Origin of the sequence: Streptomyces sp. NBC_00425 (assembly GCF_036030735.1) — a bacterium.
In the GTDB taxonomy this organism is placed as follows: Bacteria; Actinomycetota; Actinomycetes; order Streptomycetales; family Streptomycetaceae; genus Streptomyces.
In genome coordinates this window covers 5,945,945-6,003,615 of the sequence record NZ_CP107928.1, presented here as the reverse complement: position 1 = coordinate 6,003,615, position 57,671 = coordinate 5,945,945, and the positions used below count along the sequence as shown (strand labels likewise).

The window sequence follows — 57,671 nt, the reverse complement described above, 5'->3', positions numbered from 1 at the left end:
TCCCCCAGTGGGTCACGGCCCTGGTCTTCCTGGTGATCCTGTTCGGGGTGAACCTGATCTCCGTGAAGGTGTTCGGAGAGCTCGAGTTCTGGTTCTCGATGGTCAAGGTCACCGCGCTGATCGGCATGATCGTCATCGGTCTGGGCGTCCTCACCTTCGGTTTCAGCTCGGCCGGCGACACGGCGGCGGTCTCCAACCTGTGGGCCTTCGACGGCTTCTTCCCCAAGGGCGTCGGCTCGTCCCTGATGACCCTGCAGGGCGTCATGTTCGCCTACCTCGCGGTCGAGCTGGTCGGCGTCACGGCCGGTGAGTCGGAGAACCCGGAGAAGACCCTCCCGAAGGCCATCAACACGCTGCCGTGGCGGATCGCGCTGTTCTACGTCGGCGCGCTCACCGTCATCCTGTGCGTGGTGAAGTGGACCGAGTTCGCACCCGGCGTCTCGCCGTTCGTCGCGGCCTTCGCGAAGATCGGCATCCCGGCGGGCGCGGGCATCGTCAACTTCGTCGTGCTGACGGCCGCGCTGTCCTCGTGCAACTCCGGCATGTACTCGACCGGCCGCATGCTGCGCAACCTGGCCGACAGCGGCGAGGCCCCGGCGGTGTTCCGCAAGCTGTCCGCCTCGAAGACGCCGGCCTTCGGCATCACGATCTCGGTGCTCTTCATGGGCATCGGCGTGATCCTGAACTACGTCGTCCCGGAGAAGGCCTTCGGCTACGTCACCTCCGTCGCCACCGCGGCCGGCATCTGGACCTGGCTGATGATCCTGGTGAGCCACGTCCGGTACCGCCGCGCGGTGGTCGCGGGCCGGCTGCCCGCGTCCAGCTTCCCGGCCCCGGGCGGCTCGGCGTTCAGCTGGGTGGCCATCGTGTTCCTGCTCTTCGTCACCGGCCTGATCGCGTACGACGCCGACTCACGGGTGTGCCTGTACGTGATGGCGGGCTGGGCTGTCGCCCTCGGCGTCGGCTGGGCGGTCCTGAAGAGCCGCAACCCGCAGGTCACCGACCGGCGCGAGCCGGAGTTCGAGAAGGTCGGCTGACCGCCGGCCGGACGTCCGCCGGGCGCGTCCGCCGCTGGGAGCACTCGTGGCGCTCCCTGCGGCGGACGGCCGGACCGTCCGCGATGTGGGCCGTTCCGTACCACCCCTCGGTACGGGCGGCCCCTTTGCTTATCCTGGCGACCATGCTGACCATCACCCAGGACCTGCACGACCGGATCGTCGCCCACGCGCGCAAGGACCACCCCGACGAGGCGTGCGGCGTGGTCGCGGGACCGGCGGGCACGGACCGCCCGGAGCGCTTCGTCCCGATGCTGAACGCGGCCATGTCCCCCACGTTCTACGAGTTCGACTCGGGCGACCTGCTCAAGCTGTACCGCGAGATGGACGACCGCGACGAGGAGCCGGTGATCATCTACCACTCCCACACCGCGACCGAGGCCCACCCCTCCCGCACCGACATCTCCTACGCCAACGAGCCCGGCGCGCACTACGTCCTGGTCTCCACCGCCGACACCGACGGCCTCGGCGAGTTCCAGTTCCGCTCGTTCCGCATCGTGGACGGCGTCGTCACGGAGGAGGACGTCCGGGTGGTGGAGGCGTACTGAGCCGCCCCCGGGGACGGCTGCCGGGTCGCTACGCCGCCGCGGAGTCGAGCAGGGCGCGGACGGGGCGCCACAGCTGGGGGCCCGCGGGCCCGCCGGCCACGGGGACACCGTTGTCAGGGGTGGTGCGCCAGACGAGGCCGTCCGGGTGGTGCAGGACGGCCGTGATCTCGTCCGGGGTGGGGGGCGCCGCGTTGCCGCGCAGGTAGACCGCCCGCAGGCCCAGGTTGCGGAGCCGGGTCAGGGCGCGGGCGCGGTTGTGGGCGTGGACGAGGAAGCGGACGTCCGTGGAGGGGCCTGGAAGGCCCTCCCGGGCCGCGGGGCGGGGCAGGTTCAGCGCCACCACCACCATGCCGTCGGGCAGCTTGCAGAAGCCTCCTGCGGCCATGCGGTCACACCCCCGTGCGCGTCGGTATCGGCATGGGCGCCCAAGGCGGCGCCGATGCGCTGGTCAGAGTCCGTGTCGGTGCTGGTGTCCAGGCGACTGTCAATAAGAAGAGCACAGGAGGCACCTAAACACGATCGGCGGCAACCCGCCAGGGGGTTGCCGCCGATACGCGTCTGACCTGCTAAAACGTCGACTACTTCGCCGACGGTCCGACCTGCAGGCCGATCGTCGAGCCGTCCGAGGGCTCCTTGACGATCTTGATGCGGGTGTTGGTGTCAGTGACCTTCACGCCCGCGAGCGGGGTCTTCGGGTCCCAGTACGTGGACGTGCCGTCGTCGAAGACCGGGATGCCGATCCGCGACTTGACCTTGGTCGCGACGCCCGCCTTGTGCAGCGTGAACGCGTCGGTCGCGGCGCGGCCGAAGGTGGAGTCGAAGGACTGGATCCGGCTGTTCATGTACGTGCCGTCGGCCCACTTCATCGGCGTCGGGTGCGCGTCGACGGGCAGGATCAGGCCCGTGCCGTTGTGCTGGCTGGTGTTGTCGTCGGCCTGCGAGGTGTCCCACTTCCAGATCAGCAGACCGTTCTGGTACGGGTAGTGCTCGACCCAGGACGGACGGGTCGTCGAGAAGCCGAAGTTGTACGGGCCGACCTTGAGGGTCTTGTCGTACGACGTGTACTGGCGGTTCTCGGCGATGTAGTACTGCGGGTAGTCGTCCGTGATGGACGCGCCGATGCGGGAGAAGCCGTTCGTCGTCCAGGCGCTGTCCTGGGACTCGGCGTTGTCGGAGAAGACGGTCGCGCCGTTGGCGGTCACCGTGATCTCGTCGGCCGCGAAGCCCTTCAGCGCCACGCCGCCGTCGCTCTGGTAGCGGAAGCGCAGGTCGACCTTCTTGCCCGCGTAGGCGTCCAGCGAGTAGGTCAGCTTCTGGTAGGCCGCGACCGAGCCGGTGAGGGCGGGCTTGCCGCTGCCGTCACGGGTGATGGCGCTGCCGTCGGCCAGCTTGCCGTCGATCGGCGTCCAGTTGGCGCCGCCGTCGGTGGACACCTCGGTGTAGAGGTAGTCGTAGTCGGCCTCGATGTCCCACCAGCCGTCGAGGGTGAGGCTCGCGGCGGACTTGCCGGTCAGGTCGACCGAACGGGACAGGGAGTTGCGCAGGTCGTTGCCGCTTCCGCTCCACCACTGCGTCTTGCCCTGCGCCGGGGCGACCACCTCGGTGGTGACCGTCTTGTCGGGCAGCTGGACGATGAGGGCCTGCGGGTTCTTGGTGTTGTACTCCGCGACGCCCAGCGTGTGGTTCGACTTCTTGCCGGCCGTGGCGACGTCGTAGTCGAGCCAGCCCAGCTGCAGCTTGTCCCAGGCGTTCATGTCGCCGGGCAGGTCGCCGATGGTCTCCTTGCCGGTGCCCAGCCAGGAACCGGAGGACATCAGCGTCCAGAAGCCGGTGGAGTTCTCGCCGCCGCCGGAGGTGTCGTACTCGTCCGGCAGGCCGAGGTCGTGGCCGTACTCGTGCGCGTAGACGCCGAGTCCGCCGTTCTCCGGCTGGATGGTGTAGTCGCCGACCCAGACGCCCGTGTCGCCGATCTGGGTGCCGCCGAGCCGGTTGGCGTCCGGGCCGGTGGAGCCGGCGTCGGTGCCGAAGGCGTACCAGCGGTGGGCCCAGATGGCGTCCTCGCCCTGCGCGCCGCCGCCCGCGGACTCGTCCTCGCCGGCGTGCACGATCTGGAAGTGGTCGATGTAGCCGTCGGGCTCGTTGAAGTCGCCGTCGCCGTCGAAGTCGTAGCGGTCCCACTGGTCGTACTGGGCCAGCTCCGCCTTGATCTCGGCGGCCGTGTCACCGGCGGCCTCGCGGTCGGCGACCCAGGCGTTGACGCCGTCCTGGACCGCGTACCAGGCTCCGGTGGAGGCCTTGTTGGAGCCGTAGCGGGCCTCGTTGTAGGGGACCTTGACCCAGTCGGTCACCTCGCCGTCGACCGAGTAGCGACCCGAGGACTGCTTCTCGTAGTACTTCTTGAGCGACTCGGCGTTCTTGCCGGTGCCGAAGTACAGGTCCTGGAAGTGCTTCTGGTCGTAGTCCGCCTGCCAGGCCGTGGAGTTGTCCTGCTTGCGGTCCGGCTTGGCTATCTGGTTGTGCAGCGGGCCGGCCGTGCCGCCGTAGCGACTGTCGACCTGGTCGCCGAACTCGACGAGGATCGTGAAGATCTTGTCGGTCTTCTCGCGGCCGAGCTCGACGAACTTGCTGTCGCCCTTCTTGCTCTTGAGCTGGACGACCTTCGAACCGTCGCGGTTCTTGACCGTCGACCGGCCGGCTATGACCTCCTTGAGCGCCTCCTCGCGCTGCGCCTCCTGCGTCTTGCTGAGCGGCCCGTCGAAGTCGTGCTCGCGGGCCTTGGCCGGCTGCGGGTCGTGCCGGCCCGCCGCCGGGGACTGCGCCGAGTTGTTCTCGGCGGCCTGCGCCACGGCGAACGTCGTGAACGTCGCCGTGGCCGCCGCGAGTGCGACGACCGTGGCGGCCGTGCGGAACGTCCAGGATCTACTGGTCACTTGATGTCCTCCCACGCACGCGTCAGCCCGCGCGGTAGGGGGATTCCTGTCAAGGAAAGTCCGCGCGCTGTTATACGCGTGTAGTCAAGTGACGCTATTTGACTACTGGTTTAGAAGAAAAGACAGACCTTGACTTGGACAGGTCAAGTGCATTATTAGGAGCCGGTGTTCGCATTGCGGACATGTGACGGTTTCTTGACGTTGCCCCTCGCGGGCGCGCGGGCAGTCCACGTGGTGGACGTCATGACTCCGTGCGCCCCCTGTGCTCCGGCACCGTGGGTTAGGTCACGCTTACCGTTCGTTCCGCTCGGGCATGCAGCCGAATAGAGTCGAGACCGCCCCCGCTCCCGAGGACACGATTGCCATGCCTCGTCCGACAGTCGCACAGCTCACGTACGGTTCCTGCACCGTCATCTTCTCGACGCTCGCCATGCTGCTGCTGTCGCAGACCAGTTCGGGCCCCGGGATCGCCGTCGTCGTCGTCGCCGCGGTCGCCCTCGGGGTGCTCGTCGCCATGACGGTGCCGACGCCGAAGCCCCCGCGAGCCCCCGTCGCCCGTTCCACGGCGAACCGGTCCGCGAACCGGCCCGCACCCGTCGCGGTTCCCGCGCACACGTCCGCGACCAGGTCCGTGACCCTGCCCGTCCCGGCTTCGGTCGCCTCGGCGCCCGAGCCCGTCCGGGAGCCCACAGCTCCCTGACCCGCACCCGGCGGCACGGTGAAGGGCCCACGACCTCGGCCGTGGGCCCTTCACCGTGCCGCCGTCCGCCGTGCCTTCCGCATCGTCGTGCCGCCCTGCCCGGCGCTCCGCCGTACGGCGCGTCAGCGGATGCCGACCACCACCGTCTTGGCGGCCTTGTCGTGCAGGCCCTGCTTGTAGGGCTTGTCGAAGTAGCTCCAGCCGCCGCAGACCGCCGTCCACAGACAGGCGCAGCAGAACGCGAACGGCACCCACAGCACCAGGGCGCGCACCAGGGACGTCTGCACGGAGGGCGTCGAGCCGTTGTCGAGGTTGGCCACCCTCATGCCGAGCCACCTCTTGCCCAGCGTCTGCCCCGTCCTGGCGGTGAGGACCGTGTCGTACGCGACGTACAGGATCGCGGCGACGAGTTCCCGTCCGAAGGTCTTGCCGAACTCGATCCGGTCCGCGTCCACGGTGTACTGCGCCACCCCGAAGGCCCACGCCAGCAGCGACACCACGACGAAGACGAGGATCATGTCGATGATCCGGGCCAGCGTGCGCCGGCCGCTGTCGGCGAGTGGGGGCATCCCGGCGAGCGGGTCCGCGGGGTAACCGCCGTAGGGGTCGCCCCCGCCGCCGCCGTAGGGATCACCGCCGTAGGGGCCGCCGCCGTACGGACCGCCGCCGCCCGGCGCGCCCGTGTACGGGTCCCGCGGGGAGTCGTACGGCGAGCCCTGCCCCTGGCCGGGCGGGGGCTGCGGCGGCCGCTTCCTGAACGGGTCGTCCTCCGGCGGCTCGCCGCCGCCGGATCCGGGAGGCGGTTCGTTGGTCATGCCCCCGAGTCGACCGTGAACCCCCCGGCTCCGCATCCGGCGAGCGGCCGTCCGGGGTACGCCCCGCCGGGCCGGGCCGGGCGGAGCCCGGTCAGCCGGCGACGAACGTGTGCGCCGCCTTGTCGTGCCAGCACTGGCGCCACGGCCTGTCGAACAGACCCCACAGGACGCCCACGACGCCGACGGCGAGCAGGCCGGGCACGCTGTAGACCAGCCAGCGACGCAGGGCCGCCCCGTAGGACGGGGGCTCGCCGCCCTCGATGTCGCGCACCTGCAGCCCCAGCAGCTTCTTGCCGAGCGTGCGGCCCCACTTGGCGGTCGGCAGCGCCTCGTACAGGATCCCGAACACCAGCAGGACGGCGACGACGATCCCGAGGTACACCGACGTCGTGCCGTCCAGCAGCCAGACGGTGACGGTCTCTCCGCTCAGCTTGGCCGCGTCGATCTTCTCGTCGACGTGGTCGAGGGCCCGCACACCGAGCGGCAGGGCAGCGCCCGCGGTGACGGCCGCGAGGACGAACGTGTCGACGAGGCGGGCGGCGAGCCGCTTGCCCAGGCCCGCGGGGCGGGCCTCGGCCTGACGCCGGGCGGCTGCCTGGAAGACGTCGTCGACCGGCGGCTTCCAGGGCGTGACGGGTCCGTCCTCGGCGCCGGTGAGGCGGTGCACCTGCTGCGCCCAGGAAGGCTGGCCGCCCCCGGACCCCGCGGCCATCGGGGCGGAGGCGACGGGGGTCGCGGGGGCTGCGGCGGCCGTGGCCGGACGGGGCTGAGCGGCGCCGGGACCGCCCGGGCCGGGCCGGCGGGGCACGCCCGGAGCGGGCTGCGCAGGCGCGGACGGAACGGACGGCGGCACGGGGGCGGACGCGGGCGTCCGTGCGACGTGCGGCCCGGCGGGCTGAGCCGCGGAGGGCGCCGAGGGTGCGGGCGGGAACCCGGGTCCCTGCGGGGCGGGGGTGGCCGCGGCCGGCGCGGGGTTCTGCGGGGACGGAATCTGCGCGGGCCCCTGAGGAGCCGGGGCGCCCGGTCCCGGTGCGGCCGACGCCCGGTCGGCCGCCGCCTTGCCCGCCCCGAATCCGGGGGGCGCGGTCGTCGGGCCCTGGGCGGCGGGCGGGTACCCGCCGTCGGAGCCGCCGGTGCGCGGCGCCGGCGGGCGGAAGGTGACCGTGCCCTGGTCGGGGGTGCGGCCCGCGGGAGCGGAGGGGTCCGGGCCGGCCGGTGCCGCTCCCCCGCCGCCCGCGGTCGGCCGGCGGAAGACGAACGTGCCCCCGGAGACCACGTCCCCCGCGCCCGCCTCCGGCTCCGCGGGCGGGATCGTCGTCATACCGTCGGTGCTCGTCGAGGCGCCCTCGGGCTGGACCTGGGCGGGCAAGGGGATCCTCGGGTCGGCGGCCGGCGGGGCGCCCCAGGAGACCCGGCGGTCCTGGTCGCCGCCGAAGCCGGACTGGTGGGAGCGGTCGGCGCCCCACGCGGAGGCCGGCTCGGGGTGGCCGCCGTACGGGTTCGCCGGTGCGGGGCCGGCCTGCACGGGGTCCTCGTCGAAGAAGTGCGGGCCGGTCTCCTCCACCGGGGACGCGGGCCCGCCGCCGGACGGGGCGGTGAGCGGGCGGCCGTCGGACGGCGCCGGCCGGCTGGTGCCCGGTACCCAGGCGGAACCGTTCCAGTACCGGACGTATCCAGGGATGGACGGGTCCGGGTAATACCCCTCGCGGGGCCTGTCGTCGCCGGGTGCCGGGGTTGGGGCGCTCATGTCCGTCGTCCCGTATCTGCTCGGGGGTGGGATGGGGGGCTCCACATCTATCAGACGGACGCAAGCCCCACCGCCAGTCCTGCCGGACCCGCCCCTTTCCGGGCAACCCCGTGCACGCTCTTCACACGTTCGGAACCGTCCGCAGAGAACTCGGAGGTCCCCGCACCGGGCCGGTGCGGACGGTCCGCCGAAAAAAATTCCGCAGACCCGCGTAATGGTTGCGGCGCTGTGCCCTCTCCACTCGTACGAGCCCGCTCACGGGCCCGCCCACGGGCCGCGAACGGGGTCCGTCGACGAGAGGAGAACGACATGCAGCACACCGTGGTGGAGCGCGAGCTGGAGCTCAGACTGATCCTGTCGCCGGAGCGCGCCGTCCAGGTGCCGGCCCGGCTCGGCTACCGCACCGACGACCCGTTCGCCGTCCACGTGACCTTCCACATCAACTCCGCGCACCCGGTGGGCTGGACGTTCGCCCGCGAGCTGCTGGTGGAGGGGGTGTTCCGGCCGTGCGGGTACGGGGACGTACGGGTGTGGCCGACGAAGTCGCAGGGGCGCAGCGTGGTGCTGATGGCGCTGAGCTCGCCCGACGGGGACGCCCTGCTGGAGGCGCCGGCGGCCCAGGTGTCGGCATGGCTGGAGCGGACCCTGCGGGTGGTGCCGCCGGGCGCCGAGGGCGACCGGCTCGGCATCGACGACGGGCTGGCCGAGCTGCTCGCCGCGACGCCCGCCGACGACCTGTGGCTGTGCGACCCGTGGCCGTCGGACGAGTCCCGGGACGGCGAGTGAGCCGCCGGGGCGCGAGCCGGGCGGTTCACGGCGGCCTGCCCGGACTCAGAACAGCTTGCCCGGGTTGAGGATGCCCAGCGGGTCGAAGGCCGCTTTGACGGCGCGCTGCATCTCGACGCCCACCGGGCCGATCTCACGGGCCAGCCACTCCTTCTTGAGCACGCCGACGCCGTGCTCGCCGGTGATGGTGCCGCCGAGTTCCAGACCGAGGCCCATGATCTCGTCGAAGGACTCGCGGGCGCGCCGGCACTCGTCGGGGTCCGCCGCGTCGAAGCAGACCGTGGGGTGGGTGTTGCCGTCTCCGGCGTGGGCGACGACCCCGATCGTCAGCCCGTGCTCGCGCGCGATGCGTTCGACGCCCTCGATCATCTCGCCGAGTCTGGAGCGCGGCACGCACACGTCGTCGATCATCGTCGTGCCCTTGACCGCCTCCAGGGCGACGAGCGACGACCGCCGTGCCTGGAGCAGGAGTTCGGACTCGGCGGCGTCGTCGGCGGGGACCACCCGGGTGGCGCCGGCCGCCTCGCACAGCGTGCCGACGGCGGCGAGGTCGGCGGCCGGGTCGGGGGTGTCGAAGGCCGCGAGCAGCAGGGCCTCGGTGGTCTCCGGCAGGCCCATGCGGGTCAGGGCGTTGACGGCCCGGACGGTCGTGCGGTCCATCAGTTCGAGGAGGGACGGCACGTGCCCGCCCGCCATGATCCGGCACACCGCGTCGCACGCGGCGGCGCCGGAGGCGAACTCGGCCGCCAGCACCAGCTGCCGCGGCGGCCGTGGCCTGAGCGCCAGGACGGCCCGCACGACGACGCCCAGCGAGCCCTCGGAGCCGACGAACAGGCGGGTGAGGTCGTATCCGGCGACGCCTTTCGCGGTGCGGCGGCCGGTGGACATCAGCCGTCCGTCGGCGAGCACCACGTCGAGTCCGAGGACGTACTCGGCGGTCACCCCGTACTTCACACAGCACAGGCCGCCCGAGGCGGTGCCGATGTTGCCGCCGATCGTGCACGTCTCCCAGCTGGACGGGTCGGGCGGGTAGTACAGGCCGTGCTCGCCCACGGCACGGGAGAGGGCCGCGTTGACGACGCCGGGTTCGACGACGGCGATCCGGTCGACCGGGTTGATCTCGAGGATGCGGTCCATCGCGGTCAGGGACAGGACGATGCAGCCGTCGGAGGCGTTGGCGCCCCCGGACAGGCCGGTGCGGGCGCCCTGCGGGACGACCGGGACGCGCAACTCGCTCGCCGTGCGCATGACGTGCTGCACCTCGTCGACGGTGCGCGGCAGCACGACCACGGCCGGGGCGCCGGCCGGGCAGAAGCTCGCCATGTCGTGGGCGTAGGAGGCCGTGACGTCGGGGTCGGTGAGGACCGCCCCGGCGGACAGCCCGGCCCGCAGCCGGTCGAGCAGACCGTCGGTCGCCACGGTGTCGCGCGTCGCCACGGCGTCGTCCTCGGGTGGTGCTTCCCAACGGCTCATGATCACAGGTTCGCACCCGGGGCCATCGGTGTGAACCCCCGTCCGGGGACCCTCCGGGTGACGTCGCGCGGTCGTGGTGCTGACGCACAGTGAGCGCCATGGAGAACGAGGAGCGCGCCGCCGAAGAGCGCACCGCCCCCGACGGGACTCCTGCGGAGGTCGTCGCCGAGGCCGTTGCGGCAGCCGCCGGAGAACCCGCCGCAGAGGCCGCCGAAGCCGCCGGGGAGGTTCCCGGAGAGGTCTCCCGGGCGCGCCGGCGCCAGCGTCTGGTCGTCGGCTCGCTCGTCGGGTGTCTGGTGCTGGGCGGCGGGGTGCTGGTGTGTCTGCCCGGCGAAGGGCCGGCGGGGCGCGCGGCGCCGGTGGCGGCTCCGGGGGCCCAGGCGGGATCGGCGGTGCGGGCGGGCGTGGCGGCCGCGCTGTCCGATCTGGCGGCGCTGGTCGAGGAACGGGAGCACGCGGTGCGGGAGCGTCCCGAGGACGCGCGGTCCTGGGCGGTGCTCGGCACGGCGTACCTCGAGCAGGGCCGGCGCACCGCCGACATCGCCGTCCTGTATCCGAAGGCCGAGCGGGCGTTGCGGGCCTCGCTGAAGGCCCGCCCCCGGGGCAACGCGGACGCCCTCGGCGGTCTGGCCGCGCTGGCCAACGCCCGCCGGGACTTCCCCGCCGCGCTGCGCTGGGGCGAGGCCGCGCGCAAGGCGGCGCCGAAGCGCTGGACGACGTACCCGCAGCTCATCGACGCGTACACCGGGATGGGGGACTACAAGAAGGCGCTCAAGGCCCTGGACACGCTGACGGCGCTGCACTCCGGTCCTGCCGTGCGGGGACGGGCGGCGGGCGTCTACTGGGACCGCGGTCGGCGTGAGGACGCCCAGGCCGCGCTGGCGGACGCCGCGGTCGGCGCCCTCTCCCCCGCCGAGCAGGCGGCGTGGCTGGAGCGGGCCGGACAGCTCGCCTTCGAACGCGGTGAGCGGGAGGACGCGCTGCGGCACTTCCAGGAGGCGGTCCGGCTCGACCCCGACCAGCGGGCGGCGCAGGCCGGGCAGGGCAGGGCGCTGGCGGCGCTGGGGCGGACGACGGAGGCGCTGAGCGCGTACCGGGTGGCGCTGGAGCGGCAGCCGCTGCCGCAGTACGCGCTGGAGCTGGGCGAGCTGTACGAGTCGCTGGGGCTGGCCCAGGCGGCGCGGGTGCAGTACGACCGGTTGCGGACGCTGGTCCGTCAGGAGTCGGCCGGTGGCGTGGACGGGGAGCTGACGCTCGGCCGGTTCGAGGCGGACCACGGGGACCCGGCGTCGGCGGTGCGGCGGCTGCGGGCGGAGTGGCGTCGGCAGCCGGGCGTCGCCGTCGCGGACGCGCTGGGCTGGGCGCTGCACCGGGCCGGGGACGACGAGGCGGCGCTGAGCTTCGCCTCGATCGCCACCGACCGGGTGCACGCGGGCGCGGTGTACAGCGCGCCGTACGTCCACCACCTGGCGGTGATCGAGCGGGCGCTGGGGAAGGACGGCCCGGCGCGACGGCACCTTCAGGAGGCGTTGCGGATCAACCCCTACTTCTCGCCCCTGTTCGGCCCGGCGGCCCGGGCAGCCCTCGCCGGCCTCGGTGAGGAGCCGCCCCCGGCCGGACTGCCCGACTGAAGGGTGCGGCGCCCTCCGGTCACAGGTTGCCGCGCTTGTCCTGCTCGCGTTCGATCGCCTCGAAGAGGGCCTTGAAGTTGCCCTTGCCGAAACCCATCGAGCCGTGGCGTTCGATGATCTCGAAGAACACGGTCGGCTTGTCCTGGACCGGCTTGGTGAAGATCTGCAGCAGGTAGCCGTCCTCGTCGCGGTCGGCGAGGATCTTCAGTTCGCGCAGGGTGTCGACGGGGACGCGGGTGTCGCCGACCCACTCGCCGAGGGTGTCGTAGTAGGAGTCGGGCGTGTCGAGGAACTGCACCCCGGCCGCCCGCATCGTGCGGACCGTCTGCACGATGTCGTTGGTGTTGAGCGCGATGTGCTGGACGCCGGCGCCGCCGTAGAACTCGAGGTACTCGTCGATCTGCGACTTCTTCTTGGCGACGGCCGGCTCGTTGATCGGGAACTTGACCTTGAGCGTGCCGTCGGCCACCACCTTCGACATCAGCGCGCTGTACTCGGTGGCGATGTCGTCGCCCACGAACTCCTTCATGTTCGTGAAGCCCATGACCGTGTTGTAGAAGCCGACCCACTCGTTCATCCGGCCGAGTTCGACGTTGCCGACACAGTGGTCGACGGCCTGGAAGGTGCGCTGGGCCGGCGGCTCGACGATCGGGTCCGCGCTCACGTAGCCGGGGAGGTAGGGGCCGTCGTAGCCGGAGCGGTCGACGAGGGTGTGCCGGGTCTCGCCGTAGGTGGCGATCGCGGCGAGGACGACCGTGCCGTGCTCGTCCTTGAGTTCGTAGGGCTCGGCGAGGGAGCGCGCGCCGTGCTCGACGGCGTAGGCGTAGGCGGCGCGGGCGTCCGGGACCTCGATGGCGAGGTCGACGACGCCGTCGCCGTGCTCGGCGACATGCCGGTCCAGGAAGTGGCCCCAGGTGGTGGCGGGCTTGATGACGGAGGTGAGGACGAAGCGGGCCGAGCCGTTGGTGAGCACGTACGAGGCGGTCTCGCGGCTGCCGGTCTCCGGTCCGGAGTAGGCGACCAGCTTCATGCCGAAGGCGGTGGAGTAGTAGTGCGCCGCCTGTTTGGCGTTGCCCACGGCGAAGACGACCGCGTCCATTCCCTTCACCGGGAAGGGGTCGGCCTGCCGGGCGGTGTCGGGAGTGAGGTGCGTGGTCTGCGTCATGACGAAAGCCTCGCGCCAGCCCTGCAAGGTGCGCAATAGTTCGCGTATCGCCTGGGCAATCTGTGCAGCTGTCCGGCGGTTTCGGCGGGCTTTCTGTACAGGGTGACCATCGTGGAGGCGGACGGCATGGGGATCGATCGTCTGGACGGCCGGATCATCGTGCTGCTGGCACGGGAGCCGCGCCTCGGGGTACTGGAGATGTCCCGGCGGCTGGGTGTGGCCCGCGGGACCGTGCAGGCGCGGCTCGACCGGCTGCAGTCGAACGGCGTCGTCCGGGGGTTCGGCCCCGAGGTCGACCCGGCGGCCCTCGGCTACCCGGTCACCGCGTTCGCCACGCTGCAGATCCGGCAGGGCCAGGGGGCCGATGTGCGGGCCCACCTGGGATCCGTGCCGGAGGTGCTGGAGCTGCACACCACCACCGGCGGCGGGGACATGCTGTGCCGGCTGGTGGCCCGCTCCAACGCCGATCTCCAGCGGGTGATCGACCGGGTCGTCGGTTTCGACGGCATCGTCCGGGCCTCCACCGCGATCGTGATGGAGAACCCCGTCCCGCTGCGGATCATCCCGCTCGTGGAGCAGGCGGCGGAGCAGGCGCCGGGCCGGCCCGGAGAGGACGCGGGCGACAGGGACGGCGACAGGGACGGCGACAGGGACAGGGGCAGGGAGAAGGACAAGGGGCGGTGAGGCGGTCGAGGGAGGGGAGGTCGAGGGAGGGGAGGTCGTTCAGCGGCCCGCCGCTCAGCAGCCGGGGACCGAGCCCTTGCCCTTCTCCAGCGCGACGAGCGCGCTCACCGCGCCCTTGAGCGTGGTGACCGGGACCAGCCGCAGTCCCTTCGGCAGCTCGGACTTCGCGTCGGAGCACTCGTCCTTCGGGACGAGGAACACGGTCGCGCCGTCCCGCCGGGCGGCCTGCGTCTTCAGGGCCACGCCGCCGACCGCGCCGACCTTGCCGCCGGCGTCGATGGTGCCCGTGCCGGCGATCGTGCGGCCGCCCGTGAGGTCGCCGCCGGCGCCGTCGCCGTCGAGCTTGTCGACGATGCCTAGCGAGAACAGCAGTCCGGCGCTGGGTCCGCCCACGTCGGCCAGTTTCAGCGTGACCTCGACGTCGTCCTCGCCCAGCTTCAGATACGCCAGCGCCGCCTGGGTCGCCGCGTCCTGGGAGTCCTTCATCTGCTCGGTGTTGTGCCGCTCGATCTCCTTGGTGCTCTCCCCGCTGGGGTACACCGCCTCGCGCGGCATGATCGCCTGGTCGGTGCGGAACCAGCCGTCGAGGACGTCACCGAGCTTGACGTGCGCGTCGGGGCCTGTCGCCTCGATCGTCGTCATGCGCAGCTGCCCGCTGGTGTCCCGCACGGGAGCGCCGGAGATCGTGATCACCGGGGTGCCCTGGTTGTCGCCGAGGACGTTCGCCGTCATCCCCGGCTGCGCCACCGAGAACGGCAGCGGCGCGAACGCGGCCGTGGCGAGCAGCGCCACGAGGGGCAGGGCGCAGACGGCGAGAGCCCGGGGGCGTGAGAGGCGAGAGAGCACGGAGTCAATCTAACGTGACGAGGTGCCGCGGCCCGCGGCCGCACGACGCCCACACTCGAGCCACCCGCACGCCGGCACGCCGCCCGACCCGCACACCACCCGCCCCGCCCGCCCCCGCCACCGCCACCGCCACCGCCACCGCCACCGCGCGTGAACGACGCGGATCGCGCGTGAACGACGCGGATCGCGCGTGAACGACGCGGGCCGAGCGTGAGCGAGGCTGCCGGAATGCGGGGCTGCCGGAGTGCGGGGCTGCCGGAATGCGGGGCTGCCGGAGTGCGGGGCGCGCCCGGGCCGGGGTGGCGCGGGTCGTGCGGCCCGGCTGCGGTCAGCGCAGCGCCTCCGCCACTTCGCGGGCCGCGTCCACGACGCGTGGCCCGACCCGCTCCGGCACGGCGTCGGCCAGCATCACCACGCCCACGCTGCCCTCGACGCCGGTCACGCCCAGCAGCGGGGCGGCCGCGCCGCTCGCGCCGGCCTCCAGCTCACCGTGCGTCAGCGTGTAGCCGGGCTCGTCCGCGTGACGCGCCGTCTTCTGCCGGGCGGAGAGGATGGCCCGGCCGGCCGCCCCCCGGTCCAGCGGATGCCGGAACCCCGCCCGGTAGGCCACGTGGTAGTCGGTCCAGGTCGGCTCGACGACGGCTACGGCGAGCGCCTCCGTCCCGTCCACCAGCGTCAGATGCGCGGTCGCGCCTATGTCCTCGGCCAGCGAGCGCAGCGCGGGCAGCGCGGCCTCCCGCACCAGCGGATGCACCTGGCGGCCGAGCCGCAGCACCCCGAGGCCGACCCGGGCTCGTCCGCCCAGGTCACGCCGTACGAGCGCGTGCTGCTCCAGCGTGGCGAGCAACCGGTACACAACGGTCCGGTTGACGCCCAGTTTGTTGGAAAGCTCGGTGACGGTCAGCCCGTGGTCGGTGTCGGCCAGCAGCTTGAGGACTTTCAGTCCCCGGTCGAGCGTCTGAGAGGTCTCCGCGGTCACGACGCCCACTCCTTAAGTGGTGAGGTCGGCTGCCTCCGTCGCGGCGGGGCGTCACCGAGTCCCGTCAGTGACGCGCCACAGAGGCCGCCGATCGACAGACGGGCCCGGCGTCTCCGGGCCCGGTCGCTTCACGGCTGCGCTCCGCGGCGGCGCTGCCACGGGGCGTGTGCGTAGCGGGACAGTAGCGAAGCCGGTTCGCTGAGCGGAAGGCTCCGTCCAGAATCCGGTCAACGGCCGGTAGGGACTACCTGCATTTATCCCGATACGTACGGAGCGTGGCAGCGTCGCATGCGCCCCCGGGAACGGACGGGGCCTGTGAGCCGGACGGGACCGCGGGGACGCGCCACCGCCATCACCGTCGCCGCGATCGCGACGGTCGCCGCGGTCCCGGCGGGACTCACCTCGTCCGGGTCACCCAGTCGTGCGCCCGGGCGACCGGACTCACTTCATCCGGGTCGCCCACTCCTGCACCTTGGCGATGCGCTGGCGCAGTTGTCCCGCCGTCGCCTCCGCGCTCGGCGGTCCGCCGCACACCCGCCGCAGCTCGGTGTGGATCACCCCGTGCGGTTTGCCGCTCTGGTGCACGTACGCGGCCACCATGGTGTTGAGCTGCTTGCGCAGCTCCATCATCTCCTTGTGCGAGACGACCGGCCGCCGCTCCGCGGGCAGCTCCAGCAGGTCGGCCTCGGCGTCCGGCCGCTTCTTGCTGTGCGCGATCTGCTTGGCCTGCCGCTTCTGCAGCAGCAGTTGCACCTGGTCGGGCTCGAGCAGCCCCGGGATGCCGAGGTAGTCCTGCTCCTCCTCGCTGCCCGGGTGGGCCTGCATGCCGAACTCGGCCCCGTTGTACGTCACCCGGTCGAAGACGGCCTCGGACTCCAGCGCCTCGAAGGCGAACTGCTCCTGTTCGCCGGTGTCCTCGTCCTGCTCGCGGTTCGCCTCGTCCATCTCCTTCTCGGACTCGGCGTACGGATCCTCCTCGCCCTGCTTCTTGGGCTTGTCGAGGACGTGGTCGCGCTCGCGCTCCATCTCCCCCGCGAAACCGAGCAGGTCGGGCACGGTCGGCAGGAAGACGGAGGCGGTCTCGCCGCGCCGCCGGGACCGCACGAAACGTCCCACGGCCTGAGCGAAGAAGAGCGGTGTGGAGATGGTGGTGGCGTACACCCCGACCGCCAGCCGCGGCACGTCGACGCCCTCGGACACCATGCGCACGGCGACCATCCACCGGTCGGTGCTGCCGCTGAAGTCGTCGATGCGGCTGGACGCGCCGGTGTCGTCGGACAGGACGAGGGTCGCCTTGGAGCCGGTGATCTCCCGGATCAGCTTGGCGTAGGCGCGGGCGGAGTCCTGGTCGGAGGCGATGACGAGCGCACCGGCGTCCGGGATGGCCTTCCTGACCTCGGTGAGACGCTGGTCGGCGGCGCGCAGCACGCTCGGCATCCACTCGCCGCGCGGGTCGAGGGCGGTGCGCCAGGCCTGGCTGATCGCGTCCTTCGTCATCGGCTCGCCGAGCCGGGCCGCGATCTCGTCGCCCGCCTTCGTCCGCCAGCGCATGTTGCCGCTGTAGGAGAGGAAGATGACGGGCCGCACGACGTGGTCGGCGAGCGCAGACCCGTACCCGTAGGTGTAGTCGGCGGCGGACCGCCGGATGCCGTCGTCGCCCTCCTCGTACGTCACGAACGGGATGGGGTTGGTGTCAGACCGGAACGGCGTGCCGGTGAGCGCCAGGCGGCGGGTCGCCGGCTCGAACGCCTCGAGGCACGCCTCACCCCACGACTTGCTGTCGCCGGCGTGGTGGATCTCGTCGAGGATGACGAGGGTCTTGCGCTGCTCGCTGCGGTTGCGGTGCAGCATCGGGCGCACGCCGACGCCCGCGTAGGTCACGGCGACGCCGTGGTAGTCCTTGCTGAGCGGTCCGGCGCTGTACTCGGGATCGAGCCGGATGCCTATCCGGGACGCCGCCTCCGCCCACTGCTTCTTCAGGTGCTCGGTCGGCGCGACCACGGTCACCTGCTGCACGACGTGATGGTGCAGCAGCCAGGAGGCGAGGGTCAGCGCGAACGTCGTCTTGCCGGCGCCGGGTGTGGCGACGGCAAGGAAGTCGCGCGGCTGCTCCTGGAGGTACTTCTCCATCGCCCCCTGCTGCCAGGCCCGCAGCTTGCCGGCGGTGCCCCAGGGGGCGCGGCCGGGGAAGGCGGGCGACAGGTGGTGGGAGGTGGAGGTGGCGGCGGTGGTAGTCACGGTCTCCGGTTCGGGGGGTCGGGCTGCACGTTACTCGGCTACGTATGACAACCGGGCCACCCTACCGGCGGCCCGGATGTCAACGCGCCGACGAGGCCGCGTCGCCCGCGGGTGGGACCCAGCTCACAACGTCCGGCCGTCGCGCGACCGCCGCGCGGCCGCGTCGCCCCCGCGCCGCGCGCCGGACGCCCGCACCGGTCACTGGGCCGCAGGGCCCGGTCAACGGGCCGCAGGCCCCGGTCGCGCCGGCCGCTCGTGCAGCCGGGTCGCCACCCAGGCGCCCGCGAGCGCCACAGCGGCCATCGACAGGAAGACGGCGGCGAAGGCGGCCGGATGCGGGGAGCCGTCGGCGGTCGTGACGGCGTGCGCGACGCCGCCGCCGCCGAGCGCCGCGAAGGCCGCGCCCCCCACGGCGAGCAGCAGCACGTTGGAGAGACCGTCCGAGATCTGCAGGGCGGCGGAGTTGGCGCCGGCCTCCTCGGGCGCGGACAGCTGCAGCAACAGCACGCTGGTCGAGGAGATGACGAGCCCCATCCCGAAACACCCGAAGCCCCAGGCGACGGCCACTGTCCAGACGGGCACAGAGGCCACCAGGACGCTCGGCGCCGCGGCGATCGCGGCGGCCGCGAGCACCATCCCGAGCACGGTGAGGCGCTGCCGGTACGGCTCCGCCCTCGGCCGCGACTGCACCCACGAACCCAGCGCCCAGGTCCCTCCGCCGGCGGCGAGCGAGAGCCCGGCGAGGGTCGGGCTCAGTCCGCGCCGGGTGACGAGCATCAGCGGCACGAAGGACTCGGCGGCGATGAAGGATCCGGCGGCCAGACCGCGCAGCAGCACGACCGAGGGCAGCCCGCGTGCCGCCCGCCAGGTGCCGCGCGGCAGGAGTCCGAGCACGGCGGGGACGAGCAGCGCGCACCCCGCGACGGCGGGCGCCGCGGAAAGCGGCCGCAGATCCTGCGCGGCGTACTGCAGGAGTCCGGCCCCGAGGGAGATGCCGAGCGCGAGGCGGATCCGCCGCCGGTCGAAGGCCGCGACGGCCGCGCCCGCCACCGGACCGCCCGCCCGACGCCGTATCCGGGGCAGCGCCAGCGCGAGCGGAAGCACGACGAGGACCGGTATCCCGAGGAAGACCCAGCGCCATCCCAGCCGTTCGGTCACCGCCCCCGCGGCCAGCGGGCCCACCACCGAGGGCACGACCCAGCACGCGGCGAACGCGGCCATGATCGCGGGCCGCAGCCGCTCCGGATAGGCGCGTCCGACGACGACGTACAGCGCGACGATCACCAGCCCGCCCCCGAGCCCCTGCACGGCCCGCCCGAGGATGAACACCCACATGGTCGCGGCGCTCCCGGAGAGCACGAGCCCCGCCGCGAAGGCCGCGATCCCGCCCGCGAGCGCCCCGAGCGGGCCGCGGCGGTCCGACAGCTGCCCGGCGAGCACCATCCCGAAGAGGCTCGTCGTGAAGTACCCCGAGAACGCGAACGCGTAGAGCGACACCCCGTCGAGCTCCCGCGCCGCGACGGGCATGGCCGTGCCGACGGCGGTCGCCTCGAAGGCGATGAGCAGCACGACGGAGACGATGCCGATGCTGAGGGCGCGGTAGGGGCGTCCGAGGACGGTCTCGTCGGGACCCGGTGACGTGTCGGGGCTCTCCGGGATGTCGGCGGCGACGGCGTCGCGGGATTCGAGGGCAGCCATGGCCGCCAGCGTAAGGTGCGCAAGCCAGGTTGACCCCTGTCGGAAGACGGATCATCGCCCGGGACCTCGGTACTAGGACCCGCCCTGCAGCCACCCTCCACTCGCCCCCCAGGCGACTCCCGACCCGCTTTCATGAACGGCGTATGGCAGTCCCGTTGCGGCACCGGCCGGTTGCTTGAGCCCGGTCCGGTGCCGCCCGTACGGTCGTCACATCAAGTCCGGCGGGGCCGAGGTCCCGCCGCCGACCTGACCGTGTGCCCGAGAGGCTCAGGGACTCGCCTGCAAAGCGAGTTACACGGGTTCGAATCCCGTCGCGGTCTCCAGCGCCTGACCAGGGCAGACCAGAAGGGCGACACCCTCGCGGGGTGCCGCCCTTCTGGCCGTCCGTCTCAGTTTCCGTCTCAGTTAGCTGGTCCACACGTCAGCAGCAACCAACTGACGGAGGGGCACTCAGCCGTAGGCGGCTTCACACGACTTCACCTCTGCGTCCACCACCACCAAACGATGGCGACGCAGACTGCGCCCAGCTGCCGAGCGGCTCCCTTCAGCGCCTCCTCGGAGAGCGATCGCCACCGACGGCGCAAGGCCCCGTTCAAACGCGCTGCCCCGTCCCTAAGCCTCTTGCAGCCGTGAAGGGCACGGTGCCTGGCGGCTCGAACGCGGTGCACAAGGTTTGCGATCCAGTGCGCGATGTGTGACAACGGATGTGTCCTCCTCGCATAGCAGTGCAGGGGGTCACTGAGCGGGGGGTGTGCACCCGTCGGTTTGCGAGGCCCTGGGCGTCCAATTAGCCCCCCGCTCAGCTGCAAGGACGTTAACAACGGGCCCGCGTGTGCATGCGTGCACATCTGAGGTGCAGCCGGGCGCACTGCGCCTCTCAGCTGGAGAAACCGGCAAGCGCCGTACCCAGTCCCACTCTGCGCTTCACTCGAAAGAGTTCCGAAACCTTACGCCATTCGGGTGGTTGTAATTCCCGCCACATCCTTGGTCCATGATCTTGGCCCATGGACGTACTCATCCATCTCTTCGTCGGCCTACACACGATCATCGGGCGAACGCCAGATGAGAGCATCAACCTGTTTCGCGATGTCTGTCCGCACGGCGTCCACCATGTGCTGATACCGAGCAGCCATGGCGGTCGTCGACCACCCCATGAGCCCCATGACCGCGCGCTCGGGGACTCCGAGGATGAGCAGAACCGTCGCGGCCGTGTGGCGCGCGTCGCGCAAACGCCCGTCCCGGACCTTCGCCTCTGTCAGAAGGGCCTTCCACTCTGACCAGTCCCGGCGATGGGACGGACTACGGCCGTGCTCGTCCGGGAAGACAAGGCCGTTCTCCTCCCAGCGCTTCCCGGCCGTCTCCCGCTCCGCTTTCTGTGCCTTGAGGTGCGCGCCGAGAAGGTCAACAAGCTGTTCGGGGAGACCTACCGCACGGCGGCCGGCGCGGGACTTGGTGGTGGACAACTCTGGGTTGGTTCGCCGCCTATCCGGGCAGTACCCGGCCGCTTTGCGTCCGCAGGGCTCTGTGCACCCGTGGGCGTACTGCGGCCGGTGGCGACTGCGGCGGACAACGAGGAACCCACCCTCAAGGTCCACGTCCTCCCACTTCAGCCCCAACACCTCGCCCTGGCGCAGTCCGAGGGCGAGGGCGAGGGCGATGGCCCACCGTGCAGAGTTGCGATGCTGGTCAGCGGCCTTGAGCAACCGCTGAACCTCTTGGACGCTGTAGGGCTCCACCTCGTACTCCCCTGTCTTTGGGGCCTCGGCCAACTGAACGGGGTTCCTACCGAGGTGTCCTCGCCGCACGGCCTCATTGAGGGCGGTGCGAAAGGTGCGATGTACCTGGTGAGCCGTCCCGGACTTGCTGCCGTTGGCCTGCATGTTCGCGTAGAACACCTCGATGTGCTCGGGCTTGAGCCTGTCGAGACGGTGGGCCCCCAAGCCGGGGATACCGTGGTTGAGTTCGCCATCGGGGTGCACGCGGCCAGTCGGTTCGCATGGTCGTACGACTTCAAGGTGCCCGACTCGGCGAAGACAGAGGCGGAGGGCGTCAGCAAGTGATCTCGGTGCAGGCATGGTCGGATGCTCAGAAGCTCTGGGACTTCCAGCAGATGGGCCATGAGCCCCGCCCGTGCTCTGTGGCCGTCGGTCTCGGCAGCCACGACTTGGGGGTGGCCGACACCACAGCGGACCTCTATCACCGGAGCATGTTCCCGCTCGTCGTCTTCACCGGAGCGACCAGCCGTACGACGCAGGAGCGGATGCCGCGCGGCGAAGCCGAGCACTACCGCGAACGCACCGTAGAGCTGGGGGTGCCGGCGGGCGCGATCCTGGTCGAGCCCAACGCGCGCAACACCGGGGACAACATCCGCTTCTCTCGCGCGATCCTTGAAGAACGGCACGTGCCCGTCTCGTCGGTCCTGCTGATCAGCAAGCCGTACGAGGAACGGCGCTCGTACGCGACCGCCCGGAAGCTGTGGCCGGGTGTCGAATGGGTGTGTGCGTCCACCCCCATGACGCTCCCCGAATACGTCGACTCGATCGGGGACGCGCGCCTTGTCCTCGACATGATGGTCGGCGCACAGCAGCGACTCATGATCTACCCCCGGCAGGGATTCATGATCGAGCAGGAGATTCCCGACGCCATCAGGGCCGCGTTCGAGCGGCTACGCGACCGCGGCTTCACGAGCCGACTCGTACCTGAATCCGCAGATCAGGCCTGACGGGGTCGGAGGCCGCTCCGTCTCAGTTTCCGTCTCATTCATCCCCGTCCAGAGCCGTTCACCGTGGTCCACGCTCCGGACGGAAGTACGGGAATGAACGAGGTCGAACGGTTGTGGATCATGCTCTGACCAGCACCGACAAACCTGCAAAGCGAGTTACACGGGTTCGAATCCCGTCGCGGTCTCCAGCGCCTGACCAGGCAGACGGAAAGGGCGGCGCCCCGGCCGGGGCGCCGCCCTTTCCGTCGCCCGTCTCGGTCGGCGTCTCGATCGACCACGCGTCCTGCGGACCCGCTCCGCCCCGTTCCGCGCAGGACGCCGGGCGGCGCGGGGTGCGTCGAGGCTTGTCAGGGGGTTGTGGGAGCGGCCGGGGCGGCGTCGCAGGGGATCGGGCCGGGCGGGGGGACCCGGTCGACCGTGGCCAGGGTGCGGGACATCGTGTCGGCGAGCCGGCCGTAGGCCTCGGTCAGTTCGCGCACCGCGTCCAGGGCCCGCTCGCGCCTCAGCAGCCAGAGGCTGAACGCGAGGGTGGAGATGTCGGCGTTGAGCGGACGCAGGGTGAGGCCGGGCGCGCTCCAGCTCAGCACCGCGCCCGTGGCGCCGTCCAGGACGAGGCTGGTGTCCTCGGCGAGGCTTCCCAGCCGGATGAGGCGGTCGGCGTGCGCCGGAAGCCGGTTCCCGCCGCCGGCGCCGCCGCGGTCGTCTGCCCCGTCGTCGGCCCCGTCGTCGGCCCCGTCGTAGGCGTGGTGCTCCGTGTGGTGCTCGGCGAGCGTCCGCAGGGGCAGGTCCGTCTCCAGCGAGAACGGGACGGCCTCCTCCGGCAGGCCCGTCGCGCGCAGGAAGCGCCGGGTCGGAGCGTGCGCGAGTGCGGCAGGCAGGTCGACGTCCTCGAAGCGGACGACGCCGGCGGAGCCGAACTCCTCGTCCAGCAGCCGGACCGGCAGGTCCAGGGCCAGACCGGACGTCGTGACCGGGCCGGCCACCAGGGCCAGCGGACGGATCACCGCGGCCAGCTTCCAGAACAGGGCGGAGGCGTCGCCCGGGCCTTCGGCGCCCGCCTCGAACACCGCCAGCAACCGGCGGGAGGCCTCGGCCACCGCCTCTCGCCCGAGCCGGCCGGCGTAGCAGGCGAACTGCCCGCGCAGGGCCGCCAGTTCGTCCACGGCCGTGGCGCAGCGGAACAGCTTCTCCAGGGACGGGGCGAGCGGCGGGGCGTCCATCAGGCCGAGGCGGTCGTGGAAGAAGTACGTCGTCGAGATCTCTCCCGTCATTCCGTCGAGCAGGACGGTCTCCGCCGCACGGCGGCCGGCGCCCAGGATGCCGCCTGTCGCCCGCCGGTCGCGCAGCTCCGCCGCCGGGTGGGCGTCGGGGCGGCCCGTGACGTCCGCGACCGTGCCCGGAGCGCCGGTGCGCGGTGCCTCGATCGTCATCAGGGGGCCGTCGCCCGGCCGGCCCGGCAGGCCCGGGCCGGTGAGCCGGCGGCGGGCGGGGGCGGATGCGACGTACGGGTTCAGCTCGGCCTCGGTGAAAGTGATCGTCGTGATGGCGGTGGTGGTCCTGGTCGTGCCCATCGGTCCCCCTGGCGGAAGTTGCGTGCGCCGTCCCACTGCTCCGCAGCCTATGCGGACCCACTGACAACGACTCCGACCAGCGGCGACGCCCGAACGCGCCGGGGGGTTTCGCCCGCTGCGCCGACACCGGTCCTCACCGGAAGACGTCACGCAGGCCCCGCGCGTTCCCTTCCCGCCCGGATCTCCCGGTCCCGCTCCGTGTTCATGGGACGCCGGTGCGCGCCCGCGAACACGGGACGCCGGTACGGGCCCGTCATGTGAAGTAGACGCCGCCCAGCACGACGGCCAGCGCCGCCGTCACGAACAGCAGGATCCAGAGCAGCAGCTTGCCTGCGCTCGGCGGGGGTTCGTACTGCCGGGCTTCGGGCCGGCGCTCACCCGTCGGATCGCCCGCCGTCGGATCGCCCGCCGCCGGGTCGCTCACCGGTCGGTCACCACCGCGGCCTGCGGCCTTATCGGGAGGCGGTTGACGGGGCGGCCCGTCGCGGCGCGGACGGCGGAGGCGATCGCCGCCGGCGAGGTGACGACCGGGACCGCGCTGGCCGCCTTCGCCCCGAACGGCGCGACCACGTCCCGCTCCTCGACCAGTTTGACGATCCGGATGTCCGGGGCGTCCAGGGCCGTCGGCAGGGCGTAGCCGGTGAGGTCGGGGTGGCGGATCAGGCCGCGGGGGGTGCGCAGGTTCTCGGTGAGCGCGATGCCCACGCCCTGCGTCACGCCCGCCTCGATGCGGGCGGCGAGCTGGGCCGGGTTCAGGATCCGGCCGACGTCCTGGGCGACGGCGAGTTCCACGACCCGCACCGAGCCGAGTTCGATGTCGACGTCCACGACCGCGCGGATCGCGCAGAACGCGAGGCCGACGAAGGCGTCGCCCTGGCCGGCCGCGTCCAGCGGCTCGGTGGGGTGCGGGCGGCACTGCGCGGTCGCCCACAGCTCCTTGCCGTGCATCTCCTCCGTGACGGTCGTCGACAGGACGCCGTCGTAGGAGGTGATCTTGCCGTCGGTGATCTGCAGCAGTTCCGTGGACATGCCGAACTTGTGCGCCAGCGGCTGGAGCAACTGCGTGCGGACCATCTTCGCCGCACGCTCCACCGCGCCGCCCGAGACCCAGGTGTGACGGCCCCGGCAGCCGGGCCCCGCGGGGGGCTGGTCGGTGTCCACGGGGGCCACGTGGACCTCGTCGACGCCCAGCGTCTCCTGGACGATCTGACGGGCCAGCGTGGTGAAGCCCTGCCCGGTCTCGACCGCCGCGCACAGCACCGTCGCGACGCCGTCCTGGACCTTCACGGTGGCGGTGGAGACCTCGTCGGCCCCCTCCGCGCCCAGCATGTGGACCATGCCCAGGCCGTAGCCGACGCCGCGGCGCACCGCGCCCGGTTCGCCCGCGCCCTCGGGGCCGCCGGGCAGCAGCCAGTCCTCCTCGGGCGCGTCCTTGGGGAGCGACGGGAGGGGGAACTCCTGGACTGCCTGGAGGAGTTCGGCGACGGGGGCGGGGCAGGTGACCGTCTGGCCGGTGGGCAGGACGTCCCCGGTCGCCATGACGTTGCGCAGCCGCAGCTCCGCCGGGTCGACGCCGAGCTTCTTCGCCAGTTTGTCCATCTGCGCCTCGTAGGCGGCGCAGACCTGCATCGCGCCCTCGCCGCGCACATGGCCCGACGGCGGGTTGTTGGTGCGCACCGCCCAGCCCTCGATGAAGGCGTTCGGCACCACGTAGGGGCCGCAGGCGAAGGAGACGGCGGCGGCCAGGGCCTCGGCGGAGGTGTCCGCGTAGGCGCCGGCGTCCAGCAGGATCTGCGCCTCGACCTTCACCAGCCGGCCCTCGGCGTCGGCGTGGTGGCGGTAGCGCAGCAGTGTGGGGTGGCGGTGGGCGTGGCCGAGGAAGGACTCCTCGCGGGTCGCCGTGAGCTTCACCGGACAGCCGGTCCTGAGGGCCAGCAGGCCCAGCGGGAGCTGGAAGCCCTGGTCCTCGCGGTCGGCGGTGGCGCCGGGCACTCCGGTGACGACGATCTTCACCCGTTCGGGGTCGAGTCCGAAGCAGGCGGCGGCCGTGTCGCGGTCGGCGTGCGGGTCGGTGGAGGCGAGGTAGAGCTCCACGCCGCCGTCGGGACGGGGCACGGCGAGGCCGGCCTCGGCGCCGATGGGGGCGGGGTCGGCGCGCCCGATGCGGTACTGGCCCTCGACGACGACGACGCCGGCCGCGTCGGGGTCGCCGTGGTGCAGCGGGATGTGCCGGATCAGGTTGCCGTCGGGGTGCAGGGGCTCCGCCTCGAAGGCCTGCTCCGGGTCGATCACCGGGTCGAGCGTCTCGTACTCGACGATGACGGCCGCGGCGGCCATGCGCGCGGTGTCGGGGTGGTCGGCGGCGACGGCCGCGATGGGCTCGCCGTGGTGGCGGACCACCTCGGAGGCGAACACCGGCCGGTCCGCGGTGCCCCGGCCGTGCAGCGCGCGGCCCGGAACGTCCTCGTGGGTGACGACGGCCCGCACGCCCGGCATCTCACGCGCGTGGGACGTGTCGATGGACACGATGCGCGCGTGCGGGTGCGGTGAGCGCAGGACGGCCGCCCAGAGCAGGCCCTCGGCCCACAGGTCGGCCGCGTACGGGAAGGTGCCCTCCGTCTTGGCGCGCGCGTCGGCGGGCTGCAGGGACACGCCGAGGCCGTGCGGGGCCGGGTCGGGGGCCGGGGCGGCGTCCACGGGGGTCGTCGCGGTGGCGGTTTCGTTCGTCACGCCTGGCCTCCGTCCTGGCCCTGCCCGTATGCGGGGTCATGCGGGTGGGGCTGTGCCGGGTTCTCGAACGCCGACGCGTGCACGCCGCCCGCGCCCGGGCCCGCCTGATGGGGGATACGTGCTTCGTCGCCGTCCGTCTCGGCGTCGGCGTGCGCCTGGCGTTCGGCGACGACGTCCTGGACGGCCTGCAGGACGCCCCGGTAGCCGGAGCAGCGGCACAGGTTGCCGCACAGGGCCTGGCGGGCCTCCAGCTCGGACGGCGCCGGGTTGCCCTCGAGCAGGTCGTGCACGGTCATCGCCATGCCGGGCACGCAGAAGCCGCACTGCACGGCCCCGCAGGCGGCGAGGGCCCGCTGCACGTCCGAGGGCTGTCCGTCGACGGCCAGCCCCTCGACGGTGCGGATCTCGCTGCCGGCGGTGGTGACGGCCGGGACCAGGCAGGAGGCGACGAGCCGTCCGTCCACCTGCACGTTGCAGGCGCCGCACTCGCCCTGCGAGCAGCCGTCCTTGGCGCCCGCGAGGCCGAGCCGCTCGCGCAGCACGTAGAGCAGGGACTCGCCGATCCAGGCGTCGGTGACGGGGCGGTCGGAGCCGTTGACGCGCAGTACGTAACCGGCGAGGGGGTGTTCCTCGTGGAACGGCGGCGGGGCGTCGTCGGCGCCCTCGTCGGCCGCCGGCTGCGGGTCGGAGGCGTGCGGGGCGGAGGTCTGCGGGTCGGAGGCATGCGGGGCGGAGGTCTGCGGGTCGTCGCCGGCGGGTGCGTCGTCGTCCGCGGCGGCCGGCCCGGTGGGCGGCTGCGCGGGCCGGTGGACGGCTTCCGCGGGGCCGTGGGCGGCGTCGCGGGCGGCCTCCAGCTCCCCGGGCCCCTCGGCGGCCTCCTCGGCCTCAGCGGCCTGCCGGGCGGTCGCGGCGGGACCGTCGGCGGGCACCGTGTAGGCCTCGGCGGAGACCTCCGGGGCGAACGCGCCGCCCGGGTGCGGGTGCTCGCCGGTGTGCTCGGCGTCGGGGCGGACCCGGTCGGGGGCCGCGGCCGACGGATCGTGCTCCGTCGCGAACCCGGTCCCGGTCTCGTGCGGCGACGGGTGCGCGGGCGCGTGCCCGTACGGCGCCGGGTCCGTCGCCCGGCGGGCGGCCGGACCGCCCTCGTCGGCGGGCGGCGCCCACGGCTGGTGCGCCGTGCCGGACGGGTCCGTCGCCCAGGGTGCGGACGCGCCGCCGGGCAGGGTGGCCGGGGGCGTGCTGCCCCACTGCTCGACCAGGGACGACGAGGTGAACTCGCCCGATTCGTCGGGAAGGTCGCCGCCCGCGACGGGGATCGACCACTGGCCGGTCACGTCGTGGCCCGGGGCGGGGGCGGACTGCGGCGCGCCCGGGCCCGCCGAGGTGTCTTCGAACGTCCACTGGCCGGTCGCGCCCGGGTTGTAGCTGAAGCGGTCGTCTCCCACCGTCTGCGGGGTGTCCTGCGCGACGGGCCAGTCGCTGCCGCCGGCCGGGGCCGCCCAGGTGGCGGCGTCGTCCGCGGGGGGCGCCACCGCTATCTGCGGCGGCACGTACCCGTGGCCCGGCGCGGCGAGCGGGCTGTCGCCGCGGCCCGCGAGAAGGGCGTCGATGCCGCCCTCGGGGAGCTTCACGAAGGCGGTCGCGCCGTCGTCGTAGTCCCCGTGGGGCAGCGGGTCCCAGCGGCCGACGCCCTGCGGCGCGCCCTGGTCCTGCCCGTTCTCCTGTCCGTGTCCGGGCCCCTGCTGCTCGTCGGTCACGACAGCGCCCTCCCCAGTGCTCGTCGGGCCAGTGCGGCGACGGTGCGCCGCAGGTGCAGTACGGCGGGCGGGAGTTCCGGCACGGAGCCGTCCACGCCGGGCGCCGGGTCGGGGATGCAGGCGGCGGCGACGTACTCGCCGAAGGCCGTGAGGGCCTCGGGGACGATCGCGCGGCCGTTGTCCCAGTCGATCAGCCGGGCGACCCACTGCTCGGCCTCGAGCGGCCGCAGCGGCATCGGCGCTATGGCGCCCACCGCGCATCTGACGCCGCGCCGCGCGGGGTCGAGGACCAGCGCCACGGATGCCACCGCGCGGCCCGGGCCGGTGCGGCCGGTGGCCTTCAGGAAGACCTGCGGGGCGTGCAGCAGGGGCACGCGCACGTACCCGATGAGCTCGCCGCCGCGCAGCATCTCCATGCCGGCCAGCAGGTGCGACACCGGGACCTCCCGGCGGGCTCCGCCCGGGCCCGCGACGATCAGGGTCGCCTCCAGCGCGGCCAGCACGGGCAGCGCGTCGCCCGTGGGCGCGGCCGAGGCGACGTTGCCGCCCAGGGTGCCCGCGTTGCGGATCTGCGGCGGCCCCGCGGCACGGGCGGCCGCGGCGAGCGCCGGGATCAGGGCGGCGAAGTCGGGGCGGCCCATGCGCGCGTGGGTGAGTCCGGCCCCGAGCAGTGCGTGGCCGTCCTGGTACTGCCAGCCGCGGATCTCGCTGATCCGGCCGAGGCCCACCAGGCCGGCGGGGCGCAGCTGCCCCGAGTTCACGGCGGCCATCAGGTCGGTGCCGCCGGCCACGGGAACGGCCGCGGGCATGGCCGCCAGGGCCGCCACGGCGTCGTCCAGAGTCGTGGGCAGCGTGACGGCCTGCGCCGCCTGCGGTGCATGCGTGCTCAAAACCGGCTGCCCCTTCCCGCTGCCCCACCTGGTCCCACCTGTGTTGCCGTACGGTACGTGCTGACAGGGCGGACGTGGCAACTCTGGCACATCTTCGCAACACCCGAGCGCGGGGGTCCGCTAGGAGGCATTCGCCCACCTCGTCGCACAGATGGTCCGTTTTCACACGGCATCACCGGTGCGCGCGAATTGCCTCTCTTCGGTGACCCTGCCGGGGTTTTGCCGTGACGCCCCGGATCACCGGTTCGGGGGCCTTCCCTCGAGGGGCCGCCCGAGGACGCCGGGGCGCCGCTGCCACGGCCGGGGTCCGTCCGGCGGGCGGTAGCTGACGCCCAGGGCGTCGAGCCGCGCGTAGTGGGCCCGCATCCGCCGCTCGAAGCCGGCGAAGTCCCGTTCCCGCGGGGCGGGCAGGTCGCTCCAGGCGACCTCGGCGAAGGCGGCGAGGCGGGGAAAGGCCTGGTAGTCCACGCGCGTGTGGTCCTCCATCGCCTCGGTCCACAGGTTGGCCTGCGCGCCGAGCACGTGCCGCGCCTGTTCCGGCGTCAACTCCGAGGGAACGGGGTCGAACCGATAGACGTCCTCCAGGGTGCGGACGTAGCCGATCGGCACGGGCTCGTCCGCTCCGGCCGCCTGCCGGTGGTCGAGGTACACCTGCTGCTCCGGGCACATCACCACGTCGTGTCCGGCCCGCGCGGCGGCGATCCCGCCCGCGTAGCCGCGCCAGGAGGACACGGCCGCACCGTCCGCGAGCCCGCCCTCCAGGATCTCGTCCCAGCCGATGAGGCGCCGCCCGCGCGCGGCGAGCCAGGTGTCGAAGTGGCGGATGAACCAGGACTGCAGCTGGTCCTCGTCCGCGAGGCCGAGTTCCCCGATGCGGGCCTGGGCGGCCGGTGAACGCCGCCACTGGTCCTTGAGGCATTCGTCACCCCCGACGTGGACGAACTCCGAGGGGAACAGTTCCAGCACCTCCTCGAAGACCCCCTCGTAGAAACGCAGGGTGTGCTCGGTGGGGGCGAGCACGTTCGGGTTGATCCCCCAGGTGTCCCAGACGGAGAGGGCGGTGGTGTCGACGACGTCGGTGTTGCCGAGTTCCGGGTACGCGGCGATCGCGGCCTGCGAGTGGCCGGGCACGTCGATCTCGGGGACGACGGCGATGTGCCGCTGCGCCGCGTACGCGACGATCTCCCGGACGTCGTCCTGGGTGTAGAAGCCGCCGTGCGGCCTGTCGTCCCACAGCGGCGAGGCGCCATGGCCGAATTTCGTGCGGGCCCGCCAGGAGCCGACCTCGGTGAGCCGGGGATGCCTGCGGATCTCGATCCGCCAGCCCTGGTCGTCCGTCAGATGGAGATGGAAGACGTTGAGTTTGTGCGCCGCCATCAGGTCCAGGTAGCGCAGGACGCCGTCCTTGGGCATGAAGTGCCGGGCGACGTCGAGCATGAGACCGCGCCAGCGGAACCGGGGGGCGTCCTCGATGATCTGGTGCGGGACGCCGTACCTGGTCCCCGGCCGGACGGGGGCGCGCCGGAAGGCTTCCGGACCGAGGAGCTGCCGCAGCGTCTGGGCGCCCCAGAAGACGCCGGAGGGGCCCCCGCCGCGGATCTCGACGCCCCGATTCGCGACGACGCTCAGCCGGTACGCCTCGGGCTCCAGCGTGTCGTCCAGGCACAGCCGTACGCCGTCGCGGGCGTCCCGCGGTCCGGGCCGCAGGGGCAGGCCGAGCGCCGCGCCGAGCGTGGTGCGCAGCCAGCGCTCGGCGGTCTCCGTGCCGGGGGCGGCCCACAGGGTGGTGTCCTCGCCGAACAGGACGCCGCAGCGCATGGGGCCCTCGACGGAGCGGGGCGCGGGGACGAGATCCATCGCAGACGTCACGTCAGTCCTTCGGGGCTCCGGAACCGCATGCGCGCAGGACCTCCGGGAGCGGCCTGCGCGATGGCTGCACTGGTCTGCACCACACACCGGAGGCTAGGACCGGGAGATCGCCCCGACAAGAGGTCTGGACCAATCTGTGACCTCCGGGCGCCGCCCGGCGCACCCCCGCACGGCGACGCACACGCCGAAGGCCCCCGAGACGCGTCGAAACGCGCCCTCGGGGGCCCGGAAGCCGCGCGGGCTACTTCTTGTCGCCGCCCTTGCCCTTGTCGTCCCCGCCGCCCGCCATGGACTCGAAGATCTCCTTGCACATGGGGCACACCGGGTACTTCTTCGGGTCGCGACCCGGCACCCAGACCTTGCCGCACAGCGCCACGACGGGCGTCCCGTCGAGGGCGCTCGCCATGATCTTGTCCTTCTGGACGTAGTGGGCGAAGCGCTCGTGGTCCCCGTCGCCGTGCGACACCTGCGGCGTCGGCTCCACGAGGGTCCCCGTCCCCGTGCCTCGCTGGGGCTGGGGCTGGGTCTCAGGCTCAAGAGTGCTCATGGCGCCAAGCGTACTGAAGCCGGGCCGGGATGCTCACGCGCATCAGTTCAGCGAGGCGTCGTCCGGATAGGTGGCGACCATCGCCAGGTCGTTGCGCTGGCGGCGCAGCACCTCGCGCCAGAGCCGTTCGGGGGACGGCGAGGACACGTCACCGGGCTCGGACTCCACGACGTACCAGGCGCCCTCCACGAGCTCGTCCTCGAGCTGGCCGGGCCCCCAGCCCGCGTACCCGGCGAAGATCCGCAGGGAGCCGAGAGCCGCGGCGAGGAGCTGCGGCGGCGCCTCCAGGTCGACGAGCCCGATCGCGCCGTGCACCCTGCGCCAGCCGAGCGGGGCGCCGTCGACGGCCCCGCCGCCCGGGATGACGGCGATCCCGAGGGCCGAGTCGAGGGAGACCGGGCCGCCCTGGAAGACGACGCCGGGTTCGCCCGCGAGCTCCGCCCAGTCCTCCAGGATGTCGCCGACGCCCACCGGGGTGGGCCGGTTGAGGACAACGCCCAGCGAGCCCTCCTCGTCGTGGTCGAGGAGGAGCACCACCGCACGGTCGAAGTTCGGGTCCGCCAGGGCGGGCGTGGCCACGAGCAGCCGCCCTGTGAGCGAGGACACCTCGGTCATGCCAGACATGATCCCGCATCTTCCCGCGGAGTGGGGAGGCAATGCGGGGTGCGAGGGTGCGCGCGAGGGAACGAGGAGGTGCGAGCCGGTGGGACGTCGGCCGAGGGGGGCCGCGGGAGCCGGACGGGCGCACGGACGCGGACCGGGCGCACGCGCCGCACGGACGGGCGGCGGTGACCTTGTGTGCCCGCCGGGGAACCGTTCGTGTTGTGACACAGCCATGACGATCCTGAGGCGTCCTCGGGCTTACGGCACAGGGGCCGACGGCGATTACTCTGTCTCATCTGGCCCTGCCCCCACCCCAACGGCCCTGCCCTGATCCACCATCCATGGAACGCGAGACACATGACCGTCAACGGCTCTGACGACGTACTGCTTGTCCACGGCGGCACCCCGCTCGAGGGCGAGATCCGGGTCCGCGGTGCGAAGAACCTCGTACCCAAGGCCATGGTCGCCGCCCTGCTGGGCAGTGAGCCGAGCCGGCTGCGCAACGTTCCGGACATCCGTGACGTGCGGGTCGTGCGCGGTCTGCTGCAACTGCACGGGGTGACGGTCCGTCCGGGCGAGGAGCCGGGCGAGCTGGTGCTCGACCCGACCTACGTCGAGAGCGCGAACGTCGCCGACATCGACGCCCACGCGGGTTCCAGCCGCATCCCGATCCTCCTCTGCGGTCCGCTGCTGCACCGTCTCGGCCACGCCTTCATCCCCGGCCTCGGCGGGTGCGACATCGGCGGGCGGCCCATCGACTTCCACTTCGAGGTGCTGCGGCAGTTCGGCGCGACGATCGAGAAGCGCGAGGACGGGCAGTACCTGGAGGCGCCGCGGCGGCTGCGCGGCACGAAGATCCGGCTGCCGTACCCGTCGGTCGGCGCGACCGAGCAGGTGCTGCTGACGGCCGTCCTGGCGGAGGGCGTCACCGAGCTCTCGAACGCGGCCGTGGAGCCGGAGATCGAGGACCTCATCTGCGTGCTGCAGAAGATGGGCGCCATCATCGCGATGGACACCGACCGCACCATCCGCGTCACCGGCGTCGACAAGCTCGGCGGCTACAACCACGCCGCCCTGTCGGACCGCCTGGAGGCCGCGTCCTGGGCGTCGGCGGCGCTGGCGACGGAGGGCAACATCTACGTCCGCGGGGCCCAGCAGCGCTCGATGATGACGTTCCTGAACACCTACCGCAAGGTCGGCGGCGCCTTCGAGATCGACGACGAGGGCATCCGCTTCTGGCACCCCGGCGGCAACCTGAAGTCCATCGCGCTCGAGACGGACGTGCACCCCGGCTTCCAGACCGACTGGCAGCAGCCGCTGGTCGTCGCCCTCACCCAGGCCACCGGCCTGTCGATCGTCCACGAGACGGTCTACGAGTCCCGGCTGGGCTTCACCTCGGCGCTCAACCAGATGGGCGCCCACATCCAGCTCTACCGCGAGTGCCTCGGCGGCTCCGACTGCCGCTTCGGGCAGCGCAACTTCCTGCACTCCGCGGTCGTGTCGGGTCCCACGAAGCTCCAGGGCGCCGATCTGGTCATCCCCGACCTGCGCGGCGGCTTCTCGTACCTGATCGCCGCCCTCGCGGCCCAGGGCACCTCCCGCGTGCACGGCATCGAGCTCATCAACCGCGGCTACGAGAACTTCATGGAGAAGCTGGTCGAGCTCGGCGCGAAGGTGGAACTGCCGGGCAAGGCACTCGGCTAGCCGACCCGCTGTCCGCGTACGACGATGGGGCGGCTCCCCGAGGGGAGCCGCCCCATTCGCGTTGCTGAGCCTCGTACGCAGATCCCGTCGCGTACGCGAAGGCCTACTTGCCCTTGGCGGCTTCCTTGAGCTTGCTGCCCGCGGAGACCTTGACGCTGTAGCCGGCCGGGATCTGGATCGGGTCACCGGTCTGCGGGTTGCGCGCCGTGCGAGCGGCACGGTGGGTGCGCTCGAAGGTCAGGAAGCCGGGGATGGTGACCTTCTCGTCGCCCTTGGCGACGATCTCGCCGACGGTCTCGGCGAACGCGGCCAGAACGGCGTCGGCGTCCTTACGGGTCACCTCGGCGCGGTCGGCCAGCGCGGCCACCAGCTCACTGCGGTTCATGTTGTTACTCCCGTGTTCTTCTTGCCGTTGAGGCGTGCCACGCGGCTGAGCCGCCTGTGGGGCACAGCGAAGTCGTTGTGCTCGCGCCCAGGGACGCATCCTGCCCCTACCTGCGGCGGGAAAGCCAATCCGGCACCCGCTCGGAGTCGTGAGACAACCCTTGGGAGTCACACGAGAGCGCTCGGCTCGGGCGCAACCCTAGAGGGCCGTCCACGGCGCGACGTTCCACGACGCGCCGGTGCGGGGGCCGTCGTGGCGATCGTCACAGACCGCCCCGGGCCCCCGCGTGCTGCACGACAGAGCCTACAAAGGCTACGGGGCCGACGCCCCGGCGGCCTTGGCCGCGTCGCGCACCGCGCCCGCCACCGCGCCCGCCACCTTGTCGTTGAAGACGCTCGGGATGATGTAGTTCGCGTTCAGCTCGTCCTCGCTCACGACGTCCGCGAGGGCCTTCGCGGCCGCGAGCATCATCTCCGTGTTGACGGTGCGGGACTGCGCGTCCAGCAGGCCGCGGAAGACGCCCGGGAAGACCAGAACGTTGTTGATCTGGTTGGGGAAGTCGGAGCGGCCGGTGGCCACGACGGCGGCCGTCAGGCGGGCGACCGCCGGGTCGACCTCGGGGTCGGGGTTCGCGAGCGCGAACACGATGGAGCCCTCGGCCATCGCGGCCACGTCGTCGCCGTCGAGGACGTTCGGGGCGGAGACGCCGATGAAGACGTCCGCGCCGCGCACGGCCTCCTTCAGAGTGCCGGTGAGGCCCTCGGGGTTGGTGTTGTCGGCGATCCAGCACAGTGCCGAGTCGGGGGCCGCGTCGACGAGGTCCGGGCGGTCCGCGTGGACCACGCCGTGGATGTCGGCGACGACCGCGTTCTTGACCCCGGCGGCGATCAGCAGCTTGAGGATGGCCGTGCCGGCCGCGCCCGCGCCCGACATGACCACGCGCACGTCGCCGATGCCCTTGCCCACGACGCGCAGGGCGTTGGTGAGGGAGGCGAGGACGACGATCGCGGTGCCGTGCTGGTCGTCGTGGAAGACGGGGATGTCGAGGGCCTCGCGCAGCCGGGCCTCGATCTCGAAGCAGCGGGGGGCTGAGATGTCCTCGAGGTTGATGCCCGCGAAGCCGGGGGCGATCGCCTTGACGATCTCGACGATGGCGTCGGTGTCCTGGGTGTCCAGGCACAGCGGCCAGGCGTCGATGCCGGCGAACCGCTTGAAGAGGGCCGCCTTGCCCTCCATGACGGGCAGCGCGGCCTTCGGGCCGATGTTGCCGAGGCCCAGCACGGCGGAGCCGTCCGTCACGACCGCAACGGAGTTGCGCTTGATGGTGAGGCGGCGGGCGTCCTCGGGGTTCTCGGCGATCGCCATGCAGACGCGGGCCACGCCCGGCGTGTAGATCATCGAGAGGTCGTCACGGTTGCGGATGGGGTGCTTGGACGCCATCTCGATCTTGCCGCCGAGGTGCATCAGGAACGTACGGTCGGAGACCTTGCCGAGGGTGACGCCCTCGATGCCGCGCAGCTGCTCGACGATCTCGTCGGCGTGCGAGGTGGAGGTGGCGGCGATGGTCACGTCGATGCGGAGCTTCTCATGGCCGGACGCCGTGACGTCGAGGCCGGTCACCGAGCCTCCGTGGGACTCGACGGCCCCGGTGAGCTGGGAGACCGCGGTGCCGCTCGCGGGCACCTCCAGCCGGACCGTCATCGAGTAGGAGACGCTGGGCGCCGTTGCCATGGCCGACTTCCTCTGCACTGCTGGGTCGCGGGATTGCGGTCCGATCGTCGCACCTACCGACGAGTACGTGAAAGCCGCCCCGAATTGCGATCGTTTTGTTCTCGACGTAACGGGTGGACGCGGCCCGGCCCGGCACAGGAAAGAGGCCCGCATCACAGGTGATGCGGGCCTCTCCCCTCGTTCATGACACCGACCCGCCATGCTCGCCTCGCGGCAAGTGGTCGCTCGTAGCGACGAAGGTTGGGCCCGGGGGCTTGGATCGAGCCGGTGTCACGACCAGGCTAACAAACGGATGCCCGAACGCCATTCCCGTGCGGGCAGTTCACCTCGATCAGTCCCGCAGAAGGTCCGGCACCCCGTGCCCGTCCGGCTCGTCCCGCTCCCCGGACACCACCGTGAGCTGCTGCGTCGCCCGGGTGAGGGCGACGTACAGCACCCGCAGGCCGGCCGGCGACTCGTCGGCGATCTCCGCCGGCGAGACGACGACCGTGGCGTCGTACTCCAGGCCCTTGGCCTCCAGGCTGCCGAGCGCCACCACACGGTCCCCGAGACCGGCCAGCCAGCGCCTGGCCTCCTCACGGCGGTTCATGGCGACGACGACGCCGACGGTGCCGTCCACGCGCTCGAGGAGCCGCTCGGCCTCCGCGCGCACCGTCGGCGCCAGGGAGCCGCGGGCGGCCGTGAAGCGGGGCACGACACCCGTCGACCTGACCGCCGACGGGGACTCCGCGCCCGGCATGGCGAGGGCCAGCACCCGGGCGGCCAGCTCGGCGATCTCGGCCGGGTTGCGGTAGTTCACCGTCAGCTGGAAGCGGCGGCGGGGGCGGGAGCCGAGGGCCTCGTCGCGGGCCTCGGCGGCCTCGTCGGGGTCGGACCAGGAGGACTGGGCCGGATCGCCGACGACGGTCCAGGTGGCGTGCCGGCCGCGGCGGCCGACCATGCGCCACTGCATCGGGGTGAGGTCCTGCGCCTCGTCGACGATGACGTGCGCGTACTCGGTGCGCTCCTGCGCGAGCCGCTCGGCGCGCTCGCGCTGCGTCTCCTCGCGCACCGGCATCAGCTCCTCGAGACCGCTGAGCTGGTCCAGCGGGTCCAGCTCGCGTCTCTTGCGCGGGCGGGCCGGGGCGCCGAGGATCGCCTGGAGCTCGTCGAGCATGGCGATGTCGTGCACGGAGAGCCCGTCGCGCTTGAGGGAGCGGGCGACCTTGCGGACCTCGCCGGGGTTGAGGATGCGGCGGGCCCAGCGGCCCAGCCGCCGTTCGTCGGCCATGCCCCGCAGGACGGCCTGCGGGGTGAGCTCGGGCCACCAGGCGTCGAGGAAGGCGATGAAGGCGTCCTCGGCGCTCACGTCCTCGTCGAAGGAGGAGCGCAGCTCGGCGGCGAGCTCCGGGTCGCTGTGCCGGCCGGACGCGCCGGAGCGCTCCCACAGGGCGTCCAGGAGCAGCTTGCGGGCGCGGGGGCGCAGGAGGTTCACCGGGGCGGTGCCGCTGAGCGCGTTGTGCCGGACGCGCTGCAGGTCGGAGGCCTCCAGCTCCAGCCGGCGGCCGAACGCGACGACGCGCAGGCGGCTGGGCGTGCCCACGGGCGCGGGAGCCTCGTCGGGCTCGTCGAAGCCGAGCTGCGTCGCCCGGGTCGCGCCCCGGCCGCCGTCGGCGCCGTTCTCCAGTGCGCCGCGGGCGGCTTTGCGCAGCACCTTCAGCATCCTGTACGACCCCTTGGCCCGGGCCACCGCCGGGGAGTCGTACAGGGTGGCCTCGGCGCCGTCGACGAGGGAGCCGATGGCGCGGATGGCGACCTGGCCCTCCTCGCCGAGGGAGGGGAGCACGCCCTCGGTGTAGGCCACCAGCAGGGGCGTGGGCGAGACGATCAGGATGCCGCCGGAGTAGCGACGCCGGTCCTGGTAGAGCAGATAGGCGGCCCGGTGCAGCGCGACGGCGGTCTTCCCGGTGCCCGGCCCGCCCTCGACGTACGTGACGGAGGCGGCGGGCGCGCGGATGACGAGGTCCTGCTCGGCCTGGATGGAGGCGACGATGTCGCGCATGGTGTGGCTGCGGGCCTGGCCGAGGGCGGCCATGAGGGCGCCGTCGCCGATGACGGGCAGTTCGCCGCCGTCCAGGGTCGCTCTCAACTCGGGACGCATCAGGTCGTCCTCGACGCCGAGGACGCGCCGTCCCTTGGAGCGGATGACCCGGCGGCGCACGACGCGCCCCGGGTCGACGGGGGTGGAGCGGTAGAACGGGGCGGCCGCGGGCGCCCGCCAGTCGATGACCAGCGGCGCGTACTCGGAGTCGAGGACGCCGATCCGGCCGATGTGCAGCGTCTCGGCGATGTCGGCCGTGTTGTCGGGGCGGACGGCGCCCTCGGCGGGCTCGACGGCGGTGTAGGCGCCGTCCGGGCCCTTCTTGCCGTCCTTGCCGAGCAACAGGTCGATCCGCCCGAACAGGAAGTCCTCGAACTCGTTGTTGAGCCGGTTGAGGTGGACGCCGGCCCGGAAGACCTGGGCGTCCCGTTCGGCGAGGGCGCCGGGCGTGCCGACCTGGCCGCGCTGGGCCGCGTCGTTCATGAGGAACTCGGCCTCGTGGATCTTCTCCTCGAGGCGGCGGTACACCCGGTCGAGGTGTACCTGTTCGACGCTGATCTCTCGGTCCCGCACCGAATCCCCCATGGAATCCTGCGCGGCTTCGTCGACCGATCCGACCACGGTCTCCTGCTGTGCCTGAGCGGCCACCGGGCCCCCTTCTGACGTGCTGGGCAGCCGTCAACCGTACGCGAAGGGGGCCCGCGAAGCCATGCGCGACTACGCGTCGACCTGGACGAGCTTCTTGCCGTCGAAGGTCATGACCTCGAAGTGGTCGATCTCGTTGGTCTTGAAGGCTGCGCCGCCGGATACGTAGAGCGGGTTCTTGGCCTGTTCGGTCTTGGCGTCGGGGAGGCCGTAGCCCCAGTCCGGCACCGACCAGGAGGAGACCGTCTCACGCTCGCCGTTCTTGCCGACGGCGATCAGCGAGCACTTCTCCGGGCCCTTGACGTTCTTGAGCTCGACGCCGATCTCCGTGCCCCACGCCTTCTCGCCCATGGCGACGGTCGCGGAGACCTTGGTGGCGGAGTCGGTCGCGGAGACCCGCTGGGCGAGCGTGTCGAAGGCGTCCTTGGCGGCGTTCGCGGACTTGGTGGAGCCCGCCTGGACGCCCTTGCTCCCGCCGTCGCCGCCGGTCGCGGCCAGCACCGTGAGGGGGCCGCCGATGATCAGCGCGGCCGCGGCCGCCACCAGGAAGAAGGAGCGGCGGCGCTTGAGCGCGCGACGCTCGGAGATCTCGTCGACCAGCCGCTCGGCGAGACGCGGGCTGGGGCGGGCGGACAGGGAGTCGCCGATCGCCGGGGTGCCGGAACCCGGCAGGTCCGCGAGCGCGGCCAGCATCGGCTCCATCCCGGCGAGCTCGTCGAGCTGCTGGGCGCACCATTCGCAGCCGGCGAGATGGGCTTCGAAGGCGGTCGCCTCGGCGTCGTCGAGGATGCCGAGGGCGTAGGCGCCGACGGTCTCGTGTTCGCTCGGGCTCGGAGATCCCACAGATCCCTGCATGGGGCCAGACATACCCGGCCCACCTGCTCCGAACCCCCCGTAAATGCTCATCACGCCGTCACCCCCCGCTCCTCCAGAGCCAGCTTCATCGATCGCAGGGCGTAGAACACCCTTGAGCGCACGGTGCCGCTGGGTATGCCGAGCGTCTCGGCCGCCTCGTTGACGGTACGCCCCTTGAAGTACGTCTCGACGAGCACCTCCCGGTGGGCCGGGGTCAGGTCGTCGAGCGCGTCGGACAGCGTCATCAGCCACAGCGCCTTGTCGATCTCGTCCTCCGCAGGAATGACCTCCAGCGGCGACGGGTCGACCTCCTGCGGCCGGGCCTGCCGGCTGCGGTGGCCGTCGATGACGATGCGACGTGCGACCGTCACCAGCCAGGGGCGTACCGATCCGGTCGCCCGATTGAGCTGACCGGCGTTCTTCCAGGCACGGATGAGCGTCTCCTGCACGACGTCCTCGGCACGCTGCCGATCTCCGGCAACCAGGCGCAGGACATACGCAAGCAGGGGTCCGGCATGCTCCCGATACAGAGCACGCATCAGCTCCTCGTCAGGTTCCGAGGGCTGGGACATGCGATGTCGGGCCCTCGATCCACGTTCATTGGCCACGGCCGCATCTTTGCGCACGCCCACCTCCGGTGTCCGGGGGATCCCCCGTTCGGTCGCTCGACGACGGGTACGCAGGGGGGGTGTTGAGCGTTCAAACCGCGGGGACACTTTTCTTCCGGGTGTCATGACGAGGGGGACATGGCGGCACATTCCCACCGTCTTTTCTTTACAAATCCGCCACACCGACAAGATCGCGCCGACTGCCCGCCGACCGCCGGGGGTAAACGGTGTGTAATCGAAATCACTTCGACAACGGCCAGGCCGCGGGTCCACGAAAGCCGCATACCCGACAGGGCAGTTGGCGGACGGTCACCCGGAGTGCGGCCCGGAAGGGCGCCCGACGGGGACTCAGGCGCGCGCGAGCGCGGCGCGTCGGCGGTGCCGCGCGACCCGTTCCCGGTTTCCGCAGACCTCGCTGGAACACCAGCGCCGGCGCCGGCCCCGGGAGGTGTCGACGTACACGATCGGGCAGTTGTCCCCCGCGCACTGCCGCAGCCCGCCCCGGGCGACCGGATCGGTGAGCAGTTCCACCGCGTCCAGGGCGACCGCGGCGAGCAGCGCGGCGCAGCCCGGCGGCCGTTCCAACTCGCGCACCAGCGCGCCGTCCTCGCCGCGCACCGCGCGAGGGACGGGCGGCGCGATCCGGGCGGCGTCGTTGACCCGGGCCAGCGCGAGATCGTGGGGGGCGGCGGAGGTGTGGGCGAGCCACCCGTGCACCAACTGTCCTACATTGCGCCGCAGTTCCCGGAAGGCGGGCGGCCACGAGGGGTCGGCGTGGGTCAGCGGGGTGCCCGGCGGGACGAGTCCGCAGCCGCGGATCCACGCGCACAACGGCGCGACGCCGTCGAGATGTTCCTGGGGGTGACTGGTCGCCAGCAGGTCGAGACAACACCGCCCGGCGTCGAACCGCAGCTCGTGGAAGTCCGTGACCGTCCCCAGTGCCATGCGCCACCGCCTTGGGCGTTCTCCCGGAAGAACCCTTCCCCTCACAGTGCCAGCGCGGGAAGCCGATAACCAGCCCGTCCGCGGCCACTCCCCGGGGCAGTCGCGGCCCCGGGGCGGGCAAACCGCTCAGACGTCCGCGTACTTGGCGTCCGCGGCCGGATCGAGCGCCAGCCGGTACCCGCGCTTCACCACGGTCTGGATCAGCTTGGGCGCGCCGAGAGCCGTCCGCAGCCGGGCCATCGCCGTCTCGACGGCGTGTTCGTCCCGTCCGGCCCCGGGCAGTGCCCGCAGCAGATCGGACCGCGGCACGACCCAGCCCGGCCGCCGCGACAGCGCCCTCAGCAGCGACATCCCGGCCGGCGGCACCGGCCGCAACGCCCCGTCCACCAGCACCGCATGACCCCGGATCTCCACCCGGTGACCGGCGAGCGGCAGCGCCCGGGCCCGGCTCGGCAACTCCTGGCACAGCAGCTGCACCAGCGGCCCGAGCCGGAACCGCTCCGGCTGGACGGTGTCCACGCCGCGCGCCTGCAGCGGCAGCGCGGTGACGGGGCCGACGCAGGCCGGCACCACGTCGTGGTGCAGGGCGGCGAGCAGCTCGGACAGCAGCCCGCGCTCCTCCGCCCGCGAGAACAGCGAGACGGCCGCGGGCGCGCTGGTGAAGGTGATCGCGTCCAGCCCGCGCGCGACGGCGGCGTCGATGAGCCGGTCGAGCGGCGAGATGTCCTCCGGCGGCATCCACCGGTAGACGGGCACCCCCACCACCTCGGCGCCCGCCACCCGCAGCGACTCCACGAACCCGGGCAGCGGTTCGCCGTGCAGCTGGACGGCGACCCGGCGCCCCTCGACGCCCTCCTCCAGGAGCCGGTCGAGCACCTCTGCCATGGACTCGCTGGACGGCGACCACGCCTCCGTCAGCCCGGCGGCCCGCACGGCGCCCTTCACCTTGGGGCCGCGGGCGAGCAGCTCCACCCCGCCCAGCCGGGCGAGCAACTGCTCGCCGAGCCCCCAGCCGTCGGCGGCCTCGACCCAGCCGCGAAAGCCGATGGCGGTGGTGGCGACCACGACGTCGGGCGCCTGGTCGATGAGCTCCTTGGTGGCGGCGAGCAGCTCGCCGTCGTCGGCGAGCGGCACGATCCGCAGGGCGGGCGCGTGCAGCACCACCGCCCCGCGCCGCTGGAGCAGCGCGCCGAGCTCTTCGGCCCGGCGCGCGGCCGTCACGCCCACGGTGAAGCCCGCGAGAGGCCCGTGTTCGACGGCGCCCCGTTGGACGGTGGCCGGTTGTTGCTGTTCCTGGTGCATAGCTCTCGTCCCGCAGTCACGTCGCGTTTGACCTACATGCCGACGAGCCTGTCAACGGTGCGTGACAGGCTCGGTTCGGCTTCATGTCGCCCGTGTTACGTCACACCTCGGCGTAACTGAGCTGCGGCTTCGCCTCGGATGCCGAGCCGGTGGCGGTCACCCGGCCGGCCGGACGGCGAAGGTATACGGCCCAGGTGACCGCGAAGCAGGCCGCGTAGAAGGCGAGGAAGGCGACGAAGGCGCCGGTGCCGGAGCCGTAGGAGAGGAACGACTGCCGGAAGGCGAGGTTGATGCCGACACCGCCGAGCGCGCCGACCGCACCGATCAGACCCATGGAGGCGCCGGACAGACGCCGGCCGTAGGCGGCCGCGGCCTCGCCCTCCAGGCCCTTCGCGACGGCCTTGGCCTGGAAGATGCCCGGGATCATCTTGTACGTCGAGCCGTTGCCGAGGCCGCTGAGCACGAACAGCACCACGAAGGCGGTGACGAAGAGTCCGAGCGACTTCTCCATGCTGGCGAAGACCAGGACGCCGGTCGCGGCGGCCATCCCGACGTAGTTGTAGAGCGTGATCCTCGCGCCGCCGTACTTGTCGGCCAGCCAGCCGCCGACCGGGCGGATCAGCGAGCCGAGCAGCGGGCCGATGAAGGTGAGGTAGGCCGCCTGGAGGGGCGTCCGGCCGAACTGGTTCGTCAGGACCTGCCCGAAGGCGAAGCTGTAGCCGATGAACGACCCGAACGTGCCGACGTACAGGAAGGACATGATCCAGGTGTGGGCGTCCTTCGCGGAGTCGATCGCGGCGCCGGTGTCGTTCTTCACGGACGCCAGGTTGTCCATGAACAGCGCGGCCAGGGTCGCGGCGATCACGATCAGCGGGATGTAGATCCCGAGCAGCACGCGCGGGCCGCCGCTCGCGCCGATGACGGCGAGGCCGATCAGCTGGAGGACCGGCACGCCGATGTTGCCGCCGCCGGCGTTGAGCCCGAGCGCCCAGCCCTTCTTGCGGAGCGGGAAGAAGGCGTTGATGTTGGTCATGGAGGAGGCGAAGTTGCCGCCGCCGATGCCCGCGATCAGGCCGACCAGCAGGAAGGTGTCGAAGGAGGTCCCCGGCTCCATCACCGTGAAGGCGGCGACGGTGGGGATCAGCAGCAGGCCGGCGGAGATGATCGTCCAGTTCCGGCCGCCGAAGATCGCGACGGCGAAGGTGTACGGCACCCGCACCACCGCTCCGACCAGCGTCACCATCGACGTCAGCAGGAACTTGTCGGCGGGGGTGAGGCCGTACTCCGGGCCCATGAAGAGCACCAGCACGGACCACATGGTCCAGATCGAGAACCCGATGTGCTCGGAGAGGACGGAGAAGACGAGATTGCGGCGGGCGATCTTCTCGCCCTTCTCGTTCCAGAAGGCCTCGTTCTCGGGGTCCCACTCCTCGATCCAGCGGCTCCCCTTCTTGGCGGGGGACGGCGGTGCGGGGGCTGTACTCGGGGCTGTCATGACGCCTCCACGTGCTCCGGGCTCGGGTGGTCCGGGGGGATGAGCGGTGATGACTCCCGAAGGTAGGGAGAGCGCGTTTCCGCGCTGTGGCTGTGGGTGACCGGAAAGGAACGTTGCTCTCACCTTGCGCGGACGGCCGGTGAGAGGTCGCGAGAAGAACTCAGCCCTGGGGCGGCCGGTCGTAGGGGGCGGGCTGCTGGGGCTGCGGGTAGGGCGGGGCCTGCGGGATCGGCGGGGCCTGCGGGGCCTGCGGGGCCTCGGCGGCCTGGGGAGAGTACGGGTGCTGCTGAGGGTACGGCTGGGGCTGGCCGTAGGGGGTGGGCGGGTGAGGCTGGGGCTGGGCGTACGGGCCGGGCTGGGTGTACGGGTCCGGCTGGGGGTGAGGCTGGGGCGGGGCGTACGAGCCGGGCGGGGCGTACGGGTCCGGCTGGGGGTGAGGCTGGGCGTACGGGCCGGGCTGGGGCTGGGCGTACGGGTCCGGCTGCTGCTGGTACGGCTGTGGCGGCTGCTGCTGGTGCGACTGCTGATACGGCTGCGGCGGCTGCTGGGGGTGCGTGGGCTGCTGCGGCTGATACGGGTAGCCGTAACCGGGGGCGGCCGCCGGGGCGGCGCCGTACGGGCCGTACGGGGGCTGGGCCGGGGGCGACGCCGGCGTTTGGGCCGGGGCGTGGGCGGGCGCCTGGGCCGGGGTTCCGCCGCCGTACGGGTTCCGGCCGGGACCGGTCCCCGCTCCCGTCCCCACTCCCGGGGGCAGGTACCGCAGGCGGCCCGTCGCGTCGGTCACCGGGGCGAACCCGGCGGCCTTCAGTCGGGCGCCGGACGCGGCGTTACGACGCCGGTTGACGGCGAAACCGGCGCCGCAGACGGCCATGAGGACGACCCAGACGGCGGCGGCGACGCCGAAGTCCGCGCCCGTGGCGCCGAGCCGTATCCCGAGGACCGCGCAGCCTGCGGTCGCGCCCAGCGCGCCGTACCCCATCCGCTTCTCGGCCTGCCTGCCGGTCAGGTCGAAGGTGATGCGGGTCCTCAGGAGTTCGAAGGCGTCCGGGACCAGCGGCGGCAGGGAGGAGCCGTCGTGCGCGTTCGGGTACTGCGCCCAGTTCTGCGCGGCACGCGCGCGTGCCTGCGGGCTGGGATCGGGGACGATCAGCAGCTTCAGCGCGTTGCCCTGCGAGCCGCCGTGCCCGGCGTCCGCGTACTCGTACCCGAACTGCTGCGCCACGAAGGCGAGCCGGGCCAGTTTCTTCACCGAGGCCAGAGGGCTGGTGAGCTCGACGGGCCCGCCTCCCGCCATCGACTTCAGCATGCTTCGCATCTGCCGCTTGCTCACCGGCACTCACTCCCCCACCAGCCGAACGGCTGTTCACTCGCGCAACGCGGGCAGTCTTCCACACGCCCGCGGCACCGGTGAGCGGCGACCGACCCGCTTGACCTGCCCTTCACCCACGCCCGGCGACCGCGCAGGGACGGCACACGCCCCAGGTCACGCCCCAGGTCACGCCCCAGGTCACGCCCCAGGTCACGCGCGATGCGCGCCGACGCGCCCGTCCGGCCACAGACGGGGCCTGCGGCGGGCCGCCAGATCCTCGACCCAGCCGAAACAGACGACGCAGGCCGCCGTGAGGAGCCAGACGCACGGCAGCTGGGGCCACGGGCTCTCCAGGACCCAGGGGGCGTCGGTCTCCAGCAACGGGAAGGCCCACAGCCGGTCCCACAGGGCCTCGACGACGCCGATGCACACGTTGTGCCAGAGATAGATCGTCACCGCACGGGAGTTGAGCAGGGTGACCACCCGGTCCCAGCGGCGCAGCCGGGCCGGCCACTCGGTCCAGGACGGACTGATGTGCAGGAGCAGCAGGACCGCGGCGAAGGACCACAGGGACTGCGCGAACGGCATGTCGTCGAGGTCGTGGCCCTCCCTGAGGTGGTGGCCCAGCGCGTACCAGAGACCGGTCGACGCCACCACCGGGGCCAGGGACGGCACCACATAGCGGGGCAGGCGGCGCAGCAGACCCTCCTGGTGCGCCATGCCCAGCAGCCAGCACGCGCCGAACGTGCCGAAGTCCGTGAGGCCCGCCTGCAGACGCCAGCCGGGCAGTGACAACGCGCCGAACTCCAGGGCGGCGGACAGCGCGAGCGGCGCGAGAACCGTCGGCCACGGCAGCCGGCGCAGGGCGCGCAGCAGGAGCGGGGAGAGCAGGACGAACCAGAGGTAGGCGCGCAGGTACCACAGGGGCACCCCCATGTCGGTGGCCCAGTCGTCGCCGATCAGGTGCTGCACGCCCGGCAGGGAGTCGCCGTACGGCGGGTCGCTCAGCGGGAGGACCCAGTACACGAGGTGGAACCACCACCAGCCCGGGTGCCCTTCCTCGTCCGGGCCCCATCCCGCGGCCAGCATGCCCGTCACGCCGACCGCGCCCAGCAGCCACAGCGGCGGCAGCAGACGGCGCATGCGTCCGCGTACGACCTCCAGCGCGGGGCGCCGGGCGAGCGAGCGGGCCATCAGGTTGCCGGCGAGCGCGAACATCACGCCCATCGAGGGAAACACGACGGGGAGCCAGGCCCAGCCCATCAGGTGGTACAGGACGACACGGAACAGGGCGATCGCCCGGAGGAGGTCGAAGTAGCGGTCGCGTCCGCCGCTCTTCTTCGTCGTCTCCGAACCCGTGGTGCGCGCGGTCCCGCCCGGCTGCTCGGTCGTCCCGGCCGGCTCGGTTGTCGCGGTCGGCTCGGTCAGTCGAGGCAATCGTGCGGTGCTGTCCATCGGGCGGTCGTCCGCCGGCCGACCGCCCGCCGGCCGGCTGCCCGGCCGGCCGCTCGACTCCGTCCTCGGCTCGGTGCTCATCGGACCGCACCCCCGTCCAGGCTCGCGGCCGGCGCCACCGCGCCCGGCGGGGCGGCCACCTGCCCCTTGCGGCGCAGCTTCTGCCAGCGCAGCCGGCCGCCCGTGAGCGCGGTGATCCAGGACTGGAGCAGCACGATGTACATCAGCTGGCGGTAGAGGAGCTGCTGGAGCGGGAGGGAGATCAGCGGGGTGAGCCGCTCGCGGTCGAGGACGAACGCGTAGGCCGCGCAGCCCGCCTGGACGGCGAGCACACCGAACCAGGCCGCGATCGTCTGGCCGGTCGGGCCGAAGAGCAGGCCGTAGACGAGGAACAGGTCGATGAGGGGTGCGAGGAGCGGGGCGACGACCATGAAGAGGGAGACGAGCGGGAGGCCCACCCGTCCGAAGCGGCCCGAGGGCCCGCGTTCGACGAGGGCGCGGCGGTGCTTCCAGATCGCCTGCATCGTGCCGTAGCACCAGCGGTAGCGCTGGGACCACAGCTGCTGGACGGACTCCGGGGCCTCCGTCCAGGCGCGTGCCTTCTCCGCGTACACGACGTGCCAGCCGTCCCGGTGGATGGCCATGGTGATGTCGGTGTCCTCGGCGAGGGTGTCGTCGCTCATGCCGCCGACGCGGTCGAGCGCGCTGCGGCGGAACGCCCCGACGGCTCCCGGGATGGTGGGCATGCAGCGCAGGACGTCGTACATACGGCGATCGAGGTTGAAGCCCATCACGTACTCGATGTGCTGCCAGGCGCCGATGAGGGTGTCCTTGTTGCCGACCTTGGCGTTGCCGGCGACCGCGCCGACCTTCGGGTCGGCGAACGGCTGGACGAGCTCGCGGACCGTGGACGGTTCGAAGACCGTGTCGCCGTCCATCATGACGATGAGGTCGTGCCGGGCGTTGGCGATGCCCCGGTTGAGGGCGGCGGGTTTGCCCGCGTTGAGCTGGCGCACCACGCGGACGCCGGGCAGCCCCAGGTCCTCGACGATGCGGGCGGTGCCGTCGCTGGAGCCGTCGTCGACCACCAGGACCTCGATCGGATGCTCGCTCTCCATCAGCGAACGCACCGTGTTCTCGATGCACTTGGCCTCGTTGTAGGCCGGCACGAGCACCGAGGCAGGTTCGGTGACGGGCGCGTCGGGACCCCACACGAAGTCCCGGCGGCGGGTACGGCGGGTGTGGATCGCGGAGAGCAGCAGCATCAGGCCGAAGCGGGCGAAGACGAGGACGCCGATGACGGCGAGGCCGACGACCAGGACGGCGGTGATGTCGTCGGAGGCCCCGACCAGGAAGACCCAGGCCCTGCCCTTCCACAGGTCGGTCCCGGTGACCGGGGTGTGCGCGCTGGGCGCGTGCAGGGCCTCGGTGAGGTTCTCGAACGCGTAGCCCTTGCGCGCGAGTTCGGGGAGATAGACGTCGAGGGCCTGGACGGTCTGCCGACGGTCGCCGCCGGAGTCGTGCATGAGGACGACGGCGCCCTTGCCGTTCTTCGGCGTGGCGTTGCGGATGATCTGCCGCACGCCCGGCCGCTGCCAGTCCTCGCTGTCGGCGGTGGTGAAGACGGTGAGGTAGCCGCGCGTCCCGACATACCGGGTGACCGGCCAGGAGGCGTCGTCGAGCGCGTCGGCGCTGGAGGAGTACGGCGGCCGGAAGAGGGACGTCCGGATGCCGGCGGCGCCCGCCAGGGCCAGCTGGTTCTGGGTGAGCTCCCAGTCGATGCGCTTCTTCGACTGGTAGGAGAGGTCGGGGTGGTTGAAGGTGTGCAGGCCGATCTCGTGGCCTTCGTCCACCATCCGCCGGACCAGGTCCGGGTAACGGGAGGCCATGGTGCCGGTGATGAAGAAGACGGCGTGCACCCGGTGCTTCTTCAGGACGTCCAGGACCTTCGGGGTCCACGTCGGGTCGGGCCCGTCGTCGAAGGTGAGCACGATCCGGTGGTCGGGCACCTGAAGGCTGGTCACCTGTCCACCGCGGGTGTCGACGACCGGGCCGCCGTCGAGGATCTTCTCGGGCACGGTGCCGGAGGCGGCGTCGGGGCGGACGCGGTGGTCGGCGAGGATCTCGCTGTGCACATAGCCGCGCAGCATCAGCATCGCCATCATCGCGACGAGCACGAGCAGCGGCAGCAGACGGCGCAGCCTGAGAGGCGGCATCAGGCGGCGGCGTCCGGGCGGGGACGCGCCGTGCGCGGGGCCGCCGGCGGCCCGGCCGCGCCGTGAGCCGGACCGTCGGCCGGCCTTTCGCCCGCCGCCCGGATCGCCTCCTGGCGACTCGGCGACGGGGGAGGCGGTCTGGCCGCCCGACGCGTGCGCGGAATGCCTGACGGCGGACCGTCGGGCCGAACGCCGGCTGGTATGTGGTGCCATGGGAGTCGGTTCTCCGGGGACGAGAGTCGGACGAGGGTTTCGCGCCGCCCCGCCGGACGGCGCACTCGGGCCGCGTCGGCCGGACGGTCGCGTCGGACGGCCCGGGCGGGCGACCGGACTCACTCCGGACGCGCGGCGGGCAGCGGTACGGGCTCCGGGCGGACGGCGGGACGGGCTGCCCGCCCCGGACGGACGCCGGAGCGGAACGGATGCGGGACGGGTTGCGAGAGCGGAACGGATCGCGGGCGCCGGGCGGACGGCGGGGAACGGGATGGATCGAGGGCCTCGGGCGGTGGTCCGGGGCAGGCGGGTGACGAGGAGCCGACGGGAACCGGACCGGGCGTCACCGTCACGGCCGGGCCGGGGCCGGACCCGACCACGTCAGGCCGGCGCAGCGCTCAGTCACGCGGCCGCCGCAGCGGCTCGGCCGCTCGGGACAGAACCGCTGCTCCCGCCCTTGCCGCGCCCTTGCCGCGGGTCCGTGCTCCTGCCCGGTCCCCGAGGCCCGCGCGACTCCGCCCCCGCCCGCACGCCGTCGGCCGGCAGTGCTCACGGGCTCTTCAGGCCGCCGGGGTCGAGGCGGCCGGGGCCGGTTCCGCGGGGCCGCCGGCGACCGTGGTGGAGGCTCCGCCGGCCGGGGACGGGGACGAAACCGGCGAGGGGGACTCCGCGGGCGTGGAGGCCGGCGGCGGTGGCGTGGACGCCGGCGGCGCGATCACCGGGCCGGTCGGACCCGAAACCGGGGACCCCGTGGCCGTCGGGCCGGCGCTGGGCCGGGCGGCCCCGCTCGCCGACGGCCGGGCCGCCGCCGACGCTCCACCGGTCGGCGCGGCGCTCCCCGAGGCGCCCGGCCCCTTGCTCGCCCCCGGCTTGCCCGGTTCGGCGGCGGAGCCGGAAGCCGTGGCCCCCGCCTCGCCGGGACGCCCGGAGCCCGGTGCTCCGGGGCGCGAGGAGGCGGAGTCGTCGTCGGGCGCCGAGGAACTGTCCACCTCGCCGGCCGCGGGCCTGTCGTCGGCCTGTCCCGGCACCGGTACGGGCAGCCAGGGCGCGCCGGCGTTGCCCGAGAGCAGCGCGGCCACGATGACCACGGCGTACGCCCCGCACGCGATGCCCACGAAGATGCCGATGCGGCGGAACGTCCGGCTGCGGCGACCGGACTCGTCGACGAACACCGGGACGTCGGAGGCGGCCTCGGGGCCGTCCGGCCGTCCCTTCTTCAGCGGATCGAGCTGGACGGTCACCTCGCCGGGATCGGCGCCCTCCCCTTCCGGGCCGCCGGGCTTCTCCCCCCAGGGATCCCGAAGGTCGCTCGAACGTTCGTTTTCGGACACGTCGGTCGAGTCCACCGGGGCCGGCAGGAGGCCGTTCTCACGCGGTACGTCCATCAGCGAGCGGTATCTTCCGCCGCCTCCCGTCAGGGGTGCCAGGGATTGCCCCCCGAGCCCGGGAGCGCTTCGAGATCCTGCCGATCCCGCCCCCGCGACCGGCACGTCCCGCGTCGGGAACACCGCCTCGGGCCACTCCGGTCGGGCTTCTTCTCGCCAATTCTTCACGTGCGCACTACCCCCCACAGAACTGTTCCGGGTGCGCCTACGACTCCGAGCCCACGTCGACGGAACCAGGCCCCCACCCAGCTCTCGCGCCCCTTTTATCCCATTGCGCTCAGATCCACGAACCTAGCGCAGGCATGGGCCCGGCATTCGCGTTGTGTCATTTATGGACACAAGTCATGCCCATGCCCATGGCTGGATTCCATCCCTCCACGAGTCGTCCGCGCGGTCTTCCGACACCCGGAATCCGACGGGTGCGCCCCGGACGGACGGCCAGCTCCGGAGAGACCAGCCTCTTCGCCGCACCGGCGTGACGGGAGGGGCCGAAGAGGCCGGACGACACCGCACCGGGCACCCCTCCAGGCATGGCCGGAAAATACACCTTGATGGATGTCGGATTGCCTGCTTTTCTGACCGCGCACCCACACCAACCGATCGCCCATGCATGGGCCGCCGACGGCGACCGAAAGCGCCGGCGGCTGAGGCGGCGGCGGCCGAACGGCCGACTGAAGCGCCGCGCGGGGCCGACGCGGGGCCAGCGCGGGGACGCGGGGCCGCACGCAAAAAGACCCCGCTCCCTGAGGGGAGCGAGGTCTTCTTGTCACATGGGATGAAGTGGAGATGGCGGGAATCGAACCCGCGTCCAACGGTGCAGAATCAGGGCTTCTCCGTGTGCAGTTCGCTGTGATTTTCTCGGCCCCGGTGATCACGCGAACAAGTCGCCGACGGGCCCAGTCACTGTTTGGTTTCCCATCGCACCCCGTGACCGGGCGCAATGGTTTAGTCCCCTAGATTATGCCAGGATCCGGATCGGGAACACTTCCGGGCTGACACCCATTATGGGTCCTACACTCACTGCTTATTAGGCAGCGAGGGCGTAGGACTGGGAATCGCTCTTGGTATTGGCGATTATTTTTTGCGACATATGGTTTACGAGATCATTGCCGCTTCCTCGACACGCTTCCCCTGCTTCAACAGTCGCTGTCGAAACCGATCATCCCCATGTTGATTTTTCAAGTCCCTCCGAGGAGGGCCCGTGCCCACTGCGGGGCACAGGTGCCATCGTACGTGACCAACGCGCGCCGATGCCACCGTATTCCCCGCGGGCCGCTCGCTAGGCGTGCCGCTGCTTCCGCTTGACCGCGGCGATCGCCCGGTCCGTCTCCCTGCGGTCCTGCTGCTCGCGCAACGTCTGCCGCTTGTCGTACTCCTTCTTGCCGCGCGCCAACGCGATCTCGGCCTTGGCCCGGCCGTCCTTGAAGTACAGGGCGAGCGGCACGATCGTGTGCCCCGTCTCCTCGGACTTCACCGCGAGCTTGTCGATCTCCTCGCGGTGCAGCAGCAGCTTGCGCTTGCGGCGCGCGGAGTGGTTCGTCCAGCTGCCCTGGCTGTACTCGGGGATGTGCGCGGCGTGCAGCCACGCCTCGTCGCCCTCGATCTGCACGAAGCCGTCGGTCAGCGAGGCACGGCCCTGGCGCAGCGACTTCACCTCGGTGCCGGTCAGCACCAGACCGGCCTCGTACACGTCGATGATCGCGTAGTCGTGCCGGGCCTTCTTGTTCTGCGCGACGATCTTGCGCTTGCCGTCCTTGGCCTTGCCGGACGCGGCCGCCCCGCCCTGCTTCGGCTGGGACTCCTTCGGTACGTACATTCCCTTGCTCATAGTCCCGCCATTTTCGCATCCGGAAGGGGCCGAAGGGAAAGCCGATTACGGGAGGATCCGGGGCGGCGGTCGCTCAGGTCGTGTCGCCGAGTCCGCTCAGCACGGTCTCGGCCCGCCCCAGCGCCCCGTCGTCCGCCTCCAGGTCGGGCGTGATGCCGCGGCCGTCGACGCCGTGGCCGGAGGGGGTGCGGTAGTGGCCGACGGTCAGCTCCGCCACGGAGCCGTCGGGCAGCCGGCGCGGCATCTGCACGGAGCCCTTGCCGAAGGTGCGCGATCCCACGACGATCGCCCGCCCGCGGTCCTGCAGGGCGCCGGTGACCAGTTCGGCCGCGCTCATCGTGCCGCCGTCGACGAGGACGACCAGGGGCTTGCGGGTGTCGCCGCCCGCCTCGGCGTGCAGGGCGCGCTGGTCGCCGTCGACGTCGTAGGTGGCGACGAGGCCGCCGTCGAGGAAGACGGAGGCGGTGGTCACGGCCTCGGTGACCAGGCCGCCGGAGTTGCCGCGCAGGTCCAGCACGATCCGGCCGCCGGTCGGCGCACGGCGCACGGCGCCGCGCACGGCGCTGCCGACGCCCTTGGTGAAGGCGGCGACGGTGACGACGGTGACCCGGTCGGCGAGTTCCCGGACGGTGACGGAGTCCTTGGACAGCACCGCCCTGCGCACGGTCTCGGTCCACGCGCGCGCGGCGCGCTCCAGCCCGAGACGGACGGGGGTGCCGGCGGACGCGTCCTCGGCGTCACCGCGCAGTAACGCGACGACGTCGGTGACCGGGAGGCCGTCCACGGACCGTCCGTCGACGGTGCGCAGCCGGTCGCCCGCGCGGATCCCGGCGGCTGCCGCGGGCGACCCCGGCTGCACCTTGGTGATCTCGATCCGGCCGCCCCGCGCGCGCCGCGCCTCCAGACCCACGCCGGTGTACCGGCCGTCGAGGGACTCCTCGAACTCCTGGTACTCGCCCTGGGAGTAGACGGCCGCCCAGCGGTCCCCGCTGCGGCTGACGGCCCGCTCGGCGGCCTCCAGAGGGGACTTGCCGTCGGCGGCGGCCTCCTCGGCGGCCCGGGCGACGTCCTCCGAATGGCCGGCCGGGGCTGTGGCGGGTGCGGCGCCCGAGGCGCTGCGCGGCCCGTCGCCCGGCCCCCGCGGCAGCGACCCGGTCGCCGCACCGGCGACGAGGACGCTCGCGAACACCAATGTCAGCGCGGCCCCGCGGCCGAAACGGCGGGGCTGACAGAACAGGTCACGGCCTGACATGGCGGTGAGTCTAGGGGAACGCGAAGAGCCGTACGGACGGTTGACCGTACGGCTCTCGGGGCGTGCGTCACACCTTCAGGTACTTGCGCAACGCGAAGAAAGCGGCCAGGGCGGGCATGAGCAGGCTCGTGGCGAGGATGAGCGGAAGCTTCGTCAACACGGCGTCCCAGCCGATGAAGTTGATCAAGTTCAGCTTCTCGGACAGCGCCAGGCCGTTGTCGATGATGAAGTACCGGCCGATCACCAGGAATCCGCAGGCGACCGTGCCGCCGATGAGTCCGGCCACCGCGGCCTCCGCGATGAACGGCGCCTGGATGTAGAACCCCGACGCGCCCACCAGCCGCATGATCCCGGTCTCGCGCCGGCGGCTGAACGCCGAGACGCGCACGGTGTTGACGATCAGCATCAGCGCGACCACGAGCATCAGCGCCATCACCGCCCGCGCCGCCCAGTTCATGCCGTTGAGCAGCCCGAAGAGGTTGTCCAGGATGCCCTTCTGGTCCTGCACGGACTGCACGCCGTCCCGCCCGTCGAAGGCGGTCGCGATGACCTGGTACTTCTCCGGGTCCTTCAGCTTGATCCGGTACGACTCCTGCATCTGGTCCGGCGTGAGGGAGCTGGCCAGCGGCGAGTCGCCGAACTGCTCCTTGTAGTGCTTGTACGCGTCGTCCTGCGACTCGTACGTCACCTTCTCGACGACGCCCATCTTGTCGAGGTCGGCCTTGATCTGCTTCTTCTGGTCCGCGGTGACGGCGCCCTTGGCGCAGTTGGCGTCCGACTCGGCGTCGCTCTTGTTGCAGAGGAAGACCGAGACGTTGACCTTGTCGTACCAGTAGCCCTTCATCGTGCTGACCTGGTCGCTCATCAGGAGCGACCCGCCGAAGAGCGCCAGGGACAGGGCTACGGAGACGACGACGGCGAAGGTCATCGTCAGGTTGCGGCGGAGACCTACGCCGATCTCCGACAGTACGAACTGGGCGCGCATGGCGTGTTGTTCAGGCCTTTCCGGGGACGTCCGCGAGAACGGGGGCGATGGCGGGGGCGGTCAGTGCTGGTAGCCGTAGACGCCGCGTGCCTGGTCACGCACGAGGCGGCCCTGCTCCAGCTCGATGACGCGCTTGCGCATCTGGTCCACGATGTTCTGGTCGTGCGTGGCCATCAGCACGGTCGTGCCCGTCCGGTTGATCCGGTCGAGCAGTTTCATGATGCCCACGGAGGTCTGCGGGTCGAGGTTGCCGGTCGGCTCGTCCGCGATCAGCAGCTTGGGCCGGTTCACGAAGGCGCGCGCGATGGCCACGCGCTGCTGCTCACCGCCGGACAGCTCACCGGGCATCCGGTCCTCCTTGCCGCCGAGCCCGACGAGGTCGAGCACCTGCGGCACGGACTTGCGGATCTCGCCCTTCGACTTGCCGATGACCTCCTGCGCGAAGGCGACGTTCTCCGCCACCGTCTTGTTCGGCAGCAGCCGGAAGTCCTGGAACACCGTCCCCAGCTGGCGGCGCATCTGCGGCACCTTCCAGTTGGAGAGGCGCGCGAGGTCCTTGCCCAGGACGTGCACCTGACCCTGACTGGTCCGCTCCTCGCGGAGCACCAGCCGCAGGAAGGTGGACTTGCCGGAACCGGAGGATCCCACGAGGAACACGAACTCGCCCTTCTCCACCTCGAGGGAGACATCCCTCAGTGCGGGGCGGGTCTGCTTGGGGTAGACCTTGGAGACGTTGTCGAATCGGATCACGGATGCACCACGGGTCGCCGGGGGTAGATGAGCGTGACCATACGCGAACCGGGGAGGGCGGCGCAGGCGTCGCGAGGGGTTGGGTGGGGCTTGTGCGTTTTTGTACGGGACTTTGTACGCCCTGCGCTCTTCGAGTGAGCCGCGCGGGCACCGGAGGAACCTGGCACAGTGGAAGGGGAACGTTCGCGCCCCCGGAGGCGTTGTGTCCATGGAACCGGTGCAAGGAGGGCGAGGCGCATGACGTACGACCGGCTGGTGTGCGCTAACTGCGCGGCCCCCGTGAGCGAGGGCCGGTGCCCCGTGTGCCGCGCGAACCGCGAGCGGCTGCAGCAGCAGGAGAACTTCTTCGCGGGGCTGAACCCGATGGCGCTGATCGCGCTGCTGGCGGTGCTGGTGGCGGCGCTGGCGCTGCTCGCCCACCAGACCGCGTAGTCCGCCCGCCACACCCATACGCGCAGCACAAGGGGCCCGGAGCTGATCACTCCGGGCCCCTTGCTCACGTCATGTGCGCGTACGACTGCTCACCGTCAGGCAGCGGCTCCGCCGCGGCCGGCCACGAGGCGCGGCAGCACCCGGAAGCCGATGCCGCCGGCGATCATCGTGGCGGCGCCGAGAATGAGGAACGTGGTCTCGCCGGCGCCGGTCTCGGCCAGCTCCTTGCCGCCGCCCTGGGCGGCCGCGTCGGAGGTGGAGTCCGAGGTGTCGGTCAGCGCGGAGCTGCCCTCCTCCTGAGTGGAGGTCCCGTCGGCGTCCGGACCACCGACGGTGGAACCACCGGTCGAACCGGTGGTGCCGGTCGAGCCGGTGGAACCCGTGGTGCCGGTCGAGCCGGTGGAACCCGTGGTGCCGGTCGAGCCGGTGGTGCCGGTGGTGCCCGTCGTACCCGTGGTGCCAGTGGTGCCGGTCGTACCCGTGGTGCCAGTGGTGCCGGTCGTACCCGTCGTGCCAGTGGTGCCGGTCGTACCCGTCGTGCCGGTGGTGCCGGTCGTACCGGTGGTGCCCGTCGTACCCGTGGTGCCGGTCGTACCCGTCGTGCCAGTCGTGCCGGTGGTACCCGTGGTGCCCGTCGTGCCGGTCGTACCCGTGGTGCCCGTCGTACCCGTGGTGCCGGTCGTACCCGTCGTGCCAGTCGTGCCGGTGGTACCCGTGGTGCCGGTGGTGCCGGTCGTACCCGTGGTGCCCGTGGTGGCCGGGTCGCAGTCGGGAGTGGTGACGATGTCGCACGGGTCGCCACCCGGGTTCGGGTCGTCGGGGCCGCCCACGGTCTGTACGAGGCCGCTGAGGCCGCCGTCGTTGCCGGTGGCCGAGGCGACGCCGGCCACCGTCAGCGAGGCGCCGGCGGCGATCACGGCGCCGGCGGCTATGCGCGCGACCCGGATACGCGTCTTCTTGGTCATAAGGTTGCTACCCCCAGTAGCTGAATCGTCGATGAGGCCGCGCCGGAGGCTGTGATCGACGGGGGTAGCTGAGATCTAGCTGAATCCCCCCGGTTCACATGCGCCCCGGAGATACGCATGCCACACTGCACCCTCCCCATTTTTCAAAGCAGCGTCAAGGCCGTTGCGTACGCAATGTCCAAGTCAGGGCGCTTTGCGTGATGTTGGTGCTGTGAATGTGACGTAAAAAGCAAACCGCCCCTGAATCAGGGGCGGTTACCGTGTCGACAAACCTACTTCTCCTGCTGCTTGCGCCAGCGAATTCCGGCTTCCAGGAACCCGTCGATCTCACCGTTGAACACGGCCTCGGGGTTGCCGACCTCGAACTCGGTGCGCAGGTCCTTGACCATCTGGTACGGATGCAGGACGTACGAACGCATCTGGTTGCCCCAGGAACTGCCGCCGTCCTTGAGGGCGTCCATCCTGGCCCGCTCCTCCTGGCGCTGACGCTCCAGCAGCTTCGCCTGGAGGACGTTCATCGCGGTCGCCTTGTTCTGGATCTGCGACCGCTCGTTCTGACAGGAGACGACGATGCCGGTGGGGAGGTGGGTCAGACGCACCGCCGAGTCGGTGGTGTTGACGCCCTGGCCGCCCGGACCGGACGAGCGGTACACGTCCACGCGCAGCTCGGACTCGTCGATCTCGATGTGGTCGGTCTGCTCGACCACGGGGAGGATCTCGACGCCCGCGAAAGAGGTCTGGCGGCGGCCCTGGTTGTCGAACGGCGAGATGCGCACGAGGCGGTGCGTGCCCTGCTCGACGGAGAGCGTGCCGTAGGCGTACGGCACCTGCACGGCGAAGGTGGTCGACTTGATGCCGGCCTCTTCGGCGTACGACGTCTCGTAGACCTCGGTCTTGTAGCCCTTCTGCTCCGCCCACCGCAGATACATGCGCTGCAGCTTCTCGGCGAAGTCGGCCGCGTCGACGCCGCCGGCCTCCGCGCGGATGTTGACGAGCGCCTCGCGGGCGTCGTACTCACCGCTGAGGAGCGTGCGCACTTCCATCTCGTCGAGCGCCTTCTTGACGGAGGTGAGCTCGGTCTCGGCCTCCGCGAGGGTGTCCGGGTCGTCCTCCTCCTGGGCCATCTCGAACAGCACGGCGAGATCGT

Annotated in this window: 44 protein-coding genes, 1 tRNA gene, 1 other RNA gene and 3 pseudogenes (2 of these 49 running past the window's edge); 11 read left to right on the top strand and 38 right to left on the bottom strand. The window is 72.2% G+C overall.

Translation table 11 applies throughout. The annotated features are described in order from the left end of the window. A protein-coding gene (locus OHS82_RS26185) for an amino acid permease (protein ID WP_057574444.1) crosses the window boundary here: on the top strand, positions 1-1,037 show its 3' portion. Its footprint begins 397 nt before the window's first position; only the last 1,037 of its 1,434 coding nucleotides appear in the window; the start codon falls outside the window, past its left edge; it ends in the stop codon at positions 1,035-1,037. A 143-nt stretch (positions 1,038-1,180) separates the two neighbouring features. Then, complete coding sequence (locus OHS82_RS26180; RefSeq protein WP_057574443.1) at positions 1,181-1,603, top strand: Mov34/MPN/PAD-1 family protein; 423 nt, start codon at positions 1,181-1,183, stop codon at positions 1,601-1,603. 28 nt (positions 1,604-1,631) lie between these two features. Here OHS82_RS26180 and OHS82_RS26175 read toward each other — a convergent pair whose 3' ends face one another. Together OHS82_RS26175 and OHS82_RS26170 are read right to left on the bottom strand one after the other, a co-directional pair. After that, positions 1,632-1,988, bottom strand: a complete 357-nt coding sequence (locus OHS82_RS26175) for a hypothetical protein (RefSeq protein WP_057574442.1) — start codon at positions 1,986-1,988, stop codon at positions 1,632-1,634. A gap of 193 nt (positions 1,989-2,181) precedes the next feature. Next, positions 2,182-4,533, bottom strand: a complete 2,352-nt coding sequence (locus OHS82_RS26170) for an immune inhibitor A domain-containing protein (protein WP_057574441.1) — start codon at positions 4,531-4,533, stop codon at positions 2,182-2,184. 364 nt (positions 4,534-4,897) lie between these two features. On the opposite strand from OHS82_RS26170, the gene OHS82_RS26165 reads away from it, so the two are divergent. Further along, positions 4,898-5,233: a hypothetical protein gene (locus OHS82_RS26165; RefSeq protein WP_057574440.1), complete on the top strand. Its 336-nt coding sequence runs from the start codon at positions 4,898-4,900 to the stop codon at positions 5,231-5,233. A gap of 122 nt (positions 5,234-5,355) precedes the next feature. Here the strand turns inward: OHS82_RS26165 and OHS82_RS26160 are convergent, their stop codons facing one another. Next, complete coding sequence (locus OHS82_RS26160) at positions 5,356-6,048, bottom strand: RDD family protein (protein WP_057574439.1); 693 nt, start codon at positions 6,046-6,048, stop codon at positions 5,356-5,358. Between the two features lie 91 nt (positions 6,049-6,139). Next, the gene (locus OHS82_RS26155) at positions 6,140-7,795 is read right to left on the bottom strand and encodes an RDD family protein (RefSeq protein ID WP_328434647.1); all 1,656 of its coding nucleotides are present in this window, start codon (positions 7,793-7,795) and stop codon (positions 6,140-6,142) included. 309 nt (positions 7,796-8,104) lie between these two features. Here OHS82_RS26155 and OHS82_RS26150 point away from each other — a divergent pair, with 309 nt between their 5' ends. Then, a complete protein-coding gene (locus OHS82_RS26150; RefSeq protein ID WP_057574437.1) occupies positions 8,105-8,581 on the top strand; it encodes an SsgA family sporulation/cell division regulator in 477 nt (158 codons plus the stop codon). A gap of 45 nt (positions 8,582-8,626) precedes the next feature. Here OHS82_RS26150 and OHS82_RS26145 read toward each other — a convergent pair whose 3' ends face one another. Then, a complete protein-coding gene (locus OHS82_RS26145; RefSeq protein ID WP_079040887.1) occupies positions 8,627-10,060 on the bottom strand; it encodes an FAD-binding oxidoreductase in 1,434 nt (477 codons plus the stop codon). Between the two features lie 92 nt (positions 10,061-10,152). Between OHS82_RS26145 and OHS82_RS26140 the strand changes: the two genes are divergently transcribed. Next, positions 10,153-11,685, top strand: a complete 1,533-nt coding sequence (locus tag OHS82_RS26140) for a tetratricopeptide repeat protein (RefSeq protein WP_328434646.1) — start codon at positions 10,153-10,155, stop codon at positions 11,683-11,685. Positions 11,686-11,704: 19 nt separating this feature from the next. On the opposite strand, the gene hppD is transcribed toward OHS82_RS26140, so the two are convergent. After that, positions 11,705-12,850, bottom strand: a complete 1,146-nt coding sequence (gene hppD / locus OHS82_RS26135) for a 4-hydroxyphenylpyruvate dioxygenase (protein WP_057574436.1) — start codon at positions 12,848-12,850, stop codon at positions 11,705-11,707. Positions 12,851-12,976: 126 nt separating this feature from the next. On the opposite strand from hppD, the pseudogene OHS82_RS26130 reads away from it, so the two are divergent. Then, positions 12,977-13,444, top strand: a pseudogene (locus tag OHS82_RS26130) (Lrp/AsnC family transcriptional regulator); the annotation flags it as partial. A gap of 144 nt (positions 13,445-13,588) precedes the next feature. Here the strand turns inward: OHS82_RS26130 and OHS82_RS26125 are convergent. The 4 genes from OHS82_RS26125 to OHS82_RS26110 all read right to left on the bottom strand — a co-directional run bounded on the left by OHS82_RS26125 (position 13,589) and on the right by OHS82_RS26110 (position 19,295). Beyond that, the gene (locus OHS82_RS26125) at positions 13,589-14,380 is read right to left on the bottom strand and encodes a S16 family serine protease (RefSeq protein ID WP_057574435.1); all 792 of its coding nucleotides are present in this window, start codon (positions 14,378-14,380) and stop codon (positions 13,589-13,591) included. A gap of 328 nt (positions 14,381-14,708) precedes the next feature. Continuing rightward, entirely contained in the window at positions 14,709-15,359 is a 651-nt protein-coding gene (locus OHS82_RS26120; protein WP_057574434.1) for an IclR family transcriptional regulator, read from the bottom strand. Positions 15,360-15,800: 441 nt separating this feature from the next. Next, entirely contained in the window at positions 15,801-17,597 is a 1,797-nt protein-coding gene (locus tag OHS82_RS26115) for a DEAD/DEAH box helicase (protein ID WP_266718219.1), read from the bottom strand. Positions 17,598-17,816: 219 nt separating this feature from the next. Then, complete coding sequence (locus tag OHS82_RS26110; RefSeq protein WP_057574432.1) at positions 17,817-19,295, bottom strand: MFS transporter; 1,479 nt, start codon at positions 19,293-19,295, stop codon at positions 17,817-17,819. Between the two features lie 248 nt (positions 19,296-19,543). Here OHS82_RS26110 and OHS82_RS26105 point away from each other — a divergent pair. Then, positions 19,544-19,618 (top strand) — tRNA-Cys (locus tag OHS82_RS26105). A gap of 711 nt (positions 19,619-20,329) precedes the next feature. On the opposite strand, the pseudogene OHS82_RS26100 reads toward OHS82_RS26105, so the two are convergent. After that, positions 20,330-21,250, bottom strand: a pseudogene (locus tag OHS82_RS26100) (tyrosine-type recombinase/integrase); the annotation flags it as partial. Here OHS82_RS26100 and OHS82_RS26095 point away from each other — a divergent pair. Both OHS82_RS26095 and OHS82_RS26090 read left to right on the top strand, forming a co-directional pair. After that, positions 21,236-21,355: pseudogene (locus OHS82_RS26095) on the top strand (GntR family transcriptional regulator); the annotation flags it as partial. The pseudogenes OHS82_RS26100 and OHS82_RS26095 overlap by 15 nt on opposite strands. Then, on the top strand, positions 21,352-22,017 hold the full coding sequence (locus tag OHS82_RS26090; RefSeq protein ID WP_328434644.1) for a YdcF family protein: 666 nt from the start codon (positions 21,352-21,354) through the stop codon (positions 22,015-22,017). The pseudogene OHS82_RS26095 and the gene OHS82_RS26090, both read left to right, overlap by 4 nt. A 347-nt stretch (positions 22,018-22,364) precedes the next feature. Here OHS82_RS26090 and OHS82_RS26085 read toward each other — a convergent pair whose 3' ends face one another. The 8 genes from OHS82_RS26085 to OHS82_RS26050 form a co-directional block, all read right to left on the bottom strand. Beyond that, positions 22,365-23,588: an SUKH-4 family immunity protein gene (locus OHS82_RS26085; protein WP_328434643.1), complete on the bottom strand. Its 1,224-nt coding sequence runs from the start codon at positions 23,586-23,588 to the stop codon at positions 22,365-22,367. A 253-nt stretch (positions 23,589-23,841) separates the two neighbouring features. After that, the gene (locus tag OHS82_RS26080; protein ID WP_157876245.1) at positions 23,842-24,012 is read right to left on the bottom strand and encodes a hypothetical protein; all 171 of its coding nucleotides are present in this window, start codon (positions 24,010-24,012) and stop codon (positions 23,842-23,844) included. Next, complete coding sequence (locus tag OHS82_RS26075; protein ID WP_057574429.1) at positions 24,009-26,318, bottom strand: xanthine dehydrogenase family protein molybdopterin-binding subunit; 2,310 nt, start codon at positions 26,316-26,318, stop codon at positions 24,009-24,011. The genes OHS82_RS26080 and OHS82_RS26075 overlap by 4 nt, the downstream gene beginning before the upstream one ends. Then, positions 26,315-28,075 (bottom strand): 2Fe-2S iron-sulfur cluster-binding protein, encoded by a 1,761-nt coding sequence (locus OHS82_RS26070; RefSeq protein ID WP_328434642.1) that lies wholly within the window; start codon positions 28,073-28,075, stop codon positions 26,315-26,317. Before OHS82_RS26070 ends, OHS82_RS26075 begins: the two co-directional genes overlap by 4 nt. Beyond that, positions 28,072-28,965, bottom strand: a complete 894-nt coding sequence (locus tag OHS82_RS26065) for an FAD binding domain-containing protein (RefSeq protein WP_057574427.1) — start codon at positions 28,963-28,965, stop codon at positions 28,072-28,074. The genes OHS82_RS26070 and OHS82_RS26065 overlap by 4 nt, the downstream gene beginning before the upstream one ends. 237 nt (positions 28,966-29,202) lie before the next feature. Then, positions 29,203-30,822: a beta-N-acetylhexosaminidase gene (locus tag OHS82_RS26060; protein ID WP_328436108.1), complete on the bottom strand. Its 1,620-nt coding sequence runs from the start codon at positions 30,820-30,822 to the stop codon at positions 29,203-29,205. A 253-nt stretch (positions 30,823-31,075) separates the two neighbouring features. Further along, complete coding sequence (locus OHS82_RS26055; protein WP_057574425.1) at positions 31,076-31,381, bottom strand: DUF3039 domain-containing protein; 306 nt, start codon at positions 31,379-31,381, stop codon at positions 31,076-31,078. Positions 31,382-31,423: 42 nt separating this feature from the next. Beyond that, a complete protein-coding gene (locus tag OHS82_RS26050; RefSeq protein WP_057574424.1) occupies positions 31,424-31,996 on the bottom strand; it encodes a YqgE/AlgH family protein in 573 nt (190 codons plus the stop codon). A gap of 345 nt (positions 31,997-32,341) precedes the next feature. Here OHS82_RS26050 and murA point away from each other — a divergent pair, with 345 nt between their 5' ends. Next, on the top strand, positions 32,342-33,688 hold the full coding sequence (murA, locus tag OHS82_RS26045) for a UDP-N-acetylglucosamine 1-carboxyvinyltransferase (protein ID WP_057574423.1): 1,347 nt from the start codon (positions 32,342-32,344) through the stop codon (positions 33,686-33,688). 103 nt (positions 33,689-33,791) lie between these two features. On the opposite strand, the gene OHS82_RS26040 is transcribed toward murA, so the two are convergent. From OHS82_RS26040 to ftsE, 17 genes are all read right to left on the bottom strand, one after another. After that, the gene (locus OHS82_RS26040; protein WP_007382399.1) at positions 33,792-34,073 is read right to left on the bottom strand and encodes an HU family DNA-binding protein; all 282 of its coding nucleotides are present in this window, start codon (positions 34,071-34,073) and stop codon (positions 33,792-33,794) included. 312 nt (positions 34,074-34,385) lie between these two features. Next, positions 34,386-35,804 (bottom strand): NAD-dependent malic enzyme, encoded by a 1,419-nt coding sequence (locus OHS82_RS26035; RefSeq protein WP_057574422.1) that lies wholly within the window; start codon positions 35,802-35,804, stop codon positions 34,386-34,388. A gap of 331 nt (positions 35,805-36,135) precedes the next feature. Beyond that, positions 36,136-38,532 (bottom strand): HelD family protein, encoded by a 2,397-nt coding sequence (locus tag OHS82_RS26030; RefSeq protein WP_328434641.1) that lies wholly within the window; start codon positions 38,530-38,532, stop codon positions 36,136-36,138. A 69-nt stretch (positions 38,533-38,601) separates the two neighbouring features. After that, positions 38,602-39,435, bottom strand: coding sequence for an anti-sigma factor family protein (locus OHS82_RS26025; RefSeq protein WP_277922360.1), 834 nt, complete (start codon positions 39,433-39,435; stop codon positions 38,602-38,604). After that, entirely contained in the window at positions 39,435-39,956 is a 522-nt protein-coding gene (locus OHS82_RS26020; RefSeq protein ID WP_010039908.1) for a sigma-70 family RNA polymerase sigma factor, read from the bottom strand. Before OHS82_RS26020 ends, OHS82_RS26025 begins: the two co-directional genes overlap by 1 nt. A 384-nt stretch (positions 39,957-40,340) precedes the next feature. Further along, positions 40,341-40,937, bottom strand: coding sequence for a CGNR zinc finger domain-containing protein (locus OHS82_RS26015; protein WP_328434640.1), 597 nt, complete (start codon positions 40,935-40,937; stop codon positions 40,341-40,343). A 126-nt stretch (positions 40,938-41,063) separates the two neighbouring features. Continuing rightward, positions 41,064-42,239, bottom strand: a complete 1,176-nt coding sequence (locus tag OHS82_RS26010; RefSeq protein WP_057574418.1) for a uroporphyrinogen-III synthase — start codon at positions 42,237-42,239, stop codon at positions 41,064-41,066. Between the two features lie 100 nt (positions 42,240-42,339). Then, a complete protein-coding gene (locus OHS82_RS26005) occupies positions 42,340-43,734 on the bottom strand; it encodes a nitrate/nitrite transporter (RefSeq protein ID WP_057574826.1) in 1,395 nt (464 codons plus the stop codon). A gap of 160 nt (positions 43,735-43,894) precedes the next feature. Continuing rightward, a complete protein-coding gene (locus tag OHS82_RS26000) occupies positions 43,895-45,064 on the bottom strand; it encodes a hypothetical protein (RefSeq protein ID WP_328434639.1) in 1,170 nt (389 codons plus the stop codon). A 189-nt stretch (positions 45,065-45,253) separates the two neighbouring features. Then, on the bottom strand, positions 45,254-46,498 hold the full coding sequence (locus OHS82_RS25995) for an acyltransferase family protein (RefSeq protein WP_328434638.1): 1,245 nt from the start codon (positions 46,496-46,498) through the stop codon (positions 45,254-45,256). A 77-nt stretch (positions 46,499-46,575) separates the two neighbouring features. Further along, entirely contained in the window at positions 46,576-48,714 is a 2,139-nt protein-coding gene (locus OHS82_RS25990) for a bifunctional polysaccharide deacetylase/glycosyltransferase family 2 protein (protein ID WP_328434637.1), read from the bottom strand. A 773-nt stretch (positions 48,715-49,487) separates the two neighbouring features. Further along, on the bottom strand, positions 49,488-50,312 hold the full coding sequence (locus OHS82_RS25985; protein ID WP_328434636.1) for a hypothetical protein: 825 nt from the start codon (positions 50,310-50,312) through the stop codon (positions 49,488-49,490). 778 nt (positions 50,313-51,090) lie between these two features. Next, positions 51,091-51,479, bottom strand: a transfer-messenger RNA (tmRNA) gene (gene ssrA, locus OHS82_RS25980). A 112-nt stretch (positions 51,480-51,591) separates the two neighbouring features. Continuing rightward, on the bottom strand, positions 51,592-52,140 hold the full coding sequence (smpB, locus tag OHS82_RS25975) for an SsrA-binding protein SmpB (protein WP_057574415.1): 549 nt from the start codon (positions 52,138-52,140) through the stop codon (positions 51,592-51,594). A 73-nt stretch (positions 52,141-52,213) separates the two neighbouring features. Next, a complete protein-coding gene (locus tag OHS82_RS25970; protein WP_199863655.1) occupies positions 52,214-53,392 on the bottom strand; it encodes a S41 family peptidase in 1,179 nt (392 codons plus the stop codon). 67 nt (positions 53,393-53,459) lie between these two features. Further along, on the bottom strand, positions 53,460-54,377 hold the full coding sequence (ftsX, locus tag OHS82_RS25965; protein WP_057574413.1) for a permease-like cell division protein FtsX: 918 nt from the start codon (positions 54,375-54,377) through the stop codon (positions 53,460-53,462). A 60-nt stretch (positions 54,378-54,437) separates the two neighbouring features. After that, positions 54,438-55,127 carry a cell division ATP-binding protein FtsE gene (gene ftsE / locus OHS82_RS25960; RefSeq protein ID WP_057574412.1) on the bottom strand — a complete coding sequence of 230 codons (690 nt, stop codon included), beginning with the start codon at positions 55,125-55,127 and terminating at the stop codon, positions 54,438-54,440. 237 nt (positions 55,128-55,364) lie between these two features. On the opposite strand from ftsE, the gene OHS82_RS25955 reads away from it, so the two are divergent. Beyond that, a complete protein-coding gene (locus OHS82_RS25955) occupies positions 55,365-55,559 on the top strand; it encodes a hypothetical protein (protein ID WP_057574411.1) in 195 nt (64 codons plus the stop codon). Positions 55,560-55,654: 95 nt separating this feature from the next. Here OHS82_RS25955 and OHS82_RS25950 read toward each other — a convergent pair whose 3' ends face one another. Beyond that, positions 55,655-56,524, bottom strand: coding sequence for a hypothetical protein (locus tag OHS82_RS25950; protein WP_328434635.1), 870 nt, complete (start codon positions 56,522-56,524; stop codon positions 55,655-55,657). A gap of 272 nt (positions 56,525-56,796) precedes the next feature. Then, positions 56,797-57,671: the 3' portion of a peptide chain release factor 2 gene (gene prfB, locus OHS82_RS25945; RefSeq protein ID WP_057574410.1), read on the bottom strand. 229 nt of this gene lie beyond the right edge of the window; only the last 875 of its 1,104 coding nucleotides appear in the window; the start codon falls outside the window, past its right edge — the gene reads right to left on this strand; its stop codon occupies positions 56,797-56,799.

Excerpts from the sequence above, each read along its gene's own strand:
- OHS82_RS26035 (WP_057574422.1), bottom strand. The coding sequence starts at position 35,804 with ATGGCAACGGCGCCCAGCGTCTCCTACTCGATGACGGTCCGGCTGGAG.
- OHS82_RS26085 (WP_328434643.1), bottom strand. The coding sequence starts at position 23,588 with ATGGGCACGACCAGGACCACCACCGCCATCACGACGATCACTTTCACC.
- OHS82_RS26055 (WP_057574425.1), bottom strand. The coding sequence starts at position 31,381 with ATGAGCACTCTTGAGCCTGAGACCCAGCCCCAGCCCCAGCGAGGCACG.
- OHS82_RS26140 (WP_328434646.1), top strand. The coding sequence starts at position 10,153 with ATGGAGAACGAGGAGCGCGCCGCCGAAGAGCGCACCGCCCCCGACGGG.
- OHS82_RS26020 (WP_010039908.1), bottom strand. The coding sequence starts at position 39,956 with ATGTCCCAGCCCTCGGAACCTGACGAGGAGCTGATGCGTGCTCTGTAT.
- OHS82_RS26015 (WP_328434640.1), bottom strand. The coding sequence starts at position 40,937 with ATGGCACTGGGGACGGTCACGGACTTCCACGAGCTGCGGTTCGACGCC.
- OHS82_RS25990 (WP_328434637.1), bottom strand. The coding sequence starts at position 48,714 with ATGCCGCCTCTCAGGCTGCGCCGTCTGCTGCCGCTGCTCGTGCTCGTC.
- OHS82_RS26010 (WP_057574418.1), bottom strand. The coding sequence starts at position 42,239 with ATGCACCAGGAACAGCAACAACCGGCCACCGTCCAACGGGGCGCCGTC.
- smpB (WP_057574415.1), bottom strand. The coding sequence starts at position 52,140 with ATGAGCAAGGGAATGTACGTACCGAAGGAGTCCCAGCCGAAGCAGGGC.
- OHS82_RS26025 (WP_277922360.1), bottom strand. The coding sequence starts at position 39,435 with ATGAGCATTTACGGGGGGTTCGGAGCAGGTGGGCCGGGTATGTCTGGC.
- OHS82_RS26110 (WP_057574432.1), bottom strand. The coding sequence starts at position 19,295 with ATGGCTGCCCTCGAATCCCGCGACGCCGTCGCCGCCGACATCCCGGAG.
- OHS82_RS26150 (WP_057574437.1), top strand. The coding sequence starts at position 8,105 with ATGCAGCACACCGTGGTGGAGCGCGAGCTGGAGCTCAGACTGATCCTG.
- OHS82_RS26040 (WP_007382399.1), bottom strand. The coding sequence starts at position 34,073 with ATGAACCGCAGTGAGCTGGTGGCCGCGCTGGCCGACCGCGCCGAGGTG.
- OHS82_RS25950 (WP_328434635.1), bottom strand. The coding sequence starts at position 56,524 with ATGACCAAGAAGACGCGTATCCGGGTCGCGCGCATAGCCGCCGGCGCC.
- OHS82_RS25995 (WP_328434638.1), bottom strand. The coding sequence starts at position 46,498 with ATGGACAGCACCGCACGATTGCCTCGACTGACCGAGCCGACCGCGACA.
- OHS82_RS26175 (WP_057574442.1), bottom strand. The coding sequence starts at position 1,988 with ATGGCCGCAGGAGGCTTCTGCAAGCTGCCCGACGGCATGGTGGTGGTG.
- OHS82_RS26165 (WP_057574440.1), top strand. The coding sequence starts at position 4,898 with ATGCCTCGTCCGACAGTCGCACAGCTCACGTACGGTTCCTGCACCGTC.
- OHS82_RS26160 (WP_057574439.1), bottom strand. The coding sequence starts at position 6,048 with ATGACCAACGAACCGCCTCCCGGATCCGGCGGCGGCGAGCCGCCGGAG.
- OHS82_RS25985 (WP_328434636.1), bottom strand. The coding sequence starts at position 50,312 with ATGGACGTACCGCGTGAGAACGGCCTCCTGCCGGCCCCGGTGGACTCG.
- OHS82_RS26180 (WP_057574443.1), top strand. The coding sequence starts at position 1,181 with ATGCTGACCATCACCCAGGACCTGCACGACCGGATCGTCGCCCACGCG.
- OHS82_RS26155 (WP_328434647.1), bottom strand. The coding sequence starts at position 7,795 with ATGAGCGCCCCAACCCCGGCACCCGGCGACGACAGGCCCCGCGAGGGG.
- OHS82_RS25955 (WP_057574411.1), top strand. The coding sequence starts at position 55,365 with ATGACGTACGACCGGCTGGTGTGCGCTAACTGCGCGGCCCCCGTGAGC.
- OHS82_RS25970 (WP_199863655.1), bottom strand. The coding sequence starts at position 53,392 with ATGTCAGGCCGTGACCTGTTCTGTCAGCCCCGCCGTTTCGGCCGCGGG.
- OHS82_RS26060 (WP_328436108.1), bottom strand. The coding sequence starts at position 30,822 with ATGGATCTCGTCCCCGCGCCCCGCTCCGTCGAGGGCCCCATGCGCTGC.
- ftsX (WP_057574413.1), bottom strand. The coding sequence starts at position 54,377 with ATGCGCGCCCAGTTCGTACTGTCGGAGATCGGCGTAGGTCTCCGCCGC.
- hppD (WP_057574436.1), bottom strand. The coding sequence starts at position 12,850 with ATGACGCAGACCACGCACCTCACTCCCGACACCGCCCGGCAGGCCGAC.
- murA (WP_057574423.1), top strand. The coding sequence starts at position 32,342 with ATGACCGTCAACGGCTCTGACGACGTACTGCTTGTCCACGGCGGCACC.
- OHS82_RS26005 (WP_057574826.1), bottom strand. The coding sequence starts at position 43,734 with ATGACAGCCCCGAGTACAGCCCCCGCACCGCCGTCCCCCGCCAAGAAG.
- OHS82_RS26050 (WP_057574424.1), bottom strand. The coding sequence starts at position 31,996 with ATGACCGAGGTGTCCTCGCTCACAGGGCGGCTGCTCGTGGCCACGCCC.